This window comes from Devosia sp. (assembly GCF_036676215.1).
Lineage (GTDB): Bacteria > Pseudomonadota > Alphaproteobacteria > Rhizobiales > Devosiaceae > Devosia.
On the sequence record NZ_JAKFDJ010000213.1, the window covers coordinates 1 to 43834 of the forward strand.

Below are 43834 nucleotides of genomic sequence, written 5' to 3' on the forward strand. Positions count from 1 at the left end.
CCTCGGGAACGGGATGCGATTGCAGTCGGGTCACCACGTCGTTTGCCTGTAAAGGCCCGTTAATCCTATCTTTTCTGTTGGAAAATAGGCTCGTTGCAATTGGGCGGCTTGGCCCGGCTTTCAGCACGACGGGGAAATCATGACGGACTGCACCTGCAATGGCCCGCACGAAACTGGCTGCCACAGCGGCTATCGTGACGAACTGGTCAACCCGAACCGCCGCATTTTCATGGCAACGGCGATCGCGGCAGGCGCGGCGGCTACAGCCGGGTTTTCCGTGACGGCGGCGGAAGCTGCAGTGTCGCCGGATAAAAAGCGGTTCATGGAAGAGGCAACGCGCCTTGCCATTGAATCGGTGGACAAGGGATGGGGCGGGCCATTTGGCGCTGTCATCGTCAAAGATGGAGAGATCATCGGACGGGGCCAGAATCGGGTGCTGTTGACGGGTATTCCCGTGTTTCACGCTGAAATCACCGCCATCATTGATGCCTCTACACGCCTCAACCCCAAGGCCCTGCTTGGCAGCGAGTATGGCGCTGGTACCATTCTCGAGATGATCCCGCGCGAGGAAGGCTCGGTCGATCCGGTGCCTGAGCGAGCCAAGATGCTGAAGGGGTGCGAGATTTATATCAATGGGGCACCGTGCCCGATGTGCATGAGCGCCATCTATTGGTCGCGCATCGACCATCTCTATTTTGCCGCCAGCCTCAAGGATACGAGTGCCATCGGGTTCGATGACGCTTTCCAGTACGAAGACTTCACCAAGCCTTGGACCGAGCGCCGCATCAAGGTGACCGAGAACTTCGAGCGCGAAACCGGACTCGAGGCTTACGAGGCTTGGACGAACAAGGCGGATCGACACCCCTATTGACGGCAAGGGTGCCGCGACCCCGCAGATGGATCGGTGTCATGTCTGAACCTATGGCCGCTGTGGGGCCGAAGGCGGACGTGGTCCAGGTCCACGCTCTGGCGCCAAAGAGACCCTCGCTGCGCCCCTCTGCCCTTGCCCTTCCCCCCTTTCCCGCCCTATAGCAGCCTCATCTCCTCCCGGCTGAGGTGCCGCCTGCATGACCACGCGACCCATCCGCATCGCTCCGTCCATCCTGTCGGCCGATTTTTCGCGGCTGGGTGAGGAAATCACCGCTATCGAGGCCGCGGGCGCCGACTATATCCATGTCGACGTCATGGATGGTCATTTCGTGCCCAATATCAGCTTTGGTCCCTTGGTCATGGCCTCGGTGCGCAAGTTCACCGCCCTGCCCTTCGACGTGCATCTGATGATCGCCCCGGTCGATCCCTATGTGGCGGCCTTTGCCCGCGCCGGCGCCGACATCATCACCGTGCATGCCGAAGCCGGCCCGCATCTGCACCGCACGCTGCAGGCCATCAAGGCCGAGGGCAAGGAGGCCGGCGTGGCGCTCAATCCGGCGACGCCCGTTTCGGCGCTGGAACATGTCATCGACGATATCGACCTGCTGCTGGTCATGTCGGTCAATCCCGGCTTTGGCGGCCAGAGCTTCATCCCTGAATCGCTCAACAAGATCCGCCAGGCCAGGGCGCTGATCGGCAGCCGCGATATCGACCTTGAGGTCGATGGCGGCATCACCGCCGACAATGCCCGTGCCGTGGCCGATGCCGGGGCCAATGTCCTGGTTGCCGGCTCTTCCGTCTATGGCGGCAACGATGCCGCCACCTATCAGCCGCGCATTGCCGCCATAAGGCATGCCGCCACCACCCGTCTTGCCTGAATCGATTTCTGAACCCGAAAGCCCAAGCCCATGATCCCGCGCTATTCTCGCCCCGAAATGGTTTCCATCTGGTCGGCCGAGACCCGCTTTGCCATCTGGTTCGAGATCGAGGCGCATGCCACCACCAAGCTCGCCGAACTCGGCGTGGTGCCAAAGGAATCCGCCCAGAACATCTGGGACGTGATGAATGCCCGCAAGGCTGCGACCGGCGACTATGGCTTCGACGTGGCCCGCATCGACGAGATCGAGCGCACCACCAAGCATGACGTCATCGCCTTCCTGACACACCTGAGCGAAATCGTCGGCCCCGACGCCCGCTTCGTGCACCAGGGCATGACCTCTTCGGACATTCTCGACACCACTCTGTCGGTGCAGATGGCACGCGCCGCCGACCTCTTGATCGCCGATTGCGATGCCCTGCTCGCCGCGCTCAAGCGCCGCGCCTATGAGCACAAGAACACCATCACCATCGGCCGCAGCCACGGCATTCATGCCGAGCCGACCACCTTTGGCGTCAAGCTGGCCGAAGCCTACGCCGAATTCAGCCGCAACCGCGCCCGCCTCGTCGCGGCCCGCGCCGAGATCGCCACCGCCGCCATCTCCGGCGCCATCGGCAGCTTCGCCAATATCGATCCGCAGGTTGAGGAATATGTCGCCGAAAAGCTGGGGCTGAGCGTCGAGCCGGTCTCGACCCAGGTGATCCCGCGCGATCGCCACGCGATGTTCTTCGCCACGCTGGGCGTCGTCGCCAGCTCCATCGAGCGCGTCGCCATCGAGATCCGCCACCTGCAGCGCACCGAAGTGCTCGAGGCCGAGGAGTTTTTCTCCCCTGGCCAGAAAGGCTCTTCAGCCATGCCGCACAAGCGCAATCCGGTGCTGACGGAAAACCTCACCGGCCTCGCTCGTCTGGTCCGCGGCATGGTGGTCCCGGCGCTGGAAAACGTCGCTCTCTGGCACGAGCGCGACATTTCGCACTCCTCGGTCGAGCGCATGATCGGCCCTGACGCGACGGTGACGCTGGACTTTGCCCTGGCCCGCCTCACCAGCGTCATCGACAAGCTGGTGGTCTATCCCGAGAACATGCGCCGCAATCTCGACCTGCTCGGCGGCCTGCACAATTCCCAGCGCATGCTGCTGGCGCTGACCCAGGCCGGCTACTCCCGTGAGGACAGCTACGCCGCCGTGCAGCGCAACGCCATGAAGGTCTGGGCCATGCAGGGCGATCGCGCCGGCCAGTTCGCAGCCAACCTCAAGGCCGACCCGGAAGTGACTCTGAGTGATACGCAAATCGACGCCATGTTCGACGATGCCTATCACCTCAAGCATGTCGACACGATCTTCCAGCGCGTCTTTGGCGAGGCGTGATGAGCATCATCTGCGCCCAGGAAACCGGCCTCACCGCTGAGGAATACATTGCCTGCGTCGGTCAATCGGCGTTGGGCCCGACCCGCCCGCTCGGCAATACCGAGCGCGTCCAGGCCATGCTGGACAATTCCAACCTCGTCGTCACCGCGCGCGATGACAGCGGTCGGCTGGTCGGCCTGTTCCGCGGCATGACGGACTGGAACTGGATCTGCTACTGCGCCGACATGGCGGTGGTAGAGACCAGTCAGGGCCAGGGCATCGGCAGTATCATGATGGACAAGGCGGCGGAAATCCTCGGCCCAGGCTGCACCATCACGCTGCTGGCGCTGCCGGGCGCCGAAGGCTTCTACAAAGCCATAGGCCTCACTCAGACCAGTGCCGCTTTCTATCGTGACAGGACGCACCGCACATGAAGATTTCGGAATGCGACATCTTGATCCTGCCCGGCCTGGGCAATTCCGGCCCGGGCCACTGGCAGACGCGCTGGGCCGAGCGGATGGGCAATGCCGCCATCGTCGAGCAGGCCGATTGGCACGAGCCTGACCTCGACGATTGGGTCGCGACCATCGACCAGGCCGCGCGGCTCACCATCCGCCCCGTCGTGCTGGTTGCTCATTCGCTTTCGGTCATCGCCGTGGCGCATGCCGCGCCGCAACTGCCCGACAATGTCCGGGGCGCATTTCTCGTCTCTCCGCCCGATCTCGAACTGAGTCCCGAAGTTCCGGCGGAGGCATTTGGCTTCCGCCCGATCCCGCGCGATCCCTTGCCGTTTCCGTCGATTCTGGTCGCCTCGACCAACGATCCGCTCTGCACGATCGACCGCGCGGTTGAATTCGCCACCTGCTGGGGCTCGGACTTCCATCAGGCGGGAGAGGCGGGCCACATCAATACTGCCTCGGGCCACGGTCCCTGGCCGGAAGGCCTGCTGATGTTCACCCGCCTGATGCAGCGGCTCAAATGAGCCTCTATGAGCTGATTGCCGGCACCCCAAGCGTTGATGACTATCGTCGGCTGCGCCTTGTGTCCGGGCTGAGCGAAAAGACCCAGTCCGCCGCCGAAGCGGGCCTGCCCAATACCTGGTTTGCCGTCACTATCCGGCATGGCGGCGATACCGTCGGCATGGGACGCGTCATCGGCGACGGCGGGACCGCCTTCCAGATCGTCGATATCGCCGTGGAACCGGCGCATCAGGGCCGGGGTCTGGGCAAGAAAATCGTCGCGGCCCTGGTCGATCACCTGCGTGCCCATGCACCGGCCAGCGCCTATGTCAGCCTGATCGCCGATGGCGATGCAAAGCGCATCTACGCCAAATATGGCTTCGAGCCGGTCATGCCGGCCTCCATCGGCATGGCGCTGCGGATAGACTGACCGCACAAAAAAAGGAGCCGGCCGGGGCCGACTCCTCTGCAATGTCGGAGCGTCGTGCGATCAGCCTTCGGCGGCGATCTGCTCGTTGGCCACCAGCACCAGCTGGGCCATCTTCTGGCGAATCACGTCGTCGCCGATGGTCAGCCCCTTGGCCTTGAGGTCGCCCGAGACCTTGCGGAACACGTCCTCGTCGCCGGCTTCCTCGAAATCAGCGGCCACCACTTCGGCGGCATAGGCCTTGGCGTCATCGCCGGTGAGGCTCATCAATTCGGCTGCCCAGATGCCCACCAGCTTGTTGCGACGAGCTTCTGCCTTGAACTTCTTTTCGGCGTCGAAAGCGTATTTGGCTTCCTGGCCCTTCTGCCGATCCTCGAACTGGCTCATGCAAATCTCCCGCGTGGCTTCGTGTCTGCCGCCTCTCCGGCGCTTGCCAATCGACATAGGCGGTTCGGCAAATCAAATCAACGGCTGCCGCCGCGATGCGACCTTATGCACGGTGCGGGCGCTCCCCATCCGGGGCAGTCATGCGAAAGAGCTTGCCTTTTTGCAGGATTCTAGCGCATGAAGCGGCCAAATTCTCCCTCCTCACAACGGTCCGGATTCCCCATGAACCGCCGACGCAAAATCTACGAGGGCAAGGCCAAGATCCTGTTTGAAGGTCCTGAGCCTGGCACTCTGGTTCAGTATTTCAAGGACGACACCACCGCCGGAGACGGCGCGCGCCACGAGATCATCGATGGCAAGGGTGTGCTCAACAACCGAATCTCGGAATTCGTCTTCACCAAGCTCAACGGCCTGGGCATTCCGACTCACTTCATCAAGCGGCTCAACATGCGCGAGCAGCTGATCAAGGAAGTCGAGATCATCCCGCTCGAGATCATCGTGCGCAATTATGCGGCCGGCTCGCTGGTCAAGCGCCTGGGCCTCGAGCCCGGCACCCAGCTGCCCCGCTCGATCATCGAGTTCTGCTACAAGGACGATGCGCTACATGACCCCATGGTCAGCGAAGAGCACATCACCGCCTTCGGCTGGGCCACCCCGGCCGAGCTCGACGACATCATGAGCCTGGCCATCCGCGTCAATGATTTCCTGACCGGCTTGTTCATGGGTGTCGGCATCCAGCTCGTCGACTTCAAGATCGAGTGTGGGCGCCTCTATGAGGGCGACCTCATGCGCATCGTGCTGGCTGACGAAATCAGCCCGGACAGCTGCCGTCTGTGGGACATCAAGACCCGCAACAAGATGGACAAGGACCGCTTCCGCGAGAACCTTGGCGGGCTGATCGAGAACTATCGCGAAGTCGCCCAGCGCCTGGGCATCCTGGTCGAAACCGACAACGCGCTGACCACCGGTCCGCGCCTGGTCCAGTAAGTCCGTCGTTAGGGTATTGCAATGAAAGCGCGCGTCACCGTCACCCTCAAGGCCGGCGTCCTCGATCCGCAGGGTCAGGCGATCGAAGGCTCACTCAAGAGCCTCGGCTTTGGGGGCGTTGCCTCGGTGCGACAGGGCAAGGTGTTTGACCTTGTCCTGGACGGAACCGACGAGGCAAGCGCGCGTTCTCAGCTGAACAGCATGTGTGAAAAGCTGCTGGCCAATACCGTCATCGAAAACTACTCGGTCGAAATCACACATTAACGCCTTCGGGCGATAACATCAGTCGCGCCGCCTAATGGCGCAGGACCATACTGCCATGCTCAAAACCATTTCGCTTTCAGTCATGTTCGTCGCCACCATGGGCCTGTTGTTCGCGGCCTATGCGTCCGTTCCGGTCTAGAAAGACCAATAAGTCCCATGTCCCGTGATTTCGGTGCGGTCCGCCTCAGCGGGCTATAGAAGCGTAGTCCTTTGGCAGCAACTGTGCGTTGCGCCTTAGTCAAATGCTTACCAATCCGCCATTTCACCGGTACATTCACGCAGGCGTTAGCCTCCCGAAGACGGCTTGGCAGTAGATTGCCTCCCAAATTCTGGGAGCGCGTCACATGTCAACAACCGCCAAACGTCTCGACTGGGTGGATATGGCCAAGGGTCTGTCCATCTTTCTCGTCGTGATGATGTATGCGGCCTCGAGCGTCGGGGAAGATACCGGCGGGGTCGGCGCCCTGCACTGGGCCATCGCCTTTGCCACCCCGTTCCGCATGCCGGAATTCTTCCTGATCTCGGGTCTGTTCTTGTCCCAGGTGATCGACCGGCCGTGGCGCGCCTATACCGATCGCCGGGTGGTGCATTACCTCTACTTCTACGTGCTGTGGGCGCTGATCCACATCATCTTCAAGGTCGGCCTGCTGGCCACCGATCCGGTCGGCGCTCTCGAGCAAATCGCCTGGGCCGTCATTCAGCCCTATGGGGTGCTGTGGTTCATCTACATGCTGGCCGTGGTCAGCGCCGCCACCAAGCTGCTGCATGATCTGCGCGCTTCGGCCTGGGCGGTGTTTGGCATTGCCGCCATCCTGCAGATGGCGCCCATTCACACCGGCAGCTACCTGATCGACCAGTTCGCCGAATACTTCGTCTTCTTCTACGCCGGCTTCGTGCTGGCGCCGCAACTGTTCCGCCTCGCGGATTGGGCCTCTGACCGCGCCGCGATCGCGCTGGTCGGCCTGGCCATCTGGGCCATCATCAACGGGGCGCTGGTGTTTTCGCCGGGCTTTGCGATGGATCCGATCCACCCGGTGATGGGTTATGCCGGCCTGCCCGGCCTGCACCTCGCCCTGGCTTTGGTCGGCACGGCGGCGCTCTGCGTACTGGCGGCCCTGCTCACCCGCCTGCCCTGGATGAACTGGTTGCGCTGGATGGGGTCGAAATCGCTGATCGTCTATGTCGCCTTCGTGCTGCCCATGGGCATTGCCCGCACCGTGCTGATCAAGCTCGGCCTGGACGAACCTACCCTGCTCAGCCTGCTCACCATGGCCATCGCCATCGTCTCGCCGCTGGTGCTCTACTGGATCGTCCAGCGCGTCGGATTCGGCAGGTTCCTGTTCGAGCGCCCAGCCTGGGCGCACCTGCCCGGCACCAGGGGTTCGCGCTCGAGCCCCGAGGGTACTCTCGCCTCGCCCGCCGAGTAGCGTCGGCGCACCATTCGACTGAGCGGGACCGGGATATGCATTCCCGGCCCTTGCCTTTTCGCGCAAGACTCATCACAAGGACCTCGCTAACCCCTACATAGCGAGGACCAGCCGATGAAATCCGCAGTCATCGTCTTTCCCGGTCTCAATCGCGACCGCGACATGATCGCGGCGCTGACCAAGGTTTCCGGTACCGCCCCGGCCGTCGTCTGGCATCAGGATGCCGACGTGCCCGATGTCGACCTGATCGTCATCCCGGGCGGCTTCTCCTACGGCGATTACCTCCGCTGCGGCGCCATCGCCGCGCGCTCCCCCATCATGGACAAGGTCCGCGAACGGGCGGCCAAGGGCGTCAAGGTTCTCGGCGTCTGCAACGGCTTCCAGATCCTCATCGAAGCGGGCCTGCTGCCCGGCGCCCTGATGCGCAACATGAGCCTCAAATTCGTCTGCCGCGAGGTCAAGCTCGAGGTGGTCAACGCCGATACCGACTTCACCCGGGGCTACACCGAAGGCGCGATCTTCCGCTGCCCCGTTGCCCATCACGACGGTAACTACTTTGCCGATAGTGCTACGCTGGAACGCCTCGAAGGTGATGGCCGCGTGGCCTTCCGCTATGCCGAAGGCACCAATCCCAACGGCTCAATCCACGACATTGCCGGTATCTTCAACGAGCAGAAAAACGTGCTGGGCATGATGCCCCACCCGGAAAACCTCATCGAAGTCGCGCATGGCGGCGACGACGGACGGGCGCTGTTCACCGGCTTGCTGGGTCAAGCCGCCTGATGAATCCGCGCGCGCCGATCAACCCGCGCACACTCCTTACCTGGCTCGGCCTGCTCTTCGGCGCCGCCGGTCTCGTCCTGCAGTTCATCCTCTCGATGCAGCTGGCCTTCGCCAATGGCCGCGATTTTCCGGGCTTTCTGGGCCACTTCCTGGCCTTCTACACCATCCTGACCAACGCCATTGTGGTGTTGATCTACCTGTCGGAGGTGCTGCCCACATCGCGGCTAGCGCTGTTCCGCCAGCCGGTTATGCGCGGCCTCACGGCCGCCAGTATCGCGCTGGTTGCGCTCTACGTGTACTTCGTCCTGCGCCACCTCAACGTGCTGGGCGGCCTGCTCCTGCTGGCGGACACCATCCTGCATTACATCTGCCCCGCCCTCTATCTGCTGTGGTGGCTGGGAGCCCAGCCCCACGGCTCGCTGCGCTGGGCCAATCTGTCCGTCATGTTGCTGCCGACGCTGGTATACTTCATCTACGTCATGGCGCGGGGCGTCTGGGTGCAGCAATACCCCTACCCCATCCTCAATGCGGTAGAACTGGGCTATCCGCAGGTGCTGGTCAACGCCATCTATATGAGCGTGGCATTGGCGGTGCTCAGCCTCCTCGTCATTGCGCTGGACCGGGCGCTTGCGCCTCGCCAGGTGGCGGTCGATGGCTGATACCGCAGCGCCCATCAGCGTCGGCATCGTGATCTTCGACGGCGTCGAGGAGCTGGACTTTGTCGGTCCGTGGGAAGTGTTCTCCATGGCCAAGCAGATCGGCGCGCCGCTCGATGTGTTCACCGTCGGCTGGCCCGAACCGGCGATCCGCTGCGCCAAGGGCCTTTATGTCGTCGCCGATCACGCCTTTGCCGGCGCACCCAAGGCCGATGTCGTGCTCGTCCCCGGCGGCAGGGGGACCCGCCCGCTGGCGCAGGACGAGGCGTTCATCGCCGCACTCAAGCCCTATCTCGCCGCCGCCACCTGGCAGACCTCGGTCTGCACCGGCGCGGCGCTGCTCGGCAGGGCCGGCTTTCTCGACGGCAAGCATGCCACCACCAACCGCAACGCCTTCGACTTCTTCCGCGCCTCGGCACCCGGGGCCATTCTTGAACAAGAGCTACGCTATGTACGCGACGGCCATGTGCTGACCGCCGCCGGCGTCTCGGCCGGCATTGACATGGCCCTGTGGCTCGTCGGTCACCTCTTCGGCGAAGACGTCGCCCGCTCCACCCAGACGTTCATGGAATATTTTCCAGAGCCTCCCTACGGAAACGCTGCTTGATGACCATCCCCAACGACATCCGCATCACCCCCGAACTGGTTGCCGACCATGGCCTCAAGCCGGACGAATACCAGAAGATCATCGACCTGATCGGGCGCGAGCCGACCTATACCGAGCTCGGCATTTTCTCAGCGATGTGGAACGAGCATTGTTCCTACAAATCCTCCAAGAAGTGGCTCAAGACGCTGCCGACCACCGGGCCGCGCGTCATCCAGGGCCCGGGCGAGAATGCCGGCGTGGTCGATATCGGCGATGGCCAGGCGATCGTCTTCAAGATGGAATCGCACAACCACCCAAGCTTCATCGAGCCCTATCAGGGCGCCGGCACCGGCATGGGCGGCATATTGCGCGACGTCTTCACCATGGGCGCCCGCCCCGTCGCCGCCATGAACGCGCTGCGCTTCGGCGCGCCCGACCATGAAAAGACCCGTCACCTCGTCTCCGGCGTCGTCGCCGGCATTGGCGGCTATGGCAATGCCTTTGGCGTGCCGACCGTGGGCGGAGAAGTCGAGTTCGACGAACGCTATAACGGCAATATCCTGGTCAACGCCTTCGCGGCAGGCCTCGCCGATACCGACAAGATTTTCTATTCCAAGGCTGAGGGCGTCGGCCTGCCGGTGGTTTATCTGGGTGCCAAGACCGGCCGCGATGGCGTCGGTGGCGCCACAATGGCCTCGGCCGAGTTCGGCGACGATATCGAGGAAAAGCGCCCCACGGTGCAGGTCGGCGACCCCTTCACCGAAAAGCGCCTGCTCGAAGCCTGCCTCGAGCTGATGGCCACCGGCGCCGTCATCGCCATCCAGGACATGGGCGCGGCGGGGCTCACCTGCTCGGCCGTCGAAATGGGCGCCAAGGGCGACCTGGGCATCGAGCTTGATCTCGACAAGGTGCCGGTGCGCGAAGCGCATATGACGCCCTATGAGATGATGCTGAGCGAAAGCCAGGAGCGCATGCTCATGGTGCTGCATCCCGCAAAGGAAGCCGAAGCTCGCGCCGTATTCGTGAAGTGGGAACTGGACTTCGCCACCGTCGGCATCACCACCGACGACCTGCGCTTCCGGGTGAAGTGGCAGGGCGAGGAAGTCGCCAATCTGCCGATCAAGGAACTGGGCGACGAGGCCCCCGAATATGACCGCCCCTGGACCGTGCCAAAGACGCCGGCGCCGCTGGCGACCGGCGATGTGCCGCAGATGGACGTGGCCGATGCATTGCTCGGCCTGATGGGTGACCACCAGACCGCCTCGCGGCGCTGGGTCTATGAGCAATATGACACCCTGATCCAGGGCAATTCCCTGCAGCATCCCGGTGGCGATGCCGGCGTGATCCGCGTCGAGGGTCACGCTACCAAGGCGCTGGCCTTCTCGTCGGACGTGACACCGCGCTATTGCGAGGCCGACCCCTATGAGGGCGGCAAGCAGGCCGTGGCCGAATGCTGGCGCAACCTGACCGCAACCGGCGCCGAACCACTGGCGGCGACCGACAATCTCAACTTCGGCAATCCCGAACGCCCCGAAATCATGGGCCAGCTGGTCCATGCCATCAAGGGCATCGGCGAAGCCTGCCTGGCGCTGGAATTCCCCATCGTCTCGGGCAATGTGTCGCTCTACAACGAGACCAATGGCCGGGGCATCCTGCCCACCCCCACCATCGGCGGCGTCGGTCTGCTGCCCGACTGGAGCCAGATGGCGCGCATCGGCTTTGCCGCTGCCAATCAGGTCATCCTGCTCATCGGCGCCCCGGCAAGCCGCGGCACCCATCTGGGCCAGTCGATCTATCTGCGCGACCTGTTCGGCCGCAAGGACGGCCCGGCGCCCCATGTCGACCTGGCTCATGAGAAGCGCACCGGCGATTTTGTGCGCAAGCTGATCCGCTCCGGCGTCGCCACCGCCTGCCATGACCTCTCCGACGGCGGCCTGGCCGTGGGGCTCGCCGAAATGGCCGTGGCCTCGGGCATCGGCGCCACGGTGACCGACCTCGTCGACCAGGATCCGATCCTGCAATATTTCGGCGAGGATCAGGGGCGCTATCTGATGACGGTCAATCTCGATCCGCAGGGCGAGGCACTGGCCGCGCTGTGGCGCGAGGCCGAAGCCCTGGGCATTTTCGCGCCCTGGATCGGCACGACCGGCGGCACCGATCTCGTGCTCGGCGCAGCGCGGCCGCTGCCGGTGACCGCGCTCAAGGCGGCTCATGAGGGCTGGTTCCCCAACTACATGGCCGACGAGGCCGCCTAATCATCGCCGTTGCCTTATGATCGCCGCTCTTTGGAGTGCTTTGACACCAAGGGGCGGCGTCATTTTCTGGAGACTACGATGCACTTTAGACCGCTACTTGGCTGCCTGATGGCCCTGTCACTCAGCCTTGTGCCGGTGGCCGCCTTCGCCCAGGACGTGACCATGACCGGCTCGCCCCTGCCCGATCAGCCCTATACGTTGATCCACCCCAAAGCCATGACAGTCATCGGCGAACCCGGCGGCCCGGTCACGATCAATCATCCGGGTGCGCCGCTGCAATGCGTGCTGACCGTGGTGGCCGTCGAAGACACCGCGTGGACCGCAGACGCAGCGCTCGCGGCCCTCGACGATGCGGCGGTAAGCCAGGGCTGGGCCGAGACCTTCCCGGGCTTTGCCCTGAGCAACAAGAGCACCACCGCCTATCAGAACAACACCGCGCTGCTCTATGAAGGCACCAGCACCGACTCGCCGCAGGGCGTGCCCCTGACTGTGGTGCATACCGAAACGGTGGACGCGGGAAACGGCTACTCGCTGGATTGTTTTTTCGCCACCGAAATGGCCGAACAGGTCCGGCCGCTCGTCGATTTCATCATCGCCAATTTCTCGACCCGCCAGGACGCGCAGCCGGTAACGACCCTGCAATAGCCGGCTCGTATTGAAGGCACGGCACCCCCATGCCATATCATGGGGGTCGCCGGCCACTTGCCGGCCTGTTAGCAGGAGCAAAGCCATGGCCATGGATGCCAGCGAAATCGAACGCCGGATCAAGGCTGCTCTGCCCGATGCCCAGATTGAAATCCGCGATCTCGCCGGCGACGGCGACCACTATGCCGCCACGGTGATCTCCGAGCAGTTCCGCGGCAAGTCGCGCGTGCAGCAGCACCAGCTGGTCTATGCCGCCCTGCAGGGCGACATGGGCGGCGCGCTGCATGCTTTGGCCTTGCAGACCAACGTCCCGGAATAATCCGCCGTGTCCCTGCGCGACTCGCTCGAGCTGATCCGCACCGTCCGCCCGGACGCCGGCACGGCGGCGATCGATCACGAGATTCTTGCCGAGCGCGCCTCCTCACTGGGCGCCGCGGAGCGCAAGGTGGTCAATGCCATTGCTGCGCTCGCCGAGGCTATGCCCGACCGGGATGACAGACTGGCGACGGCGCGCCAGGTCGTCTGGGAATATTTCGTGCAGCGCGAACTGGTGGGCTTTCGCCGACACAATGACGTGATTCAGGAATTGAGCATTCCCCGCGAAGTCCTTGCCGGGCTTGGCGCAATGGCAAAGCGGACATGACCCGAGCCGTATTCTTCGACGTCGATGGTGTGCTGGTGCACGGCTATCACGCGCGCCCTGAACTGACGCGGCGCTGGAACGAGAATTTGCTCTCCGACCTTGGCGTCGATCCCGACCGGTTCAACACCGAGTTCATCTTCGACATCTTCATCAAGAAGGTTGTCGTCGGCGAGATGGCGATGATCGATGCTCTCGAGCGCCGCCTGCCTGGACTAGGCTACAGGGGTTCGCCCATGACGTTCCTGCACTATTGGCTCACCCATGATTCAACTCTGAATACGCCCCTCATTGGGGCCATCCGGATGCTGAAGAAGCGGAACGACCTCAAGCTCTATATCGCCACCAACCAGGACCATACGCGAGCGCTCTGGCTGTGGCAGACGCTGGGACTAGGCGAATTGTTCGAGGACATCTTCTATTCAGCCCGCGCCGGCATCCGGAAGCCCGAGCGTGGCTTCTTCGATTTCATCGAGCAGCGGATCGGACCGCAATCCGAGCCGCCCCTGTTCTTCGACGACACGCCCAAGGTCATCGACGGCGCCCGCAAGCATGGCTGGGACGCGGTGCAGTTCGAAACGGTGGACGACTGCACCAACCATCCATGGATTGCAGCGCGGCTCTAGCATTCGTGCAGACCTGACACCTCGACAGCGCCCGACTCCTGTCCTATTTAGGAGGCAACAGCAACCGGATCTTGACCCCGGCCATTGAGAGGTTTCACCCATGACCGATATCAACGCCTTCATCGACGACAAGGTGAAGAACAACGACGTCTTCCTGTTCATGAAGGGCTCGCCGGACTTTCCGCAATGCGGCTTTTCCGGCCAGGTCGTGCAGATTTTGAGCTATCTCGGCGTCGAATATGGCAGCGCCAACGTGCTCGAAAGCGCCGAACTGCGCGACGGCATCAAGGCCTATACCAACTGGCCGACCATTCCCCAGCTCTATGTGAAGGGCGAATTCGTCGGCGGCGCCGACATCGTCCGCGAAATGTTCCAGGCCGGCGAACTGCAGACGCACCTGCAGAATGCCGGCATCGCGGTCAAGCAGACCGCCTGATCTGTCAGCACAAGCGCCTCAAAAAGCCCGGTCCGTGACCGGGCTTTTTGCCGTCTCATCACCCGAATTGATGCGACCCATTCCGTATTGTCACTAGGCGTGATGACGGCCCGGGCGTAGATAGGACATCCACATCTGGATGTTACCATGACCTCGTCCGCCCTCCGCCCCGCAGTTCCCCTGCTCGTGCTGATCATTGCCGGCTGCGTGATTGCCGCCATCGGCAATGGCGTGCGCACCAGCTTCGGCTTGTTCACCCTGCCGATGACCGGCGACCTGGGCCTGACGCGCGAGGGCTGGGGCATGGCCATGGCCATCCAGAACCTGGCCTGGGGTATTGCCCAGCCTTTCGCCGGCGCCTTTGCCGACCGCGTCGGCACTGGCCGCACCATAGCGGTGGGCGCCGCCATCTATGCGCTGGGCGTGTTCGGCATGGCCTTTTCGCCCGACGCAGGCATCCTGACCATCACCGCTGGTATTGTCACCGGCGTCGGCATCGCGATCTGCTCCTTCTCGGTGGTCATGGCCGCCTTTGGCCGTTCGGTGCCACCTGAGAAGCGCTCGTTGATCTTTGGCGTCGCCACCGCCGCCTCGTCCTTTGGTCAGTTCGCTTTCGCGCCGATCAGCCAGGGCTTCATCAATGCCTTCGGCTGGCAATCGGCTTTGCTCTATCTCGGCATGGCCCTGCTGCTGATTGTCCCGCTCAGCTACGCCCTGCGCGGCCGCACCGAGAACACGACCGGTCACGCCGACCTGCCCTTCATGGACGCACTGGCCAAGGCTTGGGGCCATGGCTCCTATCGCCTGCTGGTCATCGGCTTTTTCGTCTGCGGCTTCCACCTGGCGTTCATCAACGTCCACATGCCCGCCTATCTGGTGCAGTGCGGCCTATCGCCGGAGGTGGGGAGCTGGACCATCGCGGTCATCGGGCTGTTCAACATCGTCGGTTCGCTCCTCGCCGGCTATCTTGGCGGGCGCCTGCCCAAGCAGATGCTGCTGGCGACCATCTACTTCCTGCGCGCCATCTCCATTGGCCTGTTCCTGCTGATTCCGGTCAGCGAGATCACCGCCTATGCCTTTGCCGCTTCGATGGGGCTGCTGTGGCTCTCCACGGTGCCGCTGACGGCCGGCCTCGTCAGCCTGTTCTTTGGCGCACGCTATATGGGCATGCTCTATGGCATCGCCTTCCTCAGCCACCAGATCGGCTCCTTCGTCGGTGTCTGGCTGGGTGGCTATGTCTATGACCAGACGGGCTCCTACAGCCTGGTCTGGTATCTCGGCATCCTGCTGGGGCTGGGTTCGGCCGCCATTCACCTGCCCATCAACGAGCGCAGCGCGCCCAGTTTCGCGCTCAAACCTGCCTGATCAGGTCGGCGGGAACCATCGTTTCCTGCCGATCAAGTCTTGCAAACGCCGCCCGGCGGGTTCATGGTCGCCTCCATATTTTCCGGCGCCCGTGCCTTCGCGGCGGCTCCATTCCAGGTTCCTTTGATGTCCGATCATTTCACGCGGGTGCTTTCGCGCCCTGAATTCATTGCCCTTATGGCTGCGCTGATGGCGCTCAACGCCCTGGCCATCGACGTCATGCTGCCCGCCTTGCCCTATATGGGCGAGGCGCTGGGCGTGACCAGCGAGAACGAGCGGCAGTTCGTCATTTCGGCCTACATGCTCGGCATGGGCATCGCCGTGCTGGCCTTCGGCCCGTTGACCGACCGTTTCGGCCGCCGTGCCCCGCTGCTGGTGGGCATGGGCCTCTATATCACCGCCGCCATCGTCGCTGTTTTTGCGCCGAGCTTCGCTGTGCTGCTGGTGCTGCGGTTCATTCAGGGCATGGGCGCCGCCAGCGTTCGTGTCATCGCCACCGCGGTGGTGCGTGACCGCTATTCGGGCCGCGAAATGGCCGAGGTGATGTCGCTGACCTTCATGGTGTTCATGGCCATCCCCATCATTGCGCCGGGTATCGGCCAGATACTGCTGCTGACCGGCCCGTGGCAGACCATCTTCATTTTCATGGGCCTGCTGGCTGCCGCCTTCTGGCTATGGACCTTCTTCCGCCTGCCCGAAAGCCTGCCGCTCAACAAGCGTCGCCCGCTGACCTTTCGGGGTGTCTTCGACGGCTTCCGCATCGTCTGCACAAACCGCGTGGCCTTTTCCTACGGTCTGGCCGGCACGTTCCTGTTCGGCGCGCTGTTCGGCTTCATCAGTTCAAGCCAGCAGATCTATGTCGATATCTATGGGCTGGGCGTCTACTTCCCTGTCGCCTTCGCCGCCATGGCCGGGTTGATGGCGGTGTCGTCCTTCACCAATTCGGTCATTGTCCGCCGCCTGGGCATGCGGCGGCTGTCGCACGGCGCCATGTTGGCCTTCACCAGCGTCAGCGGGATCTGGCTGGCCTTCGCGCTCAGCGGCTTCCTGCCGCTGTGGCTGTTCTTCTCGCTGCTGTCGATCATCATGTTCAGCTTTGGCTGGGCCGCGTCGAACATGAACTCGCTGTCCATGGAACCGCTCGGCGCGGTCGCCGGTACGGCCTCCGCCGTATTCGGCTTCATCCAGACAGTGGGCGGCGCGCTGATTGGTAGCTATACCGGCCAGTTGTTCAACGGCACCACCGTGCCGGCGGCGATAGGCTACTTCGGCATGGGCATCCTGGCGCTGATCTGCATCCTCGTTGCCGAACGCGGCCGGCTGTTTGGCGTCGGCGAGCAATATGTCCACGCCGACGCCGATGCTGAAACCGCCGCGGTCCGCAACGCGGCTCAGTGACCCTCGGTCGCAGCCGGACCCTCGATCTGGCTGCGATCGCTATAGACATGATCCACCAGGCCCCAGTCGCGGGCCTGTTCGGGGGTCATGAAATTGTCCCGCTCCAGCGCCTTTTCGACCTCTTCATAAGTCCGCCCGCAATGCTTGGCATAGAGATTGTGCATGCGCCGCTTGAGGCGCTGGCTCTCCTCGGCATGCAGCATGATGTCGGTGACCTTGCCCTGGAAGCCGCCGCTGGGCTGGTGCAGCATGATCGAGGCATTGGGCAGGCAGATGCGGCTGCCCGCCTCTCCGGCCATCAGCAGGAACGAGCCGGCCGACATGGCCATACCCATGCACAGCGTCCCCACCGGCGCCTGGATGAACTGCATCGTGTCGTACATCGCCATGGCCGAGGTCACGACGCCCCCCGGCGAGTTGATGTAGAGATAGATTTCCTTCTTGGGATTTTCCGCCTCAAGAAACAGCAATTGCGCCGTCACCAGTGAGGCCATGGTGTCCTCGATCTCGCCATTGACGAAGATGATCCGCTCCCGCAGCAGGCGGGAATAGATATCGAAGCTTCGTTCCCCCCGGCTCGATTGTTCGACGACCATAGGGACGAGTTGCATCATGTCGCGCATTGGCGAACCTCCGTTCAGCATTGAATTGATTCAGGTTTAGGCTGCGAGCGCCATGGTCTGGCGCGGCACGTTGCTATTGGCTGCGGCTGGCACCGCGAGCGGCGCATGGGTGAGCTTGAACCATGTTCCGCCATCACTGGTGGGCGTGAGCTCGAAGGTGACGAGGCTGTCTTCCATGCCGACAATGGCGCCCTGCCCGGCCTCGCGCCAGCGATAGGTGAGGCTCCGGTTTTCTTCTGCCGTGACCACAGCGAGGTCCAGACTGGCCGCAGGCTTGAGCCAGCGTTCGAGATATTCGGGGATGGTCAGCGCCCGCCAGACCTTTTCAGGCGGCGCATCGAGCGCACATTCGAACACCAGCGCGTCCGTATCGGTCATTGGTCCATCTCCTTGAGCAGGTCCTTGAGATTGTCGATGCGGCTGGGCCAGAAGGCACGGTGGCGGGCCAGCCAATCGTGCAGCGGCGCCATGCCCTGCGGCTCCACGCGATAATGGGCATAGCGGCCCTCCCGGCGCTCGCTGACCAGCCCCGCCCCACGCAGCACCGCCAGATGCTGGCTCATGGCCGGCTGGGAAATGGCAAAGCCCTCGCGCAGCTCGGTGGCCGTCATCTCGGCCGTTGCCAACCGCTCCAGCATGGCGCGGCGGGTCGGATCGGCCAGCACTTTGAAGATATCGACATCACTCATGCCAACACATAAGCATAGACTTATGAGTCGGCGCAAGGGCCGCGCGCTGGAATGTGGCACCTGGGTTCAAATGCCGGGATTTTGTCACGACAATGAATGGATAATGAACCAATCCGAACGGCATTTGGGGCACCTGCATGCCGTTATGCGACTCTGCCGCACAAGCTAGATAAATTCCCCTTATGGGCGTCATTCGCCCAACGCTCTTGATCGCCGCGCACGAGTCTCATCTGATGGCCCGCATCTCCCGCCGCATAGTTCGGACCATTCATGCCCATCACCACCGGCCGCTCCTACCTTGCCATTCCCGGCCCCTCGGTTTCCCCCGAGCGCGTGCTCAACGCCATGCACCGCACGGCGCCCAATATCTATGAGGGCGAGCTCGTCGACATGGTGGGTGAGCTGCTACCCGACCTGAAGCGGGTGGCGATGACGAACCAGCATGTGGCCATCTACATCGCCAACGGGCACGGCGCCTGGGAGGCGGCCAACTGCAACATGTTTTCGCGCGGTGACCGGGCGCTGCTCGCCGCCACCGGCCGCTTCGGCCATGGCTGGGCCGAGGGCCTGCAGCGCATGGGCGTAGCGATCGACATCATCGATTTCGGCAAGTCCGCACCGGCCGACCCCGAGCGCATTGCGGATGCGCTGCGGGCCGACAAAAGCCACGAAATCCGGGCCGTGCTGGTGACGCATGTGGACACCGCCTCCAGCGCCCGCAACGATATTGCCGCCATCCGTGCCGCCATCGACAGCACCGGGCATCCGGCCCTGCTGGCGGTCGACGCCATCGCCTCGCTGGGCTGCGATGAGCTGCGCATGGACGATTGGGGTGTCGACGTCGTCGTCGGCGCCAGCCAGAAGGGGCTGATGCTGCCGCCGGGCCTCGGCTTCATCTGGTTTTCCGACAAGGCGCTGGCGGCATCGCAGCGGGCCCACCTGGTGACGCCCTATTGGGACTGGAAGCCGCGCGGCACCGGCACCGAGTTCTGGCAGTTTTTCGGCGGCACCGCGCCGACGCACCATCTCTATGGCCTGCGTGAGGCGCTGACGATGATGCTCGACGAGGAAGGCCTTGAACAGGTCTGGGCGCGCCACCGGCAACTGGCCCGAACCGTCTGGACGGCCTTCGACGCCTGGGGCCGGGGCAGCGGCATTGCGCTCAACATCGCCGACTCGGCGGCGCGCGGCCATTCGGTGACGGCGGCGATGATCCCCAATGGCGGCGCCGGCGCGCTGCGCCGCTGGCTCGAGGCCGAGGCCGGCGTGACGCTGGGCATCGGGCTGGGCATGGCCTTGCCGAGCGAGCCGGCCTATCAGGACTTCTTGCGCGTTGGCCATATGGGGCATGTGAATGCACATATGACGCTGGGCGTACTGGCGACGATGGAGGCCGGCATGCAGGCGCTGGGCATTGCGCATGGGCCGGGCGCGGTTGAGGCGGCCGCGGGGGCGCTGGTGGGGTGAGTGCCGGCCTGTCCCGTCTGCACGGGGTCACCCAAAGCACAGATCGTCACCCTCGGGCTTGACCCGAGGGCGTTACACTCGTTGTGCGCGGAGAAGAAAGTGAAGACCCCTCGGGTCGAGCCCGAGGGTGACGAACGGAGCTGGGGAACAGATCGGGTCTCGCTACCAGCGCCCCTCAGAACGTAAACACTTCCCGCCGCAGTTCCTGCCAGGCATCCTGGTCCATCGCCACCAGCAGGCCGCCATCGACGTGGTGCGGCAGATAGGGTTGGCCATCGAGCCGCGCGGCATAGGCGCCGGCTTCCTGAGCCATCAGAGTGCCGGCCAGGTGGTCCCACGGCATCAGCTTGTTCCAGCAGCCGAACTGGGCGTGGCCCGACACCAGAGTGCGGTATTCGTGGCCGGCACAGCGGAAGTTGGAAACCACCCGCACCTGCGCCAGGTTGGCCAGCACCTCGGCCCGCTTGTCGACCGGCAGATAGGACACCGAGACGCAGCCCACCATTTGCGCCAGCGGCAGCGGCTTGGCCACCTGCAGGCGCACTGCCTCGCCATTGGGCCGGCGCAGCCAGGCGCCGCCGCCTTTTTCGGCCATCACCCAGTCATCGCCCATCGGATCGTAGATGATGCCGGCAATGGTCTCGCCCTTGGAGACGACCGCCGCCATGGTGGCAAAGAGCGGCAGGCCGGCGGCATAATTGGCGGTGCCGTCGATCGGATCGACCACTACGGCGAGGTCCGCATCGGCCAGCCGCAGCAGCAGCGCCGGATCGGCCGCGACCGATTCCTCGCCGACGAAGAGGGCATCGGGCATCCGCTCGGCAAGGCGCGCCTTGATGACCTCTTCGGTCGCCACATCGGCCTCGGTCACCAGATCGATCGCCTCGGTCTTGACCTGCACCATGGAAGCATCGAGCCGGCGGAAGCGCGGCAGGGCTTCGGCCCGGGCGGCATCGCGCAGGATATTGCTGAGGGCCATGATGTCGATCTGCGGCATGGGAAATCCTTGGATTGAGGTGTTTATTCGAAAACCGACCAATTGGCCCGCTGTGCCAGCAGTTCGAGCGCGGCAGTGCCGATCAGCGAATTGCCATTGGCGTCGAGCCCCGGCGACCAGACGGCAACCGTGCAGACGCCGGGCACCACCGCGACGATCCCGCCGCCAACGCCGCTCTTGCCCGGCAGGCCGACCCGGAATGCGAAATCGCCCGAACCATCATAGTGGCCACACATCATCATCAACGAGTTGATGCGGCGGGCCCGGGCCGCCGAGACGACACTGTGCCCGGTGACCGGGTTCTGCCCCTTGGCAGCCAGGAACAGCGCCGCGCGCGCCAGCTGGGCGCAGTTCATGGCGATGGCGCAATGGTGGAAATAGACCCCCAGCACCTCGTCGGCCGGATGGGTGATGACGTTGAATGAGCGCATGAACTGGGCCAGCGCGAAATTGCGGAAGCCGGTATCGCGCTCGGACCGCGCCACGTCGGCGTCGATGACGATGGCTTCGTCGCCGGCCAGAAAGCGCACGAAGCGGACGATGTCCCCGATCGCCTCCTTGGGGCGATAGCCGGCGAGGATCAAGTCGGTGACCGCGATGGCTCCGGCATTGACGAAGGGATTGCGCGGCCTTCCCTGTTCATATTCGAGCTGCACGATCGAATTGAACCGATTGCCCGAGGGCTCGCGGCCGACCCGGGACCACAGGCCATCCCCGACCTTGCCCAGCGCCAGGGTGAGGGTGAAAAGCTTTGATATGCTCTGGATCGAGAAGGGCTCCAGCGCGTCACCGGCCGTGAAGACCTCGCCGCCGACGGTCGCCACGGCAATGCCGAACCGCTCGACGGGTACCTTGGCCAGTTCGGGGATGTAGTTGGCGACCTGCCCCTCCCCGAGGCGCACCGACAGTTCGGCATGCACCTCGCCGATAAGCTGGCCCAGATCGCTCAAGGCTCAGGCCCTGCGCTGGCCGAGGGCGGCGAAATCGAACAGCTTGGTATCGAGCATATGGCTGGCATTGATATTGCCCAGGGCGCGGATCATCACATCCTTGCGGCCGGGCATGCGCTTTTCGATGTCGCTCAGCATGGCCTTCATCGCATTGCGCTCCAGCCCATCCTGGCTGCCGCAGAGATCGCAGGGGATAATGGGAAAGGCCATGGCATCGGAGAAACGCTGCAGGTCCTCCTCACCGCAATAGATCAGCGGCCGCAGCACCTCGATATCGCCCTCGTCATTGAGCAGACGCGGCGGCATGGCGGCGAGCTTGCCGCCATGGAACATGTTCATGAAGAAGGTTTCGAGGCTGTCGTCGCGATGATGGCCCAGCACCAGCGCCGTGCAGCCCTCTTCCCGCGCGATGCGATAGAGATTGCCCCGGCGCAGGCGCGAGCAGAGCGAGCAATAGGTCGCCCCGGCCGGCAGCTTGTCCGTGACGATGGAATAGGTGTCCCGGTATTCGATGCGGTGGGGGATGCCGAGGCCGGTGAGAAATTCGGGCAGGATATGCTTGGGAAAGTTCGGCTGGCCCTGGTCGAGATTGCAGGCAAGCAGTTCCACCGGCAGCAGGCCGCGCCATTTGAGATCGAGCAGCAGCGCCAGCATTCCATAGCTGTCCTTGCCGCCGGACAGGGCGACGAGCCACTTCTCGCCCGGCCGCACCATGGAGAATTTGTCGAGTGCTTCACGGGTATTGCGGATCAGGCGCTTGCGTAGCTTGTTGAACTCGCCGCTGCGCGGGGCATGGGCATAGATCGGGTGCCCGCCGCTCTCGGGCTCGTCGGCCGCGCCGGGCGCCGCCTCCATGACCTCACTCATGCCGAAACTCTCTTTCTGTCCGTGCCGTAGCTGATAGCGTCCCCGGCCGCAGAGGGGAAGGAAAACCGGACGGTGCAAACCTTACCAAAGCTTAATTTCCCTTTCTTGCTTTAGTCCGATTGCAACCGTTAGATGACGCCATCCCCCGGCACCCAGGAGTCTCGCGGTGTTTCGATCTTTTTTCCCCGTCCCCAAGCTCTTCTTCGGTTCAGTCGTCATCTGGATGCTGCTGACGACGCTTATCTACCAGCTTGCCGGCGACCCGGTGCGCTCGGTCATCAGCATCGACCGTTTCCTGACGCCGGCCATCTGCTCGCCCGCCGACATCCCGCCTGGCGAGGCGCCAGTGGCTCCGGGCGCCGATGCCCTGCCCGTTCCAGAGAGCGGTCCGCAGCTGACTGACCCCAACGCGCCGGCCGCAGCAACTACTGAGGCAACGCCCGCCGCTGCGCAGGTCGCAAACTGCGTGGCTGAGGACACGAACTTCCTCAACGGCGGCCGCGTCTGGGAATATTGGTATATCATCCTCTGCACCTTTGCCTTCTGCGCCTTCTGGTACGTCTACAAGCGGAACGAATGGTATTGGTGGTCGGTGGTAGGCAGCTCCGTCCTGTTCCTCGCCACCTACAGCCAGGTGCAACTGAGCGCCTTCCTGAATGACTGGCAGGGCAATTTCTTCAACGTGCTGCAACGAGCGCTGGCCGAGCCTGGCTCGGTAAGTCCGGAGGAATACTGGCCCTACGTCATCACCTTGATGCTTGTCCTGCTGCCCAACATCATTTTCCTGGTACTGCTGGCCTTCTTCAATTCGCACTATGTGTTCCGCTGGCGCAAAGCGATGACCTCCTACTACATGGCCTACTGGCCATCGCTGCGCAGCACAGAAGGCGCAGCGCAGCGCGTGCAGGAAGATACAATGCGCTTCGCGTCCATTGTGGAGGATCTTGGATCGAGCTTCATGAGTTCGCTCCTGACGCTGGTGGTCTTCCTTCCGATCTTGTGGACCCTGTCCCAGAGCGTCACCGAAGTGCCGGTTTTTGGCGACATTCCCGGCAACCTCGTCTGGATTGCTCTGGTTGTCTCCGCTTTTGGCACTGCCCTGCTCTGGATCGTCGGCATCAGGCTGCCCGGTCTCAATTTCGAGAATCAGAAGGTGGAAGCCGCACTACGCAAGGAGCTCGTCTATGGCGAGGACGACCCGCAGCGGGCCGATCCGCCCACCTTCCGCGAGCTATTCGCAAACGTGCAGAAGAACTACTTCCGGCTGTATTTTCACTACACCTACTTCAACCTGGCGCGCTACGCGTATCTCCAGATCGCTGGCTATGTACCGCTTCTGACGCTGTCGCCATCCATCCTGGCCGGCACCATCACCCTCGGTCTCTACCAGCAGGTACAAAACGCCTTCGGCGAGGTGGCATCCTCGTTCCAGTTCTTCGCCCGCGCGTGGACGACCATCGTGGAGCTGCAGTCCATCTACCTGCGCCTCCATCGTTTTGAGAGCTTCATTCCGCTCGATCAGCAGCCGATCAACGAGGAGATCGGCGACGCGGCCACCATCTAGGGATTGAGGGCCGGCTCGCCGGCCCTCCGACGGCGTGTGCGCCAAAGCAAAGGGCCGCTCCGAAGAGCGGCCCTTTCCAATTCTGAAATTCGACTGCGCTTAGCGCGAGTAGAATTCGACGACCAGGTTCGGTTCCATCTGGACCGGATACGGCACGTCCGACAGCGCCGGGACGCGGGCGAAGGTGGCGGTCATCTTGTTGTGGTCGACTTCGACGTAATCGGGAACGTCGCGCTCGGCCAGCTGGGTGGCTTCGATCAGCACGGCGAGCTGCTTGGAGCGCTCACGCACTTCAACCTTGTCGCCGACCTTGACCTGGTAGGACGGGATATTGACGCGCTTGCCGTTGACCAGGATGTGGCCATGCGACACGAACTGGCGCGCAGCGAACACGGTGGCGACGAACTTGGCGCGGTAGATCACGGCGTCCAGACGGCTCTCGAGCAGGCCGATCAGGTTCTCGCCGGTGTCACCTTTGACGCGGGCGGCTTCGGTGTAGAGGCGTTTGAACGCCTTTTCGGTGACCGAGCCGTAATAGCCCTTGAGCTTCTGCTTGGCGCGCAGCTGCAGACCGTAGTCGCTGAGCTTGCCCTTGCGGCGCTGGCCATGCTGGCCGGGGCCATAGGCACGGGCGTTGAGCGGGGACTTGGGACGGCCCCAGATATTTTCGCCGAGACGGCGATCGATCTTGTATTTGGCTGAATGACGCTTCGACATCGCGTATCCTTCGTAACGGTTGAATGGATCGCGCCCTCCTCTGCTCTCCTTGCGGAGAGCCGACAGACCCCAAATATTCAGGAGATCCCGGGTGCGCCTATGGACCAGAGGTCCGGATAGGTGGCCGCGTGATACCCATGCAAGGCCCGGAAGTCAAGCGGCGTGGGCGTCAGACCATCTTCTTGTCGAGCGTTCGCTGTTCGCGCAGGCCGGGGAAGATGCGGCTCCAGATGATGGCTATGCCCATGGCCCCGATGCCACCCAGCACCACGGCGGGCACCGGGCCGATGAAATGGGCCACCGTGCCGGCACGAAATTCGCCCAGTTCATTGGAGGCGCCGATGAACACCGAGTTGACCGCATTGACCCGCCCGCGCACCTCTTCGGGTGTCCACAACTGCATGATGGTCTCGCGGATGGTGACGCTGACCATGTCCGAAGCGCCCACCAGCGCCAACGCGGGAATGGAAATCCACACCGTGGTGGAGAGGCCGAAGGTCACCGTGAAGGCGCCGAACAGGCCGACGAACAGGAACAGGATCTTGCCGGCATGGTCGCGAATGGGAAAGCGCGTCAGCCACAGCGCCATGACGATGGCGCCAATGCCCGGCGCGGCGCGCAGCAGGCCCAGCTCCTGCGGCCCGGCATGCAGGATGTCCTTGGTATAGACCGGCAGCAGCGCCACCGCCCCGCCCATCAGCACGGCGAACATGTCGAGCGAGATGGCGCCGAGCACCACCTTGTTGGAAAAAATGTAGCGGAAGCCGCCGAAAATGGTCTCCAGACTCGTCGCCTGATGCGACTCGCGCCGCGCCGGCCGGGGGATCAGCAGCACGCAGACGGCCGCGACCAGCAGCAGCGCCGCGCCGGTGCCGAAAGCGACGGTCGGGGCAATGCCATAGAGCAGGCCACCGGCCGCCGGCCCCATGATCGATGCAAACTGCCAGGCCGAGGCATTGACGGTGATGGCATTGGAGAGCGCCTCGGGCGGCACCAGATTGGGCGCCAGCGACTGCGCCGCCGGCCCCCAGAAGGCGCGGGCTGTGCCCAGCGCGATCAATATGCCGAATATGGGCCAGACCGCATGCGCCTCGGCATTGACGAAGGCGAGAAAGCCCAGCGCGCAGAGGAACTCGACCCCCAGGCACACCGCCATGATACCACGCCGGTTGAAACGGTCGGCGGTGAGCCCGGTGAGCAGGATCAGGAGCAGCGCCGGCAGGAACAGGCTGAGGCCCACAAGGCCAAGCAGGAACACATTGCCGGTGACGTCATAGATCTGCCAAGCGATGGAGACCGACATGATCTGCACTGCAAAGCTCACCAGCAGCGTGGTCAGCCAGAAGAAGCGGAAACCCTTGTAGGTAAAGGCGATGCGGGACGTGTCGGCGGGGGCTGCGGTGCTCATGGCTCGGGAGTGCCATGGCACCCGGGCGCCGTCAAAGCCCGATTGGCGCCAAACCGTTCACCGCCGCAGATTATTCGTCCTTGTTGCCAACCGGCTTCTGCCGGTTTGGATTGGGCCGCTGATGGCGGCGGTCGATCGAGGAGATGACGCCGCGCAGGGTGCGGATTTCCTGGCTGGTGAACTTGCCGCGCTCCAGCATGGTGCGCAGATTGTTGATCACCGTCGGCCGCTTGTCCGGCGCCGTGAAGAAGCCCGAGCCGTCCAGCGTCGTTTCCAGATGCCCGAAGAGACCAATCAGTTCCTCGCGCGGCGCCACCTCGGCCATGGCGTCGGAAAAGGGCAACTGCGTGCCCAGGTCGCTGTGGCGGCGCCATTCATAGGCCATCAGCAGCACGGCCTGGGCGATGTTGAGCGAGGCGAAGGCCGGCTCGACCGGCAGGGTGACGATGGTATCGGCCAGCGCCACTTCCTCGTTGAGCAGACCCCACTTTTCGCGGCCAAACAGCAGGCCGACGCCCTTGCCCGCCGCGATCTGCCCTGCCATGCGCGTGGCCGCTTCGTCGGGCCCGATCACTTCCTTCTGCAGGTCGCGCGAGCGGGCTGTGGTCGCGAGGACCAGCGTCAGATCGGCTATGGCCGCTTCCAGCGTCTCGAAGACGCGGACATTGCTGATGACGTGGTCGGCGCGCGAGGCTGCCGCCACCGCCTTCTCATTGGGCCAGCCATCGCGCGGCCGCACCAGGCGCAGGTCCCACAGGCCGAAATTGGCCATGGCGCGCGCCGCAGTGCCGATATTTTCGCCCAGCTGCGGTTCGCACAGGATCACTGCCGGCGCTGGCCGCAGCTCGATTTTGATGGATGTGTCGGTTCCGGCCATAAGCGCCCAATCCAGGAAGATCAGGCGCTCATAACCGGTTTTGGCAGGTCAGGGCAATCAGGCGACGCGGTGATGAGCCGGCTCGTCCACCCGATGGCGCGGCGGCAGGTCCTTGACCGTGCTGGACCGCTGCCATTCGCGGTCGAGAATGGCGAAGTGCAGTTCCTCGTCCCATTCGCCCTGGAACAGCGCATGCTCGCGGTAATGGGCTTCCAGCCGCATGCCCAGCTGCTGCATGAGCTTGATCGAATGGTGGTTGCGGCCATCGCAGCGCGCCAAGATCCGGTGGATGCGGAAATGATCGAAGGCCAGATCGAACAGCGCATCCAGCGCTTCGCGGACATAGCCCTGCCCGGCAAAGGACGGATTGATGCAGAAGCGCACCTCGCCCTGTCCGGCCGTGGCATCGGACCAGTGCAGCGACACATGGCCGAGCAGCGCCTTGTCGCCCTTGCGGCACATGGCCAGGGTCAATGTGTCGCCGGGGCGCTGCAGGCTGACATGGCCACGCATGATATTGAGGGCACCAGCCACCTCTGCCTTGTCGCGCGTTCGGCTGAAAACATAGCGCTGTATGGAGGGGAGCGCGTGATAGGCGCTGAGCCCATCCACGTCGCCGCGCTCGAAGGTGCGCAAGTTCAGCCTGTCCGTCTCAATCGGCAAAGATAGTGATGACATCGCTCTGGTGCTCCCCGCTGGCTTGACTGCCAAGCCCTCAACGCCACCCTGTCACAGGAAGTTCCTGTCGTCGCTTAGAAAATTCTACTCAAGGGTAAGCCAGAATGCCCGCTATTCGGGCTTTTGCTCAGCCCGCAGCGCCCGCCATTCCTGCCACAATATGGCGTAGACAAACTCCTCGTCCCACCGGCTCTTGAAGATGGCGTGCTCCCGGAAATGCGCCTCGCGCCGCATGCCGAGCCGCTCCATCAGGCGCCAGGAGGATTCGTTGCGTATGTCGCAACGTGCCGAGACGCGGTGGATGTCGCCCGGTCCGAACGCCAGGTCGAGCATCGCATTGGCGGCCTCGGTGGCGTAGCCCTGTCCCTGATAGTCCGGATCGAAGATCCAGCCGGCCTCGCCCTGCCGGGCATCGACGCTGCGCCAGATCAGGGAAACCTCACCGATCAACGCGCCGTTCCGAGCCAGCTCCACCCCCAGGATGATCTTGTCGCCCTCGGCCTCAAGAGCCACCTGGCTGATGCGCTGCTGCACGGCCAGCGCGCATTCTTCGCGGCTCAGCGCCACGTCGAACAGATAGCGCGCCACGTCTTCGCGGCGTCGATAGGCGAAAACGGCATCGACATCGCCCCGCGTGAACGGGCGCAGGATCAGCCTTTCCGTACGCAACGGATATTGCGGATAGAGCGTCATGCCTCCCCCTACTTGCGGCGCCGCACTCTCGCCAGTCAAGCCAGCAAAGGCAAGGCCACAACCCTTGCCCGCGCGGCGTCGGCGTGCCAGCCTCAGCCGATGAACAGCCCCAAGCGTCCCGTCATTGACGTCACCGCCAAATGCGCCTGCGGCGCGGTCGAAATGTCGGTCCGCGGGCCGGTGGTGTCCATGCTGATGTGCTCGTGCTTTGATTGCCAGCGCGCGACCGGATCGGGCCATTCCAGCGTCGCGCTGGTGCCGGTTGCTGCATTGAGCAGCGACGGCGCGAGCAAGTCCTTCGACAGACCAAGCGATTCAGGCGCGACCTTCACGCGACACTTCTGCCCACAATGTGGGACGCCGCTCTATGGCCAGTCATCACGCGCGCCCGACATAAGGATGATTTCGGTCGGTTTCTTTGCCGGCCAGAACGACTGGTTCGCGCCCAATCAGTTGATCTTCGCCCGCAGCCAGCAGGCATGGGACCTGGTTGCCGACCACCTGCCCCGCCACGACACCTATCGGGAGAACCAGCCGAGATGAGCCTTGCCCTCGAGGAACTGTCCGAGCGAATCCGCGCCCTGACGCCCGACCTCGTCCTGGTCGAGAAGAAGATGTTCAATGGACGGGCCTTCATGCACCGCGGCAACATGCTGGTCTGCCCCATAAAGGACGGCACGCTGCTCGTCCGCGTCGGCAAGGATGGCATGGAGGCTGCGCTGGCCCGCCCCGGCGCTGCACCCATGGTCATGAATGGCCGCACCATGGGCGGCTTCGTCTTCGTCTCAGGCGACGTCATCGAAGATGACGACCTGCTGCTCGACTGGATCGAACTGGCCCGAAGCTTCGTCGACACCCTGCCCGCCAAGTGACTGTGCTGCTCCCGGCAAGGCCCCATGCCGAGCCGGACTTTGCGCTTTTGCGTGCCGATGCTATAGGGGCAGCCGAAGCTGGCCGAGAGGGCCAATATGCGGATTTCAGGGAGATATTTCCGATGAGCAAGATCAAAGTCGCCAACCCTGTCGTCGATCTCGACGGCGATGAGATGACCCGGATCATCTGGCAGGCGATCAAGGACAAGCTCATCACTCCCTATCTGGATCTGCCGATCGAATATTACGACCTCAGCGTCGAAAACCGCGACGCCACCAATGACCAGGTGACCATCGACAGTGCCCACGCCATCCAGAAATACGGCGTCGGCATCAAATGCGCGACGATCACCCCCGATGAGCAGCGCGTCGAGGAATTCAAACTCAAGAAGATGTGGAAGTCGCCCAACGGCACCATCCGCAACATCCTGGGCGGCGTGATCTTCCGCGAGCCCATCATCTGCAAGAACGTGCCGCGCCTGGTGCCTGGCTGGACCCAGCCGATCATCGTCGGTCGCCATGCCTTCGGCGACCAGTACCGCGCCACCGACTTCCGCTTCCCCGGCAAGGGCACGCTGACCATCAAGTTCACCGGCGAAGACGGCAAGGTCATCGAGCACGAAGTCTATCAGGCCCCCGGCGCCGGCGTCGCCATGGCCATGTACAACCTCGACGATTCGATCCGCGACTTCGCCTATTCGTCGCTGAACTACGCCTATGACCGCGGCGTGCCCTGCTACCTCTCCACCAAGAACACCATCCTCAAGGCCTATGACGGCCGCTTCAAGGATATCTTCCAGGAAATCTACGAGGCCGAGTTCAAGGAAAAGTACGAAGCCAAGAAGATCTGGTACGAGCACCGCCTGATCGACGACATGGTCGCCTCGGCCCTCAAGTGGAGCGGCGGCTATGTGTGGGCGTGCAAGAACTATGACGGCGACGTGCAGTCCGACATCGTGGCCCAGGGCTTTGGCTCGCTCGGCCTGATGACCTCGGTGCTGGCGACGCCCGATGGCAAGATCGTCGAAGCCGAAGCCGCCCATGGCACCGTGACCCGTCACTACCGCCAGCATCAGCAGGGCAAGGAAACCTCCACCAACTCGACTGCCTCGATCTTCGCCTGGACCCGTGGCCTCGCCCACCGTGCCAAGCTCGACGACAACGAGGCGCTGAAGAAGTTCGCGCTGACCCTGGAAAAGGTCACCGTCGACACCATCGAAGAAGGCAAGATGACCAAGGACCTGAGCCTGCTCGTCGGTCCCGATCAGCCGTGGCTGTCGACCCTGGGCTTCCTCGACGCCATCGACCAGAACCTGCAGAAGGCCATGGCGTAAGCCAGACCGTTACGCATCGGAATGTGAAGGCCGGGTCCCGCGACCCGGCCTTTCTTTTTGCCCATGCTTGGGTTTTGAGGACGGCCATCATATATCTTGATGACCAAGGAGCGATCATGGCCAAATCATCGAAGCAGCACGCCGCCGAAAACCGGCAAACCATCGTCGATGCCGCCTCGGAACTGTTTCGCGCGCAGGGATTTCGCGGCACCAGTGTTCCTGAAGTGATGCAGGCCGCCAACATGACCCATGGAGGGTTCTATGGTCATTTCACCTCCAAGGAGGCCCTGGCGGCCGAGGCGCTGGATGGCGCCTTCCACTGGCTGGAAGGCTGGGTCGATGGCATTGCAGCCGGCCATCCGGACGACCCCGGAGCCGCACGCACCCAATTGGTCACCACCTACCTTCGGGCCGATCACCGTGATGCGCCGGCTTTGGGCTGCCCAGTCGCGGCGCTTGCGGGCGACGTGGCACGGGAGCCGGCAGAAAGCGCGGTGCGTGCCAGCTTTGGTGAGGGGATCGAGGCCGTCGTCGCACAATTGACCGGCAATGCCATGCAACAGGACGAACAAGCCGCCCTGGCCGACTATGCCACCCTGGTCGGAGCGTTGCTTCTGGCTCGCGCCACCGCCGGCCGACCGATATCCGACAAACTGCTGGAGGCCGCCAAGGCCCGTCTCACCGGCGAAGCCTGAGCTCCCAAAAAAAATCCTGCCGGCTGCCCTTGCGCTCTTATATTATGATCATAATATAAAATGCATGGCATCGATGGCGATGCATTGTAGGAGACTTTCCATGACCAATTCCCTGGGCACTGCCCTCGTTACCGGAGCATCCGAAGGCATCGGCGCCGTCTATGCCGACAGGCTGGCCCGGCGCGGCTACAACCTCGTGCTCGTTGCCCGTAGTGCCGAAAAGCTTGCAGCGCTGGCTGCCAGCCTCGGCGATGCCACCGGCCGCACTGTCGAGGTGCTCCAGGCAGACCTTACCAACCCCGCCGATCTTGGCCGCGTCGAGGCCCGGCTCGGGGCCGAACCGGCCATCGACCTGCTGGTCAACAATGCCGGCTTCAGCACTGTCTCGGCCTTCGCCGATCTCACCTCGACCCAGGTCTCGGCCATTCTCGACCTGAATGTCACCGCGCTGGCCCGCCTCGCCTGGGCAGCCACCGGCCCCATGGCCAATCGTGGCAAGGGCACCGTCATCAATATCGGCTCAGTCGTTTCGGTGGCGCCGCTGCCCAATGCGGCGCTTTATGGCGCGACCAAAGCCTTCGTGCTGACGCTGACCCAGGCGCTCGAGGCCGAACTGGGCAGCAAGGGTCTGCGCTTCCAGGCCGTGCTCCCCGGCGCCACGCGCACCAATCTCTGGGCCAAATCCGGCCTTCCGGTCGAGCACCTGCCGCAGGAAATCGTGATGGAGACCGATGCCATGGTCGATGCTGCATTGGCCGGGTTCGACCAGGGCGAAGTGGTCACCATCCCTGCCCTCGTCGATGTGGATGGCTGGAACCAGTTTGAGACCGCTCGCCTGGCTCTCAACGGGAAGCTCTCCAGCGCCCAGCCCGCTTCGCGCTATCTCGCCTGAGCTAAGGCGGCGTTACGGCGCCGCCTTTCTCACTCGCCCTGGCCTCTGGTAACTTTTCGACATAGGCACATACATGTGCCTTACAACCCTCGGCAGACTATATTTTCACGCTCTCTTGAGCGAAAATTTCCGCCCCCCATATGCGGTTCCGGTCCAGCACCGGACCACCATCTGAGGGAGACCAGCGTGCGCACCGCCACCGTTCTTGCACTTGCCGCCACCATGGGGATGACCATGAGCACAGCAGCCTTTGCCCAGAGCCGCGATTTCGATCTCACCGGCTTTGATCGCGTCGACATAGCCACCGGCCTCGACGCCAGGGTGACCCTTGGCGACAGCTTCAGCGTCAGTGCGCAGTCCCGCAGCCAGGACGCGCTCGACAATCTACGGCTCACCGTCGAAGACGGCGTGTTGCAGGCCCGGTTCGAGCAGAGCTTTCTCGACTTCATCATCAGGGGTGGCCTGGTCGGCATGCTGCTGAGCAGCGGCAACGCCGTCACCGTCGACATCACCCTGCCCGCCCTGGCCGGCGTCAGCGCCAGCTCCGGCGCAGATGTCGACCTGCCCGGCATCAGGGCCGATCAGCTCGATCTCGACGCGTCGAGCGGCGCCGATATTTCAGCGAGCGACGCCGTGCTGGGTCATGTGAAGATCGCGTCATCCAGCGGCGCCGATATCGAGCTGTCCGGCACTGCCGAGACGGTTGACGCGGAGGCATCCAGCGGCGCGGGCATCGACGCGGAAGATCTGGTTGCCAGCACGGTCACCGTTGCCGCATCGAGCGGCGCCAGCCTGTCGGTGCATGCAACAGCCAGCCTGCGGGCCGAAGCCTCGAGCGGCGGCGACATCGGCGTTTCGGGCAATCCGGCAACCCGCGAGGTGGACGAATCGAGCGGTGGTGACGTCAATTTCGACGACTGAGCCAAGAAAAAGGGCGCCGCAGGGGCGCCCTTTCTGCATGATGGAAGGGACTATTTGGTCTTGCCGACCGGCGCTTCAACAGTCAATTCGAACCGCTCGCCGCCCTTGATGGTGACCGGGGTCTCGGTGACCGCATCACCCAGCCTCGTGGCGACGATATAGTCACCGGCAGCCAGCGTGGTCTGGAGGTCAGGACCGTAGCCAGAGTCGAAGGACGTGCGCGTGCCTTCGAGATTTTTGCTGGCGCTCAGGATTTCGACGAAATTGTCGCCCGGCGTCGTGACGGCGAGAATCCCGGCATCCATCACGATAGAGACCTCGATGCGTTCGCCCGTGGTGACGGTGAACGGCACTTCACCTTCTGCACCGCCCAGCCTGTAGGTGGCGACATAGTCGCCCTGCGGCAAATCGAACATTTTCTGGCCGCCATAGCCGGAGGCCACAGACTTGCGCGAACCGTCCAGCGCTGCCTTGGCCTCGACGATTTCGATGAAGATGTCGGCAGCGACCGGTGTGCCCGGAACATATTCCGAGACGATGCTCGCCGTGCCGGCGCCCACGATCACGTCTTCATCGATCGTCTCGCCCGCCTTGGCATCATAGGTTCGGGTAACCTTGGCCTCGCCGATCGATACATCGACTTCGAGCGCGCCGGCGGGAACCACGAGATCGATGTCGCCATAGCTGGTGGTGACATATTCGCCGGCATGGCGAATTTCGACCGTGGCATCCTCGTCCACATCGGCGCCTTCGCTAGCCATCGGATGCAGCTTGAGGATGGTGCCATTGATGACGAAATGCGGTGTTGCGACCTTGCCCGCTTCGATGGTCACCGGCTGCGAAGAGCTCGCATAACCCAGTGTGGCGGTCATGATGTAGTCGCCGGGCTCCAGCGTTTCCTTGAAAGTGGAATAATAGCCGGTGCCGACATACTCGCCCTTGCTGCCGTCGGCAGCCACTGTGTGCCACTCCCAGACCAGATCGGCGGCACCATCGACGATATCCGGGCCGCCTTCCGACAGCGAAGCCGTCGGCTTGAGATTGTAGTCTGCCACCGGCTCGGGGGCTGGCTCCGGCTCGGGGGCCGGTTCGGGCTCGGCCTGGGCCACTTCCGCCACCGTGGCGGTCAATGCATCAACCAGCGCCGCGCCATCATTGGCCGACAGATATTTGCCGCCGGTATTTTCGGCAAGGCAAGCCACCTGCTGGCCCTCCTCATCCGAGAGGCCAAAGCCCAGCACATGGGTGGTGAAGTCGATGCCCCGGGCCTCGAGATCCGAGGCCAGCTCGCACGGGTCGACCTCGCAGGTTTCCAGCCCGTCGGTAATCAGGATCACCGTGGCCTTCTGCTCGGTGAAGCTGAGGTCTTCTGCGGCAAGGCGCACCGCGTCGGAAATCGGCGTCATGCCCTTGGGGTTGATACCATCGGCGGCAGCAGCAATGGCCGCGCCGGTGCCCGTTGCCGGATCGACCAGCATCTCGATATCGGCGCAATTGCCCTTTTCGCGATGACCATAGGTCATGAAGCCCAGTTCAAGCTCGTCCGGCAGGGTCGCCAGCACAGAGCTCAGCGTTTCGCGCGCAATGGTGATGCGTGCCTTGCCCTCGATCTGCGCCCACATCGAGCCGGACCCGTCGAGCACGATGATGGCGCGCTCAGCCGCGACCGCCGGCAATGCCAGACCCAGCGCCGCGATGGCGCCGAGCACGAAGTATCGGATGATGCGCATGAATATTGCCCTCCAGCAAAGACAGTCCATTGTATCGGGGACTGCACAACAGCGCGCAATTCAAATCATCACCCGGATGACACCAGCATGAACGCTCTATTCAGCCGCCGTTGAACATTGCGGGTAAAGCCATGCCGCCGCGTTGCGCATCGCCCACAAAGGCAGGCCGCGCGATAGCGCCGCAGCGTGGAGAATTCCCATCGACGGCGGCACTGCTACGCTCTAGCTTGCCGCCATTGCCTGAACCCTGATTTTTCTGGATTTTGCCATGCCGGTCGGCGTGTACTATGCGGTCGTCGCCTACTCGGTCTATTCCTGCGGCGACGCCATTATCAAGGGTTTCGGCCAGAGCCTGTCGGTCTTCGAGATCGGCTTCTTCATCGCCCTGTTCAGCCTGATCCCAGCCGTCTTCGCCAAACCCAGGGGCGAGCGCTGGCGCGACAGTTTCAGGCTCACGCATAAGGGACTGGTGCATCTGCGCTCGTTCAGCGGCGTCGCCTCTTCGACGCTGGTCACCTATGCCTTCGTCACCATCCCCTTTGCCGAGACCTATTCGCTGGTCTTCATGATGCCGCTGTTCATCACCGTGATGTCGGTGCTGATCCTGAAGGAACGCGTCGATCTGGTGCGCTGGGCCATGCTGGCGCTCGGGCTGCTTGGCGTCATGCTGGTCGTGCGCCCGGGCTTTCGCGACCTGCAACTGGGCCATCTTGCGGCGCTGTGCTGCGCCTTTTTCGGCGCCACGTCGACGACGGTGCTGCGCATCATCGCGCCCAGCGAAAAGCGCGTCACCCTCATCGCCCTGCCCGCGATCTATCTGATCGTCGTCAATGCCGTGCTCATGGCGCCGGGCTTTGTTATGCCCACCATCCCCCAATTCGGCCTCCTGGCCGCCAGCGGGAGCCTCGTGGGCCTGGGCCATATCCTGCTGATCGCCGCCACCCGCAACGCCCCAGCCAGCCAGGTCGCGCCGCTCCAGTATGTCCAGATTATCTGGGCCATCGGGCTGGGCGCCTTCTTCTTTTTCGAATATCCGGGCCTGCTCGCCTATATCGGCCTGGCCGTCGTGGTGCTGTCGGGGCTGGTCAATGTGTTCATCGACGGCGCTCGCACCCGCATTGCCGGGCGCTTTGCCGAATACCGGGCCCGACGGCCCGGCTCGCCGACCGACATCACCGAAGTGCAAGGCCCGGAAATATAGTTCGGACCGGCCTTGCCCAGGCGTCGACGGTTAGCTCCGGCGCTTGTATGGTACGAACAATTCCATAGCCTTCCTCATACTTTCCGGATTTTCGATGCCTGTCGGCGTCCTTCTAGCATTCCTGGCCTATGCCAGCTTCTCGATGGCCGACGCGCTCATCAAGGTCACCGGCCCCACCATGTCGGTGTTCGAGATCGCGTTCTTCACGACGAGTTTCTCGATCATTCCCGCCATGCTGACCAAGCGCGGCGAGCGCTGGCGCGATCTCTACAAGCTCCGCCACCCCTGGCTGGTGCATCTGCGCTGCGCGACGGCCATCACCGGCACCGCCTGCGTCATGTATGCCTTCACCCATATTCCCTTCGCCGACGTCTATGCCATCGGCTTCCTGACGCCGATCGTGGTCACCATGCTGGGCGTGCTGGTGCTCAAGGAACATGTGGCCCTGCACCGCTGGCTGCTGCTGATCATCAGCTTTCTCGGCGTCGTGCTGGTGATCCGTCCCGGCGTGCGCGACCTGCAGCTGGGGCACCTGGCCATCTTCTGCAGCGTGTTTCTGGCCGGCGTCACCACCATTGTCCTGCGCCATATCGCGCCGCGCGAGCGCCGGGTGAGCCTCGTGGGCATCCAGGTGTTCTATTCCGGCCTGTTCAACGGCACATTGATGTTGCCCTACTTCGTCATGCCGTCACCCGAGCAACTGGCCGTCTTCGTCGGCATCGGCCTATTGGGGGGCACGGGCGGCCTGCTTCTGATCGCGGCAGCCAGGCGCACACCGGCCAATCTGGTGGCGCCGGTGCAGTATAGCCAGCTGATCTGGGCCATTGTCTTTGGCGCGGCCTTCTTCGGGGAGTATCCCGACTATGTCGCCGTTATCGGCCTCGTCATAGTGCTCGCGGCGGGTCTCGCCAACGTGCTGACCGAGAAGCTGAAAATCGTCTGGAAGCCGCGGCTGTTCTTCTTCCGAACCGGGCTTTAGCCGGAAGACAAACAAAAATCCCCGCCGGAGCGGGGATTTTCTTGTTCCGTTGTCCCTGTGGACCTAAAGCGCGGCGCGCACGGCGGCGATGGCCTCGGCGGCCTTGGAGCCGTCCGGCCCGCCGCCCTGCGCCATGTCGGGGCGGCCGCCGCCGCCCTGCCCGCCCAGCGCGGCCGTTGCCAGCTTGATCAGCTCGCCCGCGGCATAGCGCGCCGTCAGGTCCTCCGTCACGCCGATGGCCACGGTGCCCTTGCCGTCGTCGCCCTTGAGCACCACGGTGACGACGCCCGAGCCGATGCGCTTCTTCTCGCTGTCGACCAGGCCCTTCACGTCCTTGGCGGCAATGCCCTCGACGGTGCGGCCCACATAGGTGACGCCATTGACGGCCTCGTCTGCCGCGGCGGTGGCGCCGGAGCCGCTGCCGCCACCCAAAGCCAGCTTCTTGCGGGCATCGGTCAGTTCGCGCTCGATTTTCTTGATGTTGTCCTGCAGCGCCCCGATGCGATCGAGCACTTCGTGGCTGCCCGAGCGCAGCAGGCCCGCCGCCGAATTGACGATGGCCACATTGGTATTGCCGCGATGCCGCGCCGCCTTGCCGGTCAGCGCCTCGATGCGGCGCACTCCGGCGCCGACGGCGCTTTCGGCCACGATGGAGACGAGCCCAATATCGCCGGTGCGGCGCACATGGGTGCCACCACACAGTTCCACCGACCAGCCCAGGCCATTGCCGGTGGGCTCGCCCATGGCGACGACGCGGACTTCGTCGCCATACTTTTCGCCGAACAGGGCGCGGGCGCCCGATTCCTTGGCTTCCTCGACGCCCATCAGGCGCGTTTCGACCGGCGTGTTCTGCAGGATGATGGCATTGGCGATGTCTTCGACCTCGGCCATTTCCTGGTCGGTGACCGGCTTGGTATGGACGAAATCGAAGCGCAGGCGATCGGGCGACACCATCGAGCCCTTCTGGGCGACGTGATCGCCCAGCACGATGCGCAGCGCTTCGTGCAGCAGATGGGTGGCCGAGTGATTGGCGCGGATCGAGGAGCGGCGCTCGTGATCGACCAGCAGCGTCAGCGGCTGCCCGAGCTTGAGCGCACCCTCGGTGACGCTGACCTTGTGGGCAAAGACGCCGTGGAATTTCTGCGTGTCGGTGACAGTGGCGGCAACGCCCTCGCCCTTGAGCAGGCCGTAATCGCCGACCTGGCCACCGCTTTCGCCATAGAACGGCGTCTGGTTGACGACGACGAAGCCCTCTTCGCCGGCCGACAGGGACGCCACTTCCTTGCCGTCCTTGAGCAGCGCCTTGACCTCGCCTTCGGCCGTCTCGGTTTCATAGCCGAGGAATTCGGTCGGGCCGAGCTTGTCGGCAAGACCATACCAGACCGTATCGGTGGCAGCCTCGCCCGAACCGGACCAGCTCTTGCGGGCCTCGGCCTTCTGGGCGGCCATGGCGGCGTCAAAGCCCGGCTGATCGACGGTGATGCCGCGCAGGCGCAGGGCATCCTGGGTCAGGTCGAGCGGGAAGCCATAGGTGTCATAGAGCTTGAAGGCGGCGGCGCCATTGAGCACCGCGCCTTCTGTCATCTCGCTGGTCTCGGCATCGAGGATCTGCAACCCGCGGCCCAGCGTCTTGAGGAAGCGGCCTTCTTCGAGCCGCACGGTCTCGGCAATCATGGCTTCGCCACGGCTGAGTTCGGGATAGGCCTGGCCCATCTCGCGCACCAGGGTGGGAACCAGCTTGTAGATCACCGGCTCGTTGCTGCCGAGCAGGGTGGCATGGCGCATGGCGCGGCGCATGATGCGGCGCAGCACATAGCCGCGGCCTTCATTGGAGGGCAGCACGCCCTCGGCGATGAGGAAGCTCATCGAGCGCAGGTGATCGGCAATGACGCGTAGGCTGCGATTGCCCTCGCCATCGATATCGGCGCCGGTGGCATTGGCCGTGGCCGCGATCAGCGAGCGGAACAGGTCGATATCGTAATTGTCATGCACGCCCTGCATCACCGCAGCGACGCGCTCCAGGCCCATGCCGGTATCGATGGACGGGCGCGGCAGGCCGGTGCGGGAGCCGTCGCCATGCTGCTCATACTGCATGAACACCAGGTTCCAGATCTCGATCCAGCGGTCGCCATCTTCCTCGGGCGAGCCCGGCGGGCCACCCCAGATATGCTCGCCGTGATCGTAGAAGACCTCCGAGCACGGGCCGCAGGGGCCGGTATCGCCCATCTGCCAGAAGTTCGACTTGGCGCCGAGCCGCACGATGCGATCCTCGGAAAGGCCGGCAATCTTCTTCCACAGGTTCAGCGCCTCGTCATCGTCCTCGTAGACGGTGACCATCAGCTTATCCTTGGGTAGGCCCCAGTCGCGGGTGAGCAAGTTCCAGGCCAGCTCAATGGCGTGATCCTTGAAATAATCGCCGAACGAGAAATTGCCCAGCATTTCGAAGAAGGTGTGGTGGCGCGCGGTGAAGCCGACATTGTCGAGATCATTGTGCTTGCCGCCGGCGCGCACGCATTTCTGTGCCGTGGTGGCGCGCGAATAGGGTCGCTTTTCCACGCCGGTAAAAGTGTTCTTGAACTGCACCATGCCCGAATTGGTGAACATAAGCGTCGGGTCATTGCGCGGCACCAGCGGGCTCGACGGCACGGCCTCGTGACCATTGCGGGCAAAGTAGTCGACAAAGCTCGAACGGAGGTCGTTTACGCTGGTCATCACAAGGCTTTCATTGCGGAGAAAGGCGCCAGGCGCCGCAGAGAAGGTCGGCTGGCTTTCTATCGTGCACCCTGCGGGAATGTCCAGCATTGCGGCCCGGCGGAGGCCATTGCGGAACAAAAAAGAGGCACCGCCTGCGCGATGCCTCCGAAAATCCCTGCATGGGAAGAATGGCTTATTCGTCGTCGCTCACGACCTCGTCGTCGCCGCCGCCGGCCACCAGCAGCACTTCGCCCAACAGGCCCGAGCTTTCGCGCACGCCCTGTTCGATCGTGTTGGCGATCGCCGGATTGTCCTTGAGGAACTGGCGCGCATTCTCGCGGCCCTGCCCGAGACGCTGGCTGTCCCAGGAGAACCAGGCGCCGGACTTCTCGACAATGCCGGACTTGACGCCCAGATCGAGCAGTTCGCCCGTCTTGGAAATGCCTTCGCCATACATGATGTCAAACTCGACCTGGCGGAAGGGCGGGGCCAGCTTGTTCTTGACCACCTTCACGCGGGTCTGGTTGCCCACGATCTCTTCGCGATCCTTGAGCGCGCCGATGCGGCGGATGTCGAGGCGAACCGAGGCGTAGAACTTGAGCGCATTGCCGCCCGTCGTGGTCTCGGGCGAGCCATACATCACGCCGATCTTCATGCGGATCTGGTTGATGAAAATGACGAGGCACTTGGACTTGGAGATCGAGGAGGTCAGCTTGCGCATGGCCTGGCTCATCAGGCGGGCCTGCAGGCCGGGCAGCGCATCGCCCATCTCGCCTTCGAGTTCGGCCCGCGGCGTCAGCGCCGCCACCGAATCGATGACCAGCACGTCGATGGCGCCGGAGCGCACCAGCGTGTCGGTGATTTCGAGCGCCTGCTCGCCGGCATCGGGCTGGGAGATCAAGAGGTCATCGACATTGACGCCCAGCTTGCGGGCATAGATCGGATCGAGCGCATGTTCGGCGTCGACAAAGGCGCAGATGCCGCCGGCCTTCTGGGCCTCGGCGATGACATGCAGCGCCAGCGTGGTCTTGCCCGAGCTTTCCGGCCCGAAAATCTCGACGATACGCCCCTTGGGCAGGCCGCCGATGCCGAGCGCGATATCGAGGCCGAGCGATCCGGTGGAGATCGACTCCACCTCGATGGCAGAAGCCTCGCCCAGGCGCATGATCGAGCCCTTGCCGAAATTGCGCTCAATCTGGCTGAGCGCCGCGGCAAGTGCCTTTTCCTTATCCATCGAACCACCTTCAACCACACGAAGCGACGCGTTAGCCATCTGTTGTCTCCTTATTCCACGCTCTTGGAGGCCGCGCAACGCGCTGACGCCACAGGTGGTCATGCCCTGAATGTGCTCTATTTGTTCTCATTATGTTTCAACCCTGTCAAGGGACAAAATAAGAACATCCATTCACGGCGGAACAGAATCGCCTTGCCAAACTTGTCACACGCCGCGCGAGGATTCGCGACCGACTTGTAATAAGTATGATTTTTGGACTTGCCACTTCGGGGCAGGTTGCGCTTTATGCGGAACAATCGCGACACGGGCCCAGTGGAGGAGCCGCGCCATGAATCTGATCCAGTTCTTCGATGCCAATGGTGAGCGCGCTGTCGGCGCCGTGGACAACGGCACGGCCCGCACAGTCAATGGCGCGACCAGCGTCTATGCCCTGGCCATCAACGCCCTGTCCCGCCAGGGCGGGCTCGGCGCCCTGATCGCCGAAATGGGCCTCGGCGCAACCGTCGACCGCGACGCCATCCTGGCGGAGGGCCGCATGCTGGCCCCGGTCGACCATCCCGATCCGGCCCATCTCTATGTTACCGGCACGGGCCTGACCCATCTGGGCTCGGCCGCCACCCGCGACGCCATGCACACCGCCAACAGCGGCGCGGCAGAGACGGGCCTCACCGACACCATGAAAATGTTCCGCATGGGCCTGGAAGGCGGCAAGCCGGCCAATGGCCTCAAGGGCGTGCAACCCGAGTGGTTCTACAAGGGCAATGGCTATTCGGTGATCAATCCGGGCCACCCGATTCCCTCCCCGGGCTTCGCGCTCGACGCGGGCGAGGAGCCCGAGATTGCCGGCATCTACGTGATCGACAACAACGGCCAGCCGCGCCGGCTGGGTTTCGCCCTCGCCAACGAATTTTCCGACCACGTCACCGAGCGGGTCAACTATCTCTATCTGGCCCATTCCAAGCTCCGCGCCTGCGCCTTCGGGCCGGAACTGCGCGTCGGCGACCTGCCGGCCCATATCGAAGGCAAGTCGCGAATCTGGCGCGATGGCAAGGTGTTGTGGGAGAAACCTTTCCTTTCGGGTGAGGACAATATGAGCCACACCATAGCCAATCTGGAATACCACCACTTCAAATACGACCTGTTCCGCCACCCCGGCGACGTGCATGTGCACATGTTCGGCACGGCGACGCTGAGCTTTGCCGATGGCGTCAAAACTCAGCCGGACGACATCTTCGAAATCGAGGAAGCCCAGTTCGGCACGGCCCTGCGCAACCCGGTCCGCGTCGATACCGAACACCCGATGATCGTCGGCAATCTCTATTGATCTTGAAGCCTGCCAACTAACATGTCAGTTATCCCTCCGCCTGCTGGAGGGATAACATGACTGTTCGCGCTTTCGAAAAACGCCGGGTCGGGCGCACCGACCTGGAGGTGACCACACTGGGCCTGGGTGGCGCCTCGCTGGCCGGAATCTTCACCGGCGTCCCGGCCGAACAGGCCCGCGCTACCGTCGCCCATGCGCTGGACATGGGCATCACCTATGTCGATACCGCGCCGCAATATGGCCTGGGCCGTTCCGAACATCTGGTGGGCGACGCGCTGCGCCAGCGGCGCGACGGGGTGGTGCTGTCCAGCAAGGTCGGGCGCCTGCTCAAGCCCGTATCGGCGGCCGAGCAGGACAAGGGCGCCTGGGTCGATCCCCTGCCCTTCAATCAGGTCTATGACTATTCCTATGACGGCGTCATGCGCTCCTTCGAGGACAGCCTGCAGCGGCTTGGCATGAACTCGGTCGACATTCTCTACGTCCATGATATCGGGGTCGCGACCCATGGCGTGGAAGGCAACAAGCCGCTGTGGAACCAGCTGGCCACGGGCGGCTACAAGGCCCTGCGCGAGTTGCGGGACGCCGGCATCATCAAGGCCATTGGCCTCGGCGTCAATGAGTGGCAGGTGCTGATGGATGCCTTTGCGCTGGGCGATTGGGACGTCTTCCTGCTGGCCGGGCGCTATACGTTGCTGGAACAGACCTCGCTCGATCCATTCCTCACCACCTGCGTGGCGCGCGGCGCCTCGGTGGTCGTTGGCGGGCCATTCAATTCGGGCATCCTGGTGGGTGGCGACAAGTTCAACTATGCCAAGGCGCCCGAGGAGATCGTCGCCAAGGTCCGGGCCATCGACGCGGTCTGCCAGGAGTTCAACGTTCCCCTGCCCGCCGCCGCCCTGCAATTCCCGCTCACGCATCCTGCCGTGTGCAATGTCCTGCCCGGCCCACGCTCGCCGGCCGAACTGGACGGTATTCTCGACTGGTGGGACGTCAAGGTGCCGGGCGAGCTCTGGAGCGCCCTCGCGGCCAAGGGCCTGCTGGCCCCCGGCACGCCCATTCCCGGCGGTACGGCTTGACGCCAGCGCGGGCGGAGCGCAATATAACCTAACGGCTCTAGAACCTGAGAGTTATTGCCATGCCGAGCCCCGCTGCCCTCGACGCCACCTTCCAGGCGCTCGCCGACCCAACCCGGCGGGCCATCCTGGCGCGTCTGGCGCAGGGCGAGGCGTCTGTGATGGAACTGGCCGAACCCTTTGCCATGAGCCAACCAGGCATTTCCAAGCATCTCAAGGTGCTGGAAAAGGCTGGGCTGATCTCGCGCGGCCGTGATGCCCAGCGCCGCCCCTGCAAGCTCGAAGCGGGGCCCCTGGCCGAGGCAACGGGCTGGCTGATCGAATATCGCAAATTCTGGGAGACGCAGTTCGACCGGCTCGATGACCTGCTCGATGAGCTCAAGCGCCTCGAGGCCATGACCGGCAAGAACAACTGAGGAGAC

48 protein-coding genes are annotated in these 43834 nt (G+C 63.6%); 33 read left to right on the forward strand and 15 right to left on the reverse strand.

The features are described from left to right. Positions 1 to 139 precede the first annotated feature (139 nt). The 6 genes from V6M52_RS17210 to V6M52_RS17235 all read left to right on the forward strand — a co-directional run bounded on the left by V6M52_RS17210 (position 140) and on the right by V6M52_RS17235 (position 4481). Positions 140 to 871 (forward strand): nucleoside deaminase, encoded by a 732-nt coding sequence (locus V6M52_RS17210; protein WP_332702055.1) that lies wholly within the window; start codon positions 140 to 142, stop codon positions 869 to 871. A 196-nt stretch (positions 872 to 1067) separates the two neighbouring features. Further along, complete coding sequence (gene rpe, locus V6M52_RS17215) at positions 1068 to 1748, forward strand: ribulose-phosphate 3-epimerase (RefSeq protein ID WP_332702057.1); 681 nt, start codon at positions 1068 to 1070, stop codon at positions 1746 to 1748. Between the two features lie 30 nt (positions 1749 to 1778). Beyond that, positions 1779 to 3113: an adenylosuccinate lyase gene (gene purB / locus V6M52_RS17220; RefSeq protein ID WP_332702059.1), complete on the forward strand. Its 1335-nt coding sequence runs from the start codon at positions 1779 to 1781 to the stop codon at positions 3111 to 3113. Continuing rightward, positions 3113 to 3526 (forward strand): GNAT family N-acetyltransferase, encoded by a 414-nt coding sequence (locus V6M52_RS17225; RefSeq protein ID WP_332687562.1) that lies wholly within the window; start codon positions 3113 to 3115, stop codon positions 3524 to 3526. The genes purB and V6M52_RS17225 overlap by 1 nt, the downstream gene beginning before the upstream one ends. Beyond that, positions 3523 to 4074, forward strand: coding sequence for an RBBP9/YdeN family alpha/beta hydrolase (locus tag V6M52_RS17230; protein ID WP_332687563.1), 552 nt, complete (start codon positions 3523 to 3525; stop codon positions 4072 to 4074). The genes V6M52_RS17225 and V6M52_RS17230 overlap by 4 nt, the downstream gene beginning before the upstream one ends. Beyond that, the gene (locus tag V6M52_RS17235) at positions 4071 to 4481 is read left to right on the forward strand and encodes a GNAT family N-acetyltransferase (protein WP_332702061.1); all 411 of its coding nucleotides are present in this window, start codon (positions 4071 to 4073) and stop codon (positions 4479 to 4481) included. Before V6M52_RS17230 ends, V6M52_RS17235 begins: the two co-directional genes overlap by 4 nt. A gap of 60 nt (positions 4482 to 4541) precedes the next feature. Here V6M52_RS17235 and V6M52_RS17240 read toward each other — a convergent pair whose 3' ends face one another. Further along, positions 4542 to 4865, reverse strand: a complete 324-nt coding sequence (locus V6M52_RS17240) for a DUF1476 domain-containing protein (RefSeq protein ID WP_332687565.1) — start codon at positions 4863 to 4865, stop codon at positions 4542 to 4544. 222 nt (positions 4866 to 5087) lie between these two features. Here V6M52_RS17240 and purC point away from each other — a divergent pair, with 222 nt between their 5' ends. The 14 genes from purC to V6M52_RS17310 all read left to right on the forward strand — a co-directional run bounded on the left by purC (position 5088) and on the right by V6M52_RS17310 (position 16933). Continuing rightward, a complete protein-coding gene (gene purC, locus V6M52_RS17245; RefSeq protein WP_332687566.1) occupies positions 5088 to 5852 on the forward strand; it encodes a phosphoribosylaminoimidazolesuccinocarboxamide synthase in 765 nt (254 codons plus the stop codon). 21 nt (positions 5853 to 5873) lie between these two features. Beyond that, a complete protein-coding gene (gene purS, locus V6M52_RS17250) occupies positions 5874 to 6116 on the forward strand; it encodes a phosphoribosylformylglycinamidine synthase subunit PurS (RefSeq protein ID WP_332702063.1) in 243 nt (80 codons plus the stop codon). Between the two features lie 344 nt (positions 6117 to 6460). After that, positions 6461 to 7543: an acyltransferase family protein gene (locus tag V6M52_RS17255; protein WP_332687569.1), complete on the forward strand. Its 1083-nt coding sequence runs from the start codon at positions 6461 to 6463 to the stop codon at positions 7541 to 7543. A 114-nt stretch (positions 7544 to 7657) separates the two neighbouring features. Further along, positions 7658 to 8326 carry a phosphoribosylformylglycinamidine synthase subunit PurQ gene (purQ, locus tag V6M52_RS17260; protein WP_332687570.1) on the forward strand — a complete coding sequence of 223 codons (669 nt, stop codon included), beginning with the start codon at positions 7658 to 7660 and terminating at the stop codon, positions 8324 to 8326. Next, positions 8326 to 8985, forward strand: coding sequence for a Pr6Pr family membrane protein (locus V6M52_RS17265; RefSeq protein WP_332702065.1), 660 nt, complete (start codon positions 8326 to 8328; stop codon positions 8983 to 8985). The genes purQ and V6M52_RS17265 overlap by 1 nt, the downstream gene beginning before the upstream one ends. Beyond that, positions 8978 to 9589: a DJ-1/PfpI family protein gene (locus tag V6M52_RS17270; protein WP_332688099.1), complete on the forward strand. Its 612-nt coding sequence runs from the start codon at positions 8978 to 8980 to the stop codon at positions 9587 to 9589. Before V6M52_RS17265 ends, V6M52_RS17270 begins: the two co-directional genes overlap by 8 nt. Further along, entirely contained in the window at positions 9589 to 11823 is a 2235-nt protein-coding gene (gene purL / locus V6M52_RS17275) for a phosphoribosylformylglycinamidine synthase subunit PurL (RefSeq protein WP_332702066.1), read from the forward strand. The genes V6M52_RS17270 and purL overlap by 1 nt, the downstream gene beginning before the upstream one ends. A 78-nt stretch (positions 11824 to 11901) precedes the next feature. Beyond that, positions 11902 to 12468: a hypothetical protein gene (locus V6M52_RS17280; RefSeq protein WP_332702068.1), complete on the forward strand. Its 567-nt coding sequence runs from the start codon at positions 11902 to 11904 to the stop codon at positions 12466 to 12468. Between the two features lie 85 nt (positions 12469 to 12553). Beyond that, the gene (locus V6M52_RS17285; RefSeq protein ID WP_332688101.1) at positions 12554 to 12787 is read left to right on the forward strand and encodes a BolA family protein; all 234 of its coding nucleotides are present in this window, start codon (positions 12554 to 12556) and stop codon (positions 12785 to 12787) included. Positions 12788 to 12793: 6 nt separating this feature from the next. Then, positions 12794 to 13111 (forward strand): DUF6665 family protein, encoded by a 318-nt coding sequence (locus V6M52_RS17290; protein ID WP_332702070.1) that lies wholly within the window; start codon positions 12794 to 12796, stop codon positions 13109 to 13111. Next, positions 13108 to 13734 (forward strand): HAD family hydrolase, encoded by a 627-nt coding sequence (locus V6M52_RS17295; RefSeq protein ID WP_332702072.1) that lies wholly within the window; start codon positions 13108 to 13110, stop codon positions 13732 to 13734. Before V6M52_RS17290 ends, V6M52_RS17295 begins: the two co-directional genes overlap by 4 nt. A 100-nt stretch (positions 13735 to 13834) precedes the next feature. Continuing rightward, on the forward strand, positions 13835 to 14170 hold the full coding sequence (gene grxD, locus V6M52_RS17300; protein WP_332688104.1) for a Grx4 family monothiol glutaredoxin: 336 nt from the start codon (positions 13835 to 13837) through the stop codon (positions 14168 to 14170). Between the two features lie 147 nt (positions 14171 to 14317). Continuing rightward, entirely contained in the window at positions 14318 to 15535 is a 1218-nt protein-coding gene (locus V6M52_RS17305) for an MFS transporter (protein ID WP_332702074.1), read from the forward strand. A 126-nt stretch (positions 15536 to 15661) separates the two neighbouring features. Next, entirely contained in the window at positions 15662 to 16933 is a 1272-nt protein-coding gene (locus V6M52_RS17310) for a multidrug effflux MFS transporter (RefSeq protein WP_332702076.1), read from the forward strand. Here V6M52_RS17310 and V6M52_RS17315 read toward each other — a convergent pair. Genes V6M52_RS17315 through V6M52_RS17325 form a run of 3 tightly spaced genes read right to left on the reverse strand, consistent with a single transcriptional unit; the run spans position 16927 to position 18245 of the window. Then, positions 16927 to 17556: an ATP-dependent Clp protease proteolytic subunit gene (locus tag V6M52_RS17315; protein ID WP_332688107.1), complete on the reverse strand. Its 630-nt coding sequence runs from the start codon at positions 17554 to 17556 to the stop codon at positions 16927 to 16929. The two genes, V6M52_RS17310 and V6M52_RS17315, sit on opposite strands and share 7 nt — an antisense overlap. 36 nt (positions 17557 to 17592) lie before the next feature. Continuing rightward, complete coding sequence (locus V6M52_RS17320) at positions 17593 to 17934, reverse strand: SRPBCC family protein (RefSeq protein ID WP_332702078.1); 342 nt, start codon at positions 17932 to 17934, stop codon at positions 17593 to 17595. Further along, complete coding sequence (locus V6M52_RS17325) at positions 17931 to 18245, reverse strand: ArsR/SmtB family transcription factor (protein WP_332688109.1); 315 nt, start codon at positions 18243 to 18245, stop codon at positions 17931 to 17933. Before V6M52_RS17325 ends, V6M52_RS17320 begins: the two co-directional genes overlap by 4 nt. 270 nt (positions 18246 to 18515) lie before the next feature. On the opposite strand from V6M52_RS17325, the gene V6M52_RS17330 reads away from it, so the two are divergent. Further along, positions 18516 to 19712 (forward strand): pyridoxal-phosphate-dependent aminotransferase family protein, encoded by a 1197-nt coding sequence (locus tag V6M52_RS17330; RefSeq protein WP_332702080.1) that lies wholly within the window; start codon positions 18516 to 18518, stop codon positions 19710 to 19712. A gap of 175 nt (positions 19713 to 19887) precedes the next feature. On the opposite strand, the gene V6M52_RS17335 is transcribed toward V6M52_RS17330, so the two are convergent. From V6M52_RS17335 to ttcA, 3 genes are read right to left on the reverse strand one after another with little or no spacing between them, the layout of a single operon-like run. Continuing rightward, complete coding sequence (locus V6M52_RS17335) at positions 19888 to 20709, reverse strand: inositol monophosphatase family protein (RefSeq protein WP_332702082.1); 822 nt, start codon at positions 20707 to 20709, stop codon at positions 19888 to 19890. 23 nt (positions 20710 to 20732) lie between these two features. Beyond that, on the reverse strand, positions 20733 to 21659 hold the full coding sequence (locus V6M52_RS17340; RefSeq protein ID WP_332702084.1) for a glutaminase: 927 nt from the start codon (positions 21657 to 21659) through the stop codon (positions 20733 to 20735). Between the two features lie 3 nt (positions 21660 to 21662). After that, positions 21663 to 22526, reverse strand: coding sequence for a tRNA 2-thiocytidine(32) synthetase TtcA (ttcA, locus tag V6M52_RS17345; RefSeq protein ID WP_332688113.1), 864 nt, complete (start codon positions 22524 to 22526; stop codon positions 21663 to 21665). 166 nt (positions 22527 to 22692) lie between these two features. On the opposite strand from ttcA, the gene V6M52_RS17350 reads away from it, so the two are divergent. Next, positions 22693 to 24090, forward strand: coding sequence for an SbmA/BacA-like family transporter (locus V6M52_RS17350; protein ID WP_332702086.1), 1398 nt, complete (start codon positions 22693 to 22695; stop codon positions 24088 to 24090). 99 nt (positions 24091 to 24189) lie between these two features. Here the strand turns inward: V6M52_RS17350 and rpsD are convergent, their stop codons facing one another. The 5 genes from rpsD to V6M52_RS17375 all read right to left on the reverse strand — a co-directional run bounded on the left by rpsD (position 24190) and on the right by V6M52_RS17375 (position 28463). Further along, a complete protein-coding gene (gene rpsD, locus V6M52_RS17355) occupies positions 24190 to 24807 on the reverse strand; it encodes a 30S ribosomal protein S4 (protein WP_332702088.1) in 618 nt (205 codons plus the stop codon). A 169-nt stretch (positions 24808 to 24976) separates the two neighbouring features. Further along, positions 24977 to 26215: an MFS transporter gene (locus tag V6M52_RS17360; RefSeq protein ID WP_332702090.1), complete on the reverse strand. Its 1239-nt coding sequence runs from the start codon at positions 26213 to 26215 to the stop codon at positions 24977 to 24979. 70 nt (positions 26216 to 26285) lie between these two features. Beyond that, entirely contained in the window at positions 26286 to 27092 is an 807-nt protein-coding gene (locus V6M52_RS17365) for an RNA methyltransferase (RefSeq protein ID WP_332687652.1), read from the reverse strand. A gap of 57 nt (positions 27093 to 27149) precedes the next feature. Then, on the reverse strand, positions 27150 to 27770 hold the full coding sequence (locus tag V6M52_RS17370; RefSeq protein ID WP_332687651.1) for a GNAT family N-acetyltransferase: 621 nt from the start codon (positions 27768 to 27770) through the stop codon (positions 27150 to 27152). Between the two features lie 111 nt (positions 27771 to 27881). Continuing rightward, positions 27882 to 28463: a GNAT family N-acetyltransferase gene (locus tag V6M52_RS17375; RefSeq protein ID WP_332687649.1), complete on the reverse strand. Its 582-nt coding sequence runs from the start codon at positions 28461 to 28463 to the stop codon at positions 27882 to 27884. A gap of 189 nt (positions 28464 to 28652) precedes the next feature. On the opposite strand from V6M52_RS17375, the gene V6M52_RS17385 reads away from it, so the two are divergent. The 6 genes from V6M52_RS17385 (at position 28653) to V6M52_RS17410 (ending at position 33177) form a co-directional block, all read left to right on the forward strand. After that, a complete protein-coding gene (locus tag V6M52_RS17385; protein ID WP_442881881.1) occupies positions 28653 to 29006 on the forward strand; it encodes a GFA family protein in 354 nt (117 codons plus the stop codon). Next, positions 29003 to 29335 (forward strand): TfoX/Sxy family protein, encoded by a 333-nt coding sequence (locus V6M52_RS17390; protein WP_332687648.1) that lies wholly within the window; start codon positions 29003 to 29005, stop codon positions 29333 to 29335. Before V6M52_RS17385 ends, V6M52_RS17390 begins: the two co-directional genes overlap by 4 nt. A gap of 122 nt (positions 29336 to 29457) precedes the next feature. After that, the gene (locus V6M52_RS17395; RefSeq protein WP_332702092.1) at positions 29458 to 30669 is read left to right on the forward strand and encodes an NADP-dependent isocitrate dehydrogenase; all 1212 of its coding nucleotides are present in this window, start codon (positions 29458 to 29460) and stop codon (positions 30667 to 30669) included. A gap of 116 nt (positions 30670 to 30785) precedes the next feature. Continuing rightward, positions 30786 to 31364, forward strand: coding sequence for a TetR/AcrR family transcriptional regulator (locus V6M52_RS17400; protein ID WP_332686303.1), 579 nt, complete (start codon positions 30786 to 30788; stop codon positions 31362 to 31364). A 100-nt stretch (positions 31365 to 31464) separates the two neighbouring features. Further along, positions 31465 to 32256 (forward strand): SDR family NAD(P)-dependent oxidoreductase, encoded by a 792-nt coding sequence (locus tag V6M52_RS17405; RefSeq protein ID WP_332686306.1) that lies wholly within the window; start codon positions 31465 to 31467, stop codon positions 32254 to 32256. A 186-nt stretch (positions 32257 to 32442) separates the two neighbouring features. Then, entirely contained in the window at positions 32443 to 33177 is a 735-nt protein-coding gene (locus V6M52_RS17410; protein ID WP_332702094.1) for a head GIN domain-containing protein, read from the forward strand. Between the two features lie 50 nt (positions 33178 to 33227). On the opposite strand, the gene V6M52_RS17415 is transcribed toward V6M52_RS17410, so the two are convergent. Next, a complete protein-coding gene (locus V6M52_RS17415; RefSeq protein WP_332702096.1) occupies positions 33228 to 34907 on the reverse strand; it encodes a vWA domain-containing protein in 1680 nt (559 codons plus the stop codon). A gap of 268 nt (positions 34908 to 35175) precedes the next feature. Here V6M52_RS17415 and V6M52_RS17420 point away from each other — a divergent pair, with 268 nt between their 5' ends. Both V6M52_RS17420 and V6M52_RS17425 read left to right on the forward strand, forming a co-directional pair. Then, a complete protein-coding gene (locus tag V6M52_RS17420) occupies positions 35176 to 36108 on the forward strand; it encodes a DMT family transporter (protein ID WP_332702098.1) in 933 nt (310 codons plus the stop codon). Positions 36109 to 36202: 94 nt separating this feature from the next. Next, positions 36203 to 37087, forward strand: coding sequence for a DMT family transporter (locus V6M52_RS17425; protein ID WP_332702100.1), 885 nt, complete (start codon positions 36203 to 36205; stop codon positions 37085 to 37087). 63 nt (positions 37088 to 37150) lie between these two features. On the opposite strand, the gene alaS is transcribed toward V6M52_RS17425, so the two are convergent. Together alaS and recA are read right to left on the reverse strand one after the other, a co-directional pair. Next, entirely contained in the window at positions 37151 to 39799 is a 2649-nt protein-coding gene (gene alaS / locus V6M52_RS17430; RefSeq protein WP_332702102.1) for an alanine--tRNA ligase, read from the reverse strand. 175 nt (positions 39800 to 39974) lie between these two features. Then, positions 39975 to 41054, reverse strand: a complete 1080-nt coding sequence (gene recA / locus V6M52_RS17435; protein WP_332702104.1) for a recombinase RecA — start codon at positions 41052 to 41054, stop codon at positions 39975 to 39977. A gap of 289 nt (positions 41055 to 41343) precedes the next feature. Here recA and araD1 point away from each other — a divergent pair, with 289 nt between their 5' ends. Genes araD1 through V6M52_RS17450 form a run of 3 tightly spaced genes read left to right on the forward strand, consistent with a single transcriptional unit; the run spans position 41344 to position 43828 of the window. Continuing rightward, complete coding sequence (araD1, locus tag V6M52_RS17440; protein ID WP_332686320.1) at positions 41344 to 42339, forward strand: AraD1 family protein; 996 nt, start codon at positions 41344 to 41346, stop codon at positions 42337 to 42339. A gap of 56 nt (positions 42340 to 42395) precedes the next feature. Next, positions 42396 to 43415 (forward strand): aldo/keto reductase, encoded by a 1020-nt coding sequence (locus tag V6M52_RS17445; RefSeq protein ID WP_332686322.1) that lies wholly within the window; start codon positions 42396 to 42398, stop codon positions 43413 to 43415. Positions 43416 to 43474: 59 nt separating this feature from the next. Beyond that, on the forward strand, positions 43475 to 43828 hold the full coding sequence (locus tag V6M52_RS17450) for an ArsR/SmtB family transcription factor (protein ID WP_332686324.1): 354 nt from the start codon (positions 43475 to 43477) through the stop codon (positions 43826 to 43828). Positions 43829 to 43834 lie beyond the last annotated feature (6 nt).

What these genes read in the sequence shown, in the direction of transcription:
- V6M52_RS17450 (WP_332686324.1), top strand. Translation starts at nt 43,475, where the DNA reads ATGCCGAGCCCCGCTGCCCTCGACGCCACCTTCCAGGCGCTCGCCGAC.
- V6M52_RS17320 (WP_332702078.1), bottom strand. Translation starts at nt 17,934, where the DNA reads ATGACCGATACGGACGCGCTGGTGTTCGAATGTGCGCTCGATGCGCCG.
- V6M52_RS17360 (WP_332702090.1), bottom strand. Translation starts at nt 26,215, where the DNA reads ATGAGCACCGCAGCCCCCGCCGACACGTCCCGCATCGCCTTTACCTAC.
- V6M52_RS17210 (WP_332702055.1), top strand. Translation starts at nt 140, where the DNA reads ATGACGGACTGCACCTGCAATGGCCCGCACGAAACTGGCTGCCACAGC.
- V6M52_RS17225 (WP_332687562.1), top strand. Translation starts at nt 3,113, where the DNA reads ATGAGCATCATCTGCGCCCAGGAAACCGGCCTCACCGCTGAGGAATAC.
- V6M52_RS17270 (WP_332688099.1), top strand. Translation starts at nt 8,978, where the DNA reads ATGGCTGATACCGCAGCGCCCATCAGCGTCGGCATCGTGATCTTCGAC.
- V6M52_RS17425 (WP_332702100.1), top strand. Translation starts at nt 36,203, where the DNA reads ATGCCTGTCGGCGTCCTTCTAGCATTCCTGGCCTATGCCAGCTTCTCG.
- V6M52_RS17240 (WP_332687565.1), bottom strand. Translation starts at nt 4,865, where the DNA reads ATGAGCCAGTTCGAGGATCGGCAGAAGGGCCAGGAAGCCAAATACGCT.
- V6M52_RS17390 (WP_332687648.1), top strand. Translation starts at nt 29,003, where the DNA reads ATGAGCCTTGCCCTCGAGGAACTGTCCGAGCGAATCCGCGCCCTGACG.
- alaS (WP_332702102.1), bottom strand. Translation starts at nt 39,799, where the DNA reads ATGACCAGCGTAAACGACCTCCGTTCGAGCTTTGTCGACTACTTTGCC.
- rpsD (WP_332702088.1), bottom strand. Translation starts at nt 24,807, where the DNA reads ATGTCGAAGCGTCATTCAGCCAAATACAAGATCGATCGCCGTCTCGGC.
- V6M52_RS17280 (WP_332702068.1), top strand. Translation starts at nt 11,902, where the DNA reads ATGCACTTTAGACCGCTACTTGGCTGCCTGATGGCCCTGTCACTCAGC.
- V6M52_RS17420 (WP_332702098.1), top strand. Translation starts at nt 35,176, where the DNA reads ATGCCGGTCGGCGTGTACTATGCGGTCGTCGCCTACTCGGTCTATTCC.
- V6M52_RS17405 (WP_332686306.1), top strand. Translation starts at nt 31,465, where the DNA reads ATGACCAATTCCCTGGGCACTGCCCTCGTTACCGGAGCATCCGAAGGC.
- grxD (WP_332688104.1), top strand. Translation starts at nt 13,835, where the DNA reads ATGACCGATATCAACGCCTTCATCGACGACAAGGTGAAGAACAACGAC.
- V6M52_RS17235 (WP_332702061.1), top strand. Translation starts at nt 4,071, where the DNA reads ATGAGCCTCTATGAGCTGATTGCCGGCACCCCAAGCGTTGATGACTAT.
- araD1 (WP_332686320.1), top strand. Translation starts at nt 41,344, where the DNA reads ATGAATCTGATCCAGTTCTTCGATGCCAATGGTGAGCGCGCTGTCGGC.
- V6M52_RS17335 (WP_332702082.1), bottom strand. Translation starts at nt 20,709, where the DNA reads ATGCCGCAGATCGACATCATGGCCCTCAGCAATATCCTGCGCGATGCC.
- rpe (WP_332702057.1), top strand. Translation starts at nt 1,068, where the DNA reads ATGACCACGCGACCCATCCGCATCGCTCCGTCCATCCTGTCGGCCGAT.
- V6M52_RS17285 (WP_332688101.1), top strand. Translation starts at nt 12,554, where the DNA reads ATGGCCATGGATGCCAGCGAAATCGAACGCCGGATCAAGGCTGCTCTG.
- V6M52_RS17400 (WP_332686303.1), top strand. Translation starts at nt 30,786, where the DNA reads ATGGCCAAATCATCGAAGCAGCACGCCGCCGAAAACCGGCAAACCATC.
- ttcA (WP_332688113.1), bottom strand. Translation starts at nt 22,526, where the DNA reads ATGAGTGAGGTCATGGAGGCGGCGCCCGGCGCGGCCGACGAGCCCGAG.
- V6M52_RS17295 (WP_332702072.1), top strand. Translation starts at nt 13,108, where the DNA reads ATGACCCGAGCCGTATTCTTCGACGTCGATGGTGTGCTGGTGCACGGC.
- purL (WP_332702066.1), top strand. Translation starts at nt 9,589, where the DNA reads ATGACCATCCCCAACGACATCCGCATCACCCCCGAACTGGTTGCCGAC.
- V6M52_RS17375 (WP_332687649.1), bottom strand. Translation starts at nt 28,463, where the DNA reads ATGACGCTCTATCCGCAATATCCGTTGCGTACGGAAAGGCTGATCCTG.
- V6M52_RS17330 (WP_332702080.1), top strand. Translation starts at nt 18,516, where the DNA reads ATGCCCATCACCACCGGCCGCTCCTACCTTGCCATTCCCGGCCCCTCG.
- purQ (WP_332687570.1), top strand. Translation starts at nt 7,658, where the DNA reads ATGAAATCCGCAGTCATCGTCTTTCCCGGTCTCAATCGCGACCGCGAC.
- V6M52_RS17370 (WP_332687651.1), bottom strand. Translation starts at nt 27,770, where the DNA reads ATGTCATCACTATCTTTGCCGATTGAGACGGACAGGCTGAACTTGCGC.
- purS (WP_332702063.1), top strand. Translation starts at nt 5,874, where the DNA reads ATGAAAGCGCGCGTCACCGTCACCCTCAAGGCCGGCGTCCTCGATCCG.
- purB (WP_332702059.1), top strand. Translation starts at nt 1,779, where the DNA reads ATGATCCCGCGCTATTCTCGCCCCGAAATGGTTTCCATCTGGTCGGCC.
- V6M52_RS17315 (WP_332688107.1), bottom strand. Translation starts at nt 17,556, where the DNA reads ATGCGCGACATGATGCAACTCGTCCCTATGGTCGTCGAACAATCGAGC.
- V6M52_RS17265 (WP_332702065.1), top strand. Translation starts at nt 8,326, where the DNA reads ATGAATCCGCGCGCGCCGATCAACCCGCGCACACTCCTTACCTGGCTC.
- purC (WP_332687566.1), top strand. Translation starts at nt 5,088, where the DNA reads ATGAACCGCCGACGCAAAATCTACGAGGGCAAGGCCAAGATCCTGTTT.
- V6M52_RS17310 (WP_332702076.1), top strand. Translation starts at nt 15,662, where the DNA reads ATGTCCGATCATTTCACGCGGGTGCTTTCGCGCCCTGAATTCATTGCC.
- V6M52_RS17385 (WP_442881881.1), top strand. Translation starts at nt 28,653, where the DNA reads ATGCTGATGTGCTCGTGCTTTGATTGCCAGCGCGCGACCGGATCGGGC.
- V6M52_RS17415 (WP_332702096.1), bottom strand. Translation starts at nt 34,907, where the DNA reads ATGCGCATCATCCGATACTTCGTGCTCGGCGCCATCGCGGCGCTGGGT.
- V6M52_RS17445 (WP_332686322.1), top strand. Translation starts at nt 42,396, where the DNA reads ATGACTGTTCGCGCTTTCGAAAAACGCCGGGTCGGGCGCACCGACCTG.
- V6M52_RS17255 (WP_332687569.1), top strand. Translation starts at nt 6,461, where the DNA reads ATGTCAACAACCGCCAAACGTCTCGACTGGGTGGATATGGCCAAGGGT.
- V6M52_RS17305 (WP_332702074.1), top strand. Translation starts at nt 14,318, where the DNA reads ATGACCTCGTCCGCCCTCCGCCCCGCAGTTCCCCTGCTCGTGCTGATC.
- V6M52_RS17230 (WP_332687563.1), top strand. Translation starts at nt 3,523, where the DNA reads ATGAAGATTTCGGAATGCGACATCTTGATCCTGCCCGGCCTGGGCAAT.
- V6M52_RS17365 (WP_332687652.1), bottom strand. Translation starts at nt 27,092, where the DNA reads ATGGCCGGAACCGACACATCCATCAAAATCGAGCTGCGGCCAGCGCCG.
- recA (WP_332702104.1), bottom strand. Translation starts at nt 41,054, where the DNA reads ATGGCTAACGCGTCGCTTCGTGTGGTTGAAGGTGGTTCGATGGATAAG.
- V6M52_RS17325 (WP_332688109.1), bottom strand. Translation starts at nt 18,245, where the DNA reads ATGAGTGATGTCGATATCTTCAAAGTGCTGGCCGATCCGACCCGCCGC.
- V6M52_RS17395 (WP_332702092.1), top strand. Translation starts at nt 29,458, where the DNA reads ATGAGCAAGATCAAAGTCGCCAACCCTGTCGTCGATCTCGACGGCGAT.